The organism is Kitasatospora sp. NPDC088861 (assembly GCF_044750105.1).
GTDB lineage: Bacteria > Actinomycetota > Actinomycetes > Streptomycetales > Streptomycetaceae > Kitasatospora.
Window position 1 is genome coordinate 56225 of sequence record NZ_JBIVJF010000018.1, and the last position, 55219, is coordinate 111443.

A 55219-nucleotide genomic window follows, 5' to 3' on the forward strand; every position below is an offset into this window, starting at 1 on the left:
TCGGGTACTGCTTCTTGAACTTCGTCAGCAGATTGAAGTGGCCCTTGTAGGGCAGCGTCGGGTCCAACTCGGCGCCGGGCACGCCCGGGAAGGAGATCCCGGTGGCCTCGTTGGTCGGGCCGTCGGTGCCGACGGAGAGCTTGTTGTCACCGCCGACGTGGCCGAACGCGTAGTTGAGGTGGGTGACCTTGTCCCAGGGGATGTCGTTCACCAGGTAGGGCTGGTCGCCGTTCTTGCCGGTGCGCCAGCCGGTGAAGTAGCCGATGATGCGGCGCTGGTGGTCCGCGCCCATCTTCTCGCGGCCGCCGGTGTCGTAGACCGAGCAGTACGGGACGTCCACCCCGGGCGTCTGGTACAGGCCGTCGGGGCGACAGGCCCCGTTGTCGACGGTCGCGGACGCCTGCGAGGGCACCGCGCCCAGCGTCGACAGCAGCAGACCGGCCAGACCGGCCGCCGCCAGCGCGACCGCGCCCGCCCGGGCAGCCGGGCTCTTGCGGCGGAGTGCGGCGGTGGGACGCCGCTCCGCCGTGTTTCGGATCAACACTCGGTCCTCCGGGAGAGAGTGTCGGCGCGTGCCTGTGGGGGAGCACGCACGTGGGGGGATTGCAATTGGCGCCGAAGCTATGTGGTCTGAACCACATAGGTCAATAGGTCTGTACCAATTGGTAATCAAATCCCCAACCCCGCCGGTCACCCCACCGACGGCAACAAGTCACCCCTTGGCCGAAACCCCGTCACCCCGCGACCGAACGCCCCCACTGAACCCGCCGCCGAACCCGCCGCCGAACCCCTCGACACCACCGCCCGCCCGCATCCGGGACGGTGCCGCACCGGAAAGGACGGTGCCCCGGCACGGGCGAAGCCCTAGACTAGAGGCCATGCGGCCTTGGCGGAATCGGCAGACGCCCGGGTTTTAGGTGCCCGTGGGAGAAATCCCGTGAGGGTTCAAGTCCCTCAGGCCGCACTAGCCTTAGATTCGAAGGCCCGCCCCGGAATGATCCGCGGCGGGCCTTCGGCGCTCTCCGACCGGCCGTCAGCCCAGGAGGTCCTTGACGACCGGGGCGAGGCCGCGGAAGGCCAGGCCGCGATGGCTGATGGCGTTCTTCTCGGCGGGGGTGAGTTCGGCGCAGGTGCGGGTCTCGCCGAGGGGCTGGAGGATCGGGTCGTAGCCGAAGCCGCCGTCGCCGGAGGGGGCGGTGCGCAGGGTGCCGAGGAGGCGGCCCTCGACGACGCGCTCGGTGCCGTCGGGGAGGGCGAGGGCGGCGGCGCAGAAGAAGTGGGCGCCGCGGTGCGGGTCGGAGATGTCGGAGAGCTGGGCGAGCAGCAGGTCGAGGTTGGCGCGGTCGTCGCCGTGCTTGCCGACCCAGCGGGCGGAGAAGATGCCGGGGGCGCCGTTCAGGACGTCGACGCAGAGGCCGGAGTCGTCGGCGACGGCGGGCAGGCCGGTGGCGCGGGCGAGGGCGTGAGCCTTGAGGAGCGCGTTCTCGGCGAAGGTGACGCCGGTCTCCGGGACGTCCGGGATCTCGGGGTAGGCGTCGGCGCCGACGAGTTCGACGTCCAGGCCGGCCTCGCCGAGGATGGCGCGGAGTTCGGCGACCTTGTGCTGGTTACGGGTGGCGAGGATCAATCGGGTGGACATATCGCCCACCCTATCGGCAGCCGTCCCGGCGTCAGCCGGTGCAGACCGAGGTGAGGTTGCCGGCCGCGTCGCCGAGCGGCTTGAGGTCGGGGACTTCCTTCTTGTCGACGGCCTGCTGGACCTTGTCGGCCTGCTTCTGCAGGTCGGCGACGACCTTGGCGACGTCGGTGTTCTTGGAGTTCTTGCCGACCTGGTTGAGGTCGGTCCTGAGCTTCTCCAGCGCCTTCCCGGCGGCCGCCGAGTCGTTGCTCGCGTTGCCGTAGGCGCTGGTGACGTCGGCGAGGTCACCGGTGATCCTGACCGCCGTGCTGCCGCAGTCGATCGCCTTCTGGGCCGCAGAGCAACTGACCATGCTGAGCGGGAGGATGGCGATCAGGCCGGCCACGGCGAGGGCGGCGGGGCGGGCGATGCTGGACGGCATCCGGTCCTCCTGTGGGGCGCGCGGGTTCCGTGGGACGGGACGCGCGCCGGGGGGTGCGCGGTTCCCGCAGCAGGGGTGCTGCGGGAACCGTACGGGCTTCGGGCCCGGCGTGTACAGCGGCCCGTACGGCTGCGGGTACATCCGGGTCCACGGCGCCGTGGGCCGAACCGGTTCAGGCCTCCAGGGCCTTGCGCTGGATCTCGTCGAGCTCGGCGCAGCCCAGGGTGCCGAGGTCGAGCAGGCGGTCGAGCAGGGCGCGGTCGAAGGGGGCGCCCTCGGCGGTGCCCTGGACCTCGACGAAGCGGCCGTCGGAGGTGCAGACGATGTTCATGTCGGTCTCGGCGCGGACGTCCTCCTCGTACTGGAGGTCGAGCATCGGGACGCCGTCGATGATGCCGACGCTGACGGCGCTGACGCCGCCGGTGATGGGCTGGCCCTTGGCGCGCAGGAGCTTGCGGTCGCGGGCCCAGGCGACCGCGTCGGCGAGGGCGACGTAGGCGCCGGTGATGGCGGCGGTGCGGGTGCCGCCGTCGGCCTGGAGGACGTCGCAGTCGAGGACGATGGTGTTCTCGGCGAGGGCGCGGTGGTCGACGACGGCGCGCAGCGAGCGGCCGATGAGCCGGCTGATCTCGTGGGTGCGGCCGCCGATGCGGCCCTTGACGGCCTCGCGGTCGCCGCGGGTGTTGGTGGCGCGCGGGAGCATGGAGTACTCGGCGGTGACCCAGCCTTCGCCGCTGCCCTTGCGCCAGCGGGGGACGCCCTCGGTGACGCTGGCGGTGCACAGCACCTTGGTGTCGCCGTAGGAGATGAGGACGGATCCTTCGGCGTGCTTGCTCCAGCCCCGTTCGATGGTGATGGGGCGGAGCTGGTCGGGGGTGCGGCCGTCGATGCGTGACATAGGCACTGAGCGTAGTCGCTCGGAGCGGGTGTTCCGGGTGCGCCTCGGCCCGCCAGGGTGCGGCTGGGCGCCGCTCCCCGGCTGCGCTCGGCGCCGTCCCCGGGTGCGCCTCGGCCCGCCGTTCCCGGGTGGGGCGGCGGGCCGGGGGTGGGGTGAGCCCGGTGGCTCAGCTCACATCATGTCCTCGATGTCAGCGGCGATCGGGTCGGCGTCGGTGCCGATGACGACCTGGATGGCGGTGCCCATCTTGACGACGCCGTGGGCGCCGGCGGCCTTGAGGGCGGCCTCGTTGACCAGGGAGGCGTCCTTGACCTCGGTGCGAAGGCGGGTGATGCAGCCCTCGACCTCTTCGATGTTGTCGATGCCGCCCAGACCGGCGACGATCTTCTCAGCCTTGCTGGCCATCTGATTTCTCCCTCTGTCTCGGCCCGCCGGCCGCTCTGCCGGGTGCCGTCCTGCGCTGTACTGGGGTGTCCGCCGACCGGTGGCCGGCGTGGTCGGTACCGGTGCTGACGCGGGTTCAGCCGCGGTCGCGCCGCCGGGCAGCGCGACCAGCATCACCTGCTCCGGTCCGATCTGCCACGTTAGTCCACTTTTGGCCCATTCCGGCGCGCACGGTCCCGACCGCCACCAGAGGATGACGAGCAGCGGGCTCGTGCCCGGAGTGCGGCCTGCGTCCCAAAGTGGTCTACACCAATATATGTGTACTCCGATGAACGCAGAAAGGACCCCGGGTGTTCCGGATCCCCGCCCGGGGGTCCCGCCGGGGGCCACCGGCCGGCAACTGCTCTCGGAGGGCGAAGGATGAGTTCGGCAGGCGCCACGGCCCCGCAGCGCGTGTGGTGGCACACCTTCTACGGCGGCCTCCAGAAGATGGGCCGCTCCCTGCAGCTCCCGGTGGCGGTGCTCCCCGCGGCCGGCATCCTCAACCGGCTCGGCCAGCCCGACGTCTTCGGCAAGGACGGCCTCGGCTGGACCGACGTCGCCAAGGTCTTCGCCTCGGCCGGCGGCGCCCTGCTGGACTCCTCGTTCGGCCTGCCGATGCTGTTCTGCGTCGGTGTGGCGATCGGCATGGCGAAGAAGGCGGACGGTTCCACCGCGCTGGCCGCCGTGGTGGGCTTCCTCGTCTACTACAAGGTCCTGCACGCGTTCCCGGAGAGCTGCAAGAACGGGACGGTCCTGGTCACCGACGCCTGGACCGGCCAGTGCGTGGACTACAGCTCGGCCAAGGCGGCGGCCGCGACGTACCAGAACCCGGGCGTCCTGGGCGGCATCCTGATCGGCCTGATGTCGGCCTGGCTCTGGGTCCGCTTCCACCGCACCAGGCTGGTCGACTGGCTGGGCTTCTTCAACGGCCGCCGCCTGGTGCCGATGATCACCGCGGTGGTGGGCCTGGCCACCGCCTGCGTGGCGCTCTGGGTCTGGCCGCCGATCGGCCGCGGGCTCAACGACTTCAGCCAGACCCTGGCCGACCTGGGCGCGGGCGGCGCCGGCATCTTCGGCCTGTTCAACCGCGCGCTGCTGCTGATCGGCATGCACCAGCTGCTGAACACATTCGTCTGGTTCCAGTTCGGCGAGTTCATCAAGCCGGACGGCACCATCGCGCACGGCGACATCCCGCGCTTCCTGGCGGGTGACCCGACGGCCGGCCAGTTCCAGTCCGGATTCTTCCCGATCATGATGTTCGCGCTGCCCGCCGCCGCACTGGCGATCGCGCACTCGGCGAAACCGCACCGCCGCAAGGAGATCTACGGCCTGATGCTCTCGGTCGGCCTGACCTCCTTCGTGACGGGCGTCACCGAACCGCTCGAGTACTCCTTCGCCTACGTCGCCCCGGCCCTGTACGGCGTGCACGCGCTGCTGACCGGCGCCTCGATGGCCGTCACCTGGGGGCTCGGGGTGCACGACGGCTTCAGCTTCTCGGCCGGCCTGATCGACTACGTCATCAACTGGGGGCTGGCCACCAAGCCGTGGCTGATCATCCCGATCGGGCTCTGCTTCGCCGCCGTGTACTACGCGCTCTTCCGGTTCATCATCGTCAAATTCAATCTGAAAACACCCGGGCGGGAGGACGAGAGCGAGGTCGAGGACGTCACCAAGGTCTGAAACCGAGCGTCACCGGGCGGCACCCGCAATGGCCTCCGGACCCGACGGTCCGGAGGCCTTCGACATTTCCGGAAAGGACCAAATGCCCGGGCGGTAAAACAATTCCGATATGCGCCCCGGGGATTCCCCGGCGGGCCGTCAGCCGTGCCGGGCGGGGCCGGGGCGACCCGCACCGCCCGGCCGCCGGGCCACCGGCCGGGGGCACCGCGGGGGTGGGGAAAGTCCGCCGCCGCCCGGCCCGGGCGGTGGCCGGCAATCGGCCGCCACCGTTTCCCCGCCGGCCCCGACCATGCGCCGAGGGGGTCGGAAAGCCGCGGATTGGCCGAAGCCGGACGGGGTGGGGCCCGGACTTCTCCCGACCGCCGGCCGTCCGTGATGTCCGACACCCCGGTGGGCCCCTTCGCCGCCGCCCACCGCACCCGGCCCGGACCCCGGCAGCGGGCACCGGAGCTCCGGAGGCCGCCTCCGCCCGGACACCGTCGCGTCCGCCGGTGAACCCCGCCGACCCGACCCCCGTCCGCGCACCGCCGGGCCCGCGGCGGACCCCTGACGAGGCCTCGGCGGGGCCTCCGGACGGGGCCGGGTCTTTTTGTTGCGCAAATAGCCAAAATCCCAATCACGGCGGGTAATCATGATCGTCGTTCCGCAACTAGGTTTCGATTTCATAGCGCTTCCCGGCAGGGGCGCTTTCCGGGGTTCCCCCCCTTCTCCACCCGTGCTACAAAACTGGTCTACACCACACGTGGTGTAGACCAGTTCGCGGTTCGGCCCCCTGTGCCCCTCCCCCGACCGCCATGCCGTTAGGAACCCACCCCAATGAGTCAGTCAGCGCAGGCACCGGCGCCCGCCACGGCTCCGGCCACGCCCAGCCCCGCCAAGAAATTCGGCCAGAACCTGCTCCAGGGCCTGCAGAAGATCGGCCGCAGCCTCCAGCTGCCCATCGCCGTGCTCCCCGCCGCCGGTCTGCTGATGCGCCTCGGCCAGGACGACGTGTTCGGCAAGGACGGCCTCGGCTGGGACAAGGTCGCCGCGGTGTTCAACACCGCCGGTAGCGGGGTCTTCGACAACCTGCCGCTGCTGTTCGCGGTGGGTATCGCGATCGGCTTCGCCAAGAAGGCGGACGGCTCCACCGCCCTCGCCGCCCTGGTCGGCTTCCTGGTCTACAAGAACGTGCTGACCGCGTTCCCGATCACCAAGGGCCACATCGCCGACGGCAAGTGGGTCGACCCGACCTACCAGAACCCGGGTGTGCTCGGCGGCATCGTGATCGGCCTGCTGGCCGCCGTGCTGTGGCAGAAGTACCACCGCACCAAGCTGGTCGACTGGCTCGGCTTCTTCAACGGCCGCCGTCTGGTGCCGATCCTGATGGCCTTCGTCGGCACCGGCATCGGTGTCCTGTTCGCCCTGACCTGGGGCCCGGTCGGCGACGCCATCAAGAGCCTGAACGACACCCTGATCGGTGCCGGCGCGCTCGGCGCGGGCGCCTTCGGCCTGGTCAACCGCGGTCTGCTGCCGGTCGGCATGCACCAGTTCGTGAACTCCTACGCCTGGTTCCAGACCGGTGACTTCACCAAGGCCGACGGCACCATCGTGCACGGCGACATCCCGCGCTTCTTCGCCGGCGACCCGACCGCCGGCCAGTTCATGTCCGGCTTCTTCCCGATCATGATGTTCGCGCTGCCCGCCGCCGCACTGGCCATCGCCCACGCCGCCAAGCCGCACCGCCGCAAGGCCATCACCGGCATGATGGTCTCGCTGGCGCTGACCTCCTTCGTCACCGGTGTCACCGAGCCGATCGAGTTCGCCTTCGTCTTCATCGCCCCGGCCCTGTACGTCATCCACGCGGTGCTCACCGCCGTCTCGATGACCGTCACCTGGGCGCTCGGCGTGCACGACGGCTTCACCTTCTCCGGCGGCCTGATCGACTACGCGCTGGCCTGGAGCAAGGCCACCGACCCGTGGCTGATCATCCCGATCGGCCTGGTCTTCGCCGCGCTGTACTACTTCCTCTTCCGCTTCGCGATCACCAAGTTCGACCTCAAGACCCCCGGTCGCGAGGACGACGACGAGATCGAGGACGTGACCAAGGCCTGAGGCCCCGCCCGTCCGCACTCCACGACCCCGCCCCGCCGCTGCTCCCCCAGCGGCGGGGCGGGGTCGTCGCGCGTCCCACCCCGGGGCGGCGGGAACGGCGGTTGACGAACCGGCGGAGGCACTGGTCAACTGAAGCCGTGAACGCGTCCTGCCCGCTGGTGACCCGCAGCCACATCGACTTCGGTCGCGTGTGGTCCGCGGCGTGTCGCGGCTGAGCCGACCGTTCCCCCCGCCGCCCGGCTGACCTCCCGCCCGGCGCCGTTCCTCCCCTCCCGCCCGCACGGGCCCCGCCCGCCTCCGGGCCGCCACCGCGCACCCGCGCGCGGCCGTACGCACCCGCACACACCCTGTGCGCGTTCGCCGGCGTCGCCCGCACGCGTCCGCACGAGGAAAGTCAGGCCTCAGCATGCCCCGCCAACTGCACCTCTCCGCCGCCCTGGACAGCCCCGGCCACGTCGACGCCGGGCACTACGCCGCCCTCGCCCGCCTCGCCGAGCGGGCCACCCTCGACTTCGTCACCCTCGACGACTCCTTCACCCCCGAACCGCGCCGCCCCGACGCCCTCGCCACCCTCGCCCGGATCGCCCCGCTGACCGAGCGGGTCGGACTGGTGCCCACCGTCACCACCACCCACACCGAGCCGTTCCACACCTCGATCGCGGTCAACACCCTGGACTGGGTGAGCCGGGGCCGGGCCGGCTGGCTGGTCGGCGTCTCCGCCACCGAGGCCGAGGCCAAGGCCTTCGGCCGCCGCCCGACCGCCCCCGCGGACGCGCTCTGGGCCGAAGCCGCCGACGCCGTCGAGGTCGCCGCCCGGCTCTGGGACAGCTGGGAGGACGACGCGGAGATCCGCGACACCGCCACCGGGCGGTTCATCGACCGCGACAAGCTGCACTACGTCGACTTCGAGGGCCCGCACTTCTCCGTCCGCGGGCCGTCGATCACCCCGCGCCCACCGCAGGGCCGCCCGGTCGTCGCCGTCCCGGTGTCCGCCGTCGACCTCGCCCCGTACGCCTCCCCCGGCGGTCGCGCCCGGGTCGCGGCGGCGATCCGGTACGCCGACGTCGTCCTGCTGGACGCCCCCGACCACGCCGCCCGGCTGGCCGCCGCCACCGAACTGCGGCTGCGCGCCGGCGAGCACCTGCGCATCCTCGCCCGGACCGACGCCTCCCTGCCCGACGACGCCGCGGCCGACCGCCTGCTCGCCGACCTCGCCGCGATCGGCACCGGCGTCGACGGCTTCCACCTCGTCCCCGCCGAGCCCGAACGGGACCTGGCCGCCCTCGCCGAACGGGTCGTCCCGGTGCTGCGCGCCCAGGGGCTGTTCCGCGCCGGGTACGCGGCCGGCCGCACCCTGCGCGACCACCTCGGCCTGGCCCGCCCGGCCAGCCGCTACGCCACCGACGCCGCCACCAACACCGCCGCCACCGCCGCCCCGTCCGCCGCCGCTCTCGCCGAGGTGACCCGATGACGGACCGCCCGCTCAAGCAGATCCACCTCGCCGCGCACTTCCCCGGCGTCAACAACACCACGGTGTGGAGCGACCCGGACTCCGGCAGCCACATCGAGTTCGACTCCTTCCGCCACCTCGCCGAGACCGCCGAGCGCGGGAAGTTCGACTTCTTCTTCCTCGCCGAGGGCCTGCGGCTGCGCGAGAACAAGGGCCGCATCCACGACCTGGACGTGGTCGGCCGCCCCGAGTCGATCACCGTGTTGAACGCGCTGGCCGCCGTCACCACCCGTCTCGGGCTGGCCGGCACCGTCAACGCCACCTTCAACGAACCGTACGAACTGGCCCGTCGGTTCGCCTCGTTGGACCACCTCTCCGGCGGGCGCGCGGCCTGGAACGTGGTCACCTCCTCGGACGCCTTCACCGGGGAGAACTTCCGCCGCGGCGGCTACCTCGACCGCGCCGACCGCTACACCCGGGCCGCCGAATTCGTGCAGCTCGCCCGGGAGTTCTGGGACGGCGGAGCGGAGACCGTCCGGCACAGCGGCCCGCAGTTCGAGGTCGAGGGCCGGCTCTCGCTGCCCCGCCCGCCGCAGGGCCACCCGGTGGTCATCCAGGCCGGGGACTCCGACGAGGGCCGGGAGTTCGCCGCCGCGACCGCCGACGTCGTCTTCAGCCGGCACTCCACCCTCGCCGACGGCCAGGCCTTCCACGCGGACGTCAAGCGCCGGCTCGCCGCGTACGGCCGCAAGCCGGACGAGCTGAAGATCATGCCCGGCGTCACCTTCGCCCTCGGCGACACCGACGCCGAGGCCGCCGAACTCGCTGCCGAGGTCCGCCGGGCCCAGGTCGGGCCGCAGACCACGATCGCCTTCCTGGAACAGGTCTGGGGCATCGACCTGTCCGACCACGACCCGGACGGTCCGCTGCCCGCCGTCGACCCCGACCCGGACAGCGCCCTGGCCCAGGGCCGGGTCCGGATCGGCGACCCGTCGGCCGTCGCCGCCCGCTGGCGGGCGCTGGCCGCCGAGAAGAAGCTCACCAGCCGCGAGCTGGTGATCGAGGTGACCGGCCGGCAGTCCTTCATCGGCTCCCCCGCGACGGTCGCCGAGCGGATCGACTTCTTCGTGCAGAACGACGCGGCCGACGGCTTCATCCTCGTCCCCCACCTGACCCCGGGCGGCCTGGACGCGTTCGTCGACCGCGTGGTGCCGCTGCTCCAGGAGCGCGGGGTGTTCCGCACCGACTACAGCGGGACGACCCTGCGCGACCACCTCGGCCTGCCGCTCCCCGGCCGACGCTGAGACGGCCGACGCCGAGCCGACCGGCCCGCCCGCCCGCTCAGATCCGGTACACCGCACCCGCCCGGGCGACCTCGACGGGGCCCGGGTACGCGGCGGCGGCATCGCGGCGGTTGTGCTCGGCGTCGGTCCACGGGGGGATGTGGGTGAGGACGAGCCGGCGGACGTGGGCGGCGGCGGCGTGCTCGCCGGCCTCCCGGCCGTTGAGGTGGACGGCCTGGTAGGTGTCCCGGCCGTCGATGTAGGCGGCCTCGCAGAGGAAGAGGTCGGCGTCGCGGGCGAGTTCGACGAGTTCGGCGCTCTCGCCGGTGTCGCCGGAGTAGACGAGCGCGCGGCCGTCGTGTTCGAGGCGGAAGGCGAAGGCGTCGACGGGGTGGTTGACCTGGGCGACCTCGATCCGGAACGGGCCGAGGTCGAAGGCCCCGGGGGTGAGGGTGTGGAAGTCGAAGACCTCCTTCATCCCCGGGTTCTCCGGCATGTCGTAGGCGCGGGCGAGCCGTTCGGCGGTGCCGGCCGGGCCGTAGACGGGCATCGGGTCGGGGCAGCCCTCGGCGCGGTAGTTGCGGGCGACCCAGTAGGCGCACAGGTCGACGCAGTGGTCGGCGTGCAGGTGGCTGAGCAGGACGGCGTCGACCTCGTAGATGTCCACGTACTTCTGCAGGGCGCCGAGGGCACCGTTGCCGAGGTCGAGCACGACGCGGTAGCCGTCGGCCTCGACGAGGTAGCTGGAGCAGGGCGATTCGGCGGACGGGAAGCTCCCCGAGCACCCCACCACGGTCAGTTTCATCCGAGCCCCTCCGCCCCGACACGTCCTGGCTGCTGCTGGAAAACGGCAGGCCGGGCCGGTGGAACCGGCCGGTAGCACTGCTTCGCGTGTCGAGAGTAAGGGCGGAGCGACACTTTGCCCCCGTCCCCGTGCCGGGCTGTGGCTGGAATCACCAGAACGCCGGGGCGGGGGCGGTGCCGTCCGTTCGGGTGCCGTCGGGTCAGCGGTGGCGGGGGCGGTTGCGGGCCCAGGCCTTGATCGTGTCGGGGTACCAGCGGGGGTGGCCGCCGGCGTCGAGGACGTCCGGGTCGGGCAGCAGCCCGTGCCGCCGGTAGTTGCGGACGCTCTCGGCCTGCACGTTGATGTGGCGGGCGATCTCGGCGTAGGACCACAGCTCGGAGCTTCTCCCCACGAGGCACCTCCGGAGGGGCGGGGCGGGCGTACGTGAGGCAGCCTGTCCGGGCGTCGGCGACTCTTCACCACGGAACGGGCACCGTGGTCATTCCGTGACGAACCGGGTGCGTGGTGCGGACAAATGCCCGGCCGTCCGGGCACTCACGGTGGTGGGGGCCGCCATGGGCCCGGTACGGTTCGCGCCATGAACAGTTCGACCGGGGTCTGGGTGGTCCTGGCGGTGGCGGGCGTCGCGCTCCTGGCCGCCGTCGTGGGGGCGCTGGTCCGGCGCACCCGCCCGGCGCCGCGACCGGCCGGTCCGACGGCTCCGCGCCCGCGCCAGGCGGCCAAGGGCCGTCCGGGGCCGCAGCCGCAGGAGATCTGGTGGGCGGAGGTCCCGTTCGAGGACGGCCCGGGGTCGAAGGACCGCCCGTGCCTGGTGCTGCGGGTGCACGGCCGCACCGCGACCGTCGCGAAGATCACCAGCAAGCACCACGCCGAACGCCCGGGCGTGCTGCCGCTGCCGCCCGCCTCGGTGGGCGACCGGCAGGGCCGCACCAGCTGGCTGGAGACCGACGAGCTGCGCGAGGTGCCGCTGTCGGCCTTCCGCCGCCGGGCCGGCACGGTGGACCGGCAGGTCTGGTCGCGCGCGCAGCAGGCCCTGCAACGCGGCTAGGCCCGGAGCTGGCCCTCCAGCACCGCTGGGGCTCTCAGGCCCAGAGCTGCCCCTGCAGCGCCTCGACGGCCGCCTCGGTGGTCTCCGCGGTGTAGATGCCGGTGGACAGGTACTTCCAGCCGCCGTCGGCGACCACGAACACGATGTCGGCGCGCTCCCCGGCCGCCGCGGCCTTGCGGCCGACGCCGATCGCGGCGTGCAGGATCGCGCCGGTCGAGACGCCCGCGAAGATGCCCTCCTGCTGGAGGAGTTCGCGGGTGCGGCGGACGGCGTCCGCGGAGCCGACCGAGAAACGGGTGGTGAGCACCGCGGCGTCGTACAGCTCGGGGACGAAGCCCTCGTCGAGGTTGCGCAGCCCGTACACCAGGTCGTCGTAGCGGGGTTCGGCGGCGACGATCCGCACGCCGGGGACCTTCTCGCGCAGGTAGCGCCCGACGCCCATCAGGGTGCCGGTGGTGCCGAGGCCGGCCACGAAGTGGGTGACGGTCGGCAGGTCGGCGAGGATCTCGGGGCCGGTGGTGGCGTAGTGGGCGCCCGCGTTGTCGGGGTTGCCGTACTGGTAGAGCATGACCCAGTCCGGGTGCTCGGCGGCGATCTCCTTGGCGATCCGGACGGCGGTGTTGGAGCCGCCGGCGGCCGGCGAGGGGATGATCTCGGCGCCCCACATGCGGAGCAGTTCGCGCCGTTCCTCGCTGGTGTTCTCGGGCATCACGCAGACCATCCGGTAGCCCTTGAGCTTGGCGGCCATGGCGAGCGAGATGCCGGTGTTGCCGCTGGTGGGTTCCAGGATGGTGCAGCCGGGGGTGAGCCGGCCGGCGGCCTCGGCGCGCTCGATCATGTGCAGCGCCGGGCGGTCCTTGATCGAGCCGGTGGGGTTGCGGTCCTCCAGCTTGGCCCAGAGCGTCACCTGCCCGTCGGTGTTGCCGGGGACGGCGGCGGACAGCCGCGGCAGGCGGACCAGCGGGGTGTTGCCGACGGCTTCGAGCGGGCTGTCGTAACGCAAGGGAGGCCTCCGGCCACGGCGGTGGGGGTGCGGAAGGGCGCCCTCCCGCCCGCCGCTGGGCGGACGGGAGGGCGGGAGGTCAGCGGGCTCCGCCGGCCACGGCGGGCAGGATGGTGACGCTGTCACCGTCGGCGAGGGCGGTGGAGATGCCCTCCAGGAAGCGGACGTCCTCGTCGTTCAGGTAGACGTTGACGAAGCGGCGCAGCTCACCGCCCTCGACCAGGCGGGCGGCGATGCCCGGGTGGCGGGCGTCGAGGTCGGCGAAGAGCTCCCCGAGGTTGCTGCCGGTGCCCTCGACGGCCTTGGCGCCGTCGGTGTAGGTGCGGAGGATGGTCGGGATGCGGACCTCGATGGCCATGGGTGCGCTCCTGTGCGAGTCGTGAGGTGGGTGGGCCGCGGCGGGCACGGCGGGGAGGGTGGTCCCGGGGCTCGGCGTCGCCGGCAGGCGGTGGGCACCGGGTGGGGCGGGCGGCTCAGCGCGAACGCGCGGGCGTGCCGGGACAGATCGCACTGGCGAGCCGGCACAGGTCGACGTGCAGGCGTGCCACGAGGCGGGTGCCCGGGGCCTGGTTGCTCACATCGACGGAACGCATGGGCTCATCGTATAGATTCCCCGGCCCGCTCCTCCATGCCCGTCTCGGGATCCGGATGTTCCCGTTTCTCGGGCTGAGACGACACGGGCCCGCCGACCGCTCGCGGGCGGTCGGCGGGCCGCGCCCAGGTGGGTGCTGGTCAGGCCGGGTGGGCCTCGACGACCTGGACGTCTTCCTCTGTGATCTCGCCGTCCACGATGCGGAACGAGCGGAACTGGAACGGGTCGTCCTCGCCATTGCCGTCGGCGGTGGAGACCAGGACGTAGTGGGCGAACGGCTCGGAGGCGTAGCTCACGTCGGTGCGCGAGGGGTAGGCCTCGGTGGCGGTGTGCGAGTGGTAGACGATCACCGGCTCCTCGTCGCGGTCGTCCATCTCGCGGTAGAGCTTGAGCAGGTCGCCCGAGTCGAACTCGTAGAAGGTGGGCGAGCGAGCCGCGTTGAGCATCGGGACGAACCGCTCGGGCCGTCCGCTGCCGGCCGGTCCGGCGACCACGCCGCAGGCCTCGTCCGGGTGGTCGGCGCGGGCGTGGGCCACGATCCGGTCGCGGAGTTCTCGGGTGATGGTCAGCATGCGGTCAGGATAGCCACGCCCCGGCGGGTGTCCGCCGGGGCGTCCGGAGCGCGGTCACCGGGTGTCCGCCACCTGGGCGCGGCGGCCAGGTCCCGGCGGTTCAGCCGCCGTTGCGCACGTGCAGGTGGTCGTGGGCGACGCCGTGGGCGGCCCTCGGGTTGCGGCGCTTGAGCACCTGGTAGCCGATCACCAGCAGGACGGCCCAGCCCGGGAAGACGTACAGCGAGATCCGGTTGTCCGCGTCGAACGCGATCAGCACCACGACCAGGGCGAGGAAGGCGAGCGCGGTCCAGCTGGTCCAGGCGCCGCCGGGCGCCTTGAAGGTGGGCGGCGGCAGGTGGCCGGCCCGCCAGGCCTTGCGGTAGCGGATCTGGCAGATCAGGATCATCGCCCAGGTCCACAGGCCGCAGACGGTGGCGACGGAGGTGATGTACTCGAACGCCTTGGCCGGGACGAGGTAGTTGAGCACCACGCCGACGCCCATCAGCAGGCAGGAGAGGGTGATCGCGAAGGCCGGGGTGCGGTGGGTGTTGAGCTTGGTGAGCTGCCCCGGGGCCTGGCCGCGCAGGGCGAGGTCGCGCAGCATCCGGCCGGTGGAGTACATGCCGGAGTTGCAGGAGGAGAGCGCGGCGGTGAGCACCACGAAGTTGATGATGCCGGCCGCGGCCGGGATGCCGATCTTGCCGAAGGCGGCCACGAACGGGCTGACGCCGGGCTGGAACTCGGTCCACGGCACGAGCGAGAGGATGATCACCAGCGCGCCGATGTAGAACAGCATGATGCGCCAGGGCAGGGTGTTGATGGCGCGCGGCAGGGTCTTCTCGGGGTTCTCGCTCTCCCCGGCGGTGACGCCGACGAGTTCGACGCCCAGGTAGGCGAACATGACGATCTGCAGCGTCATCACGGTGGCGCCGATGCCCTTGGGGAAGAAGCCGCCGTCCTGCCACAGGTGGGTGATCGACGCGGTGTCACCGGCCTTGCTGAAGCCGAGGGTGAGCACCCCGATGCCGATCAGGATCATGCCGATGATGGCGGTGACCTTGACCATCGAGAACCAGAACTCGATCTCGCCGAACAGCTTCACCGAGATCAGGTTGGCCGCGTAGAGGATCACCAGGAAGGTCAGTGCACTGGCCCACTGCGGGATGTCGGGCGCCCAGAACCTCACGTACACGGCGGCGGCGGTGGTCTCCGCCATGCCGGTGACCACCCAGAACAGCCAGTACGTCCAGCCGGTCACGTAGCCGGCGAAGGGGCCGAGGAACTCGCGTGCGTACTCGGCGAAGCTGCCGGAGACCGGGCGGTAGGTGAGGAGTTCGCCGAGGGCGCGCATGATCACGAAGATCGCCACGCCGGCGACGGCGTAGGAGAGGATCAGGCTCGGGCCGGACCGGGAGATCGCGGTGCCCGCGCCGAGGAAGAGTCCGGTGCCGATGGCACCGCCGATCGCGATCATCTGGATCTGGCGGCTTCCCAGCCCCCGGTGATAGCCCTCCTCGTCCGGTTTCGCGTCGACCACGTCGTCGTACAGCTGCTCGGCCATGGTGCACCGTCCTGGGTGGGTCTCGTGGGGTGGAGAAGTCGTACCACGCAGGGTTCGGATAGCGGTGTTCATCTGAGCGTTATTTGAGCATGACCTGCTATGTTTTGCCCGATTTAAAGAGAAATGCCCCGGCCGTCCGTCCACATATTGGACGAATCGACCGGGGCCTGCCCGGAAGCGGGCACGATCAGTCCGCGATCGCCTCCAGGAGCGTCTCCTGGAGCGCCCCCAGCCAGACGTACGCCATCACCAGCGGCTTGCGGTCGTCCTCGTCCGGCAGCTCGTAGAGCTCCTCGTCGTCCTCGCTGACCTCCAGCTGGACGCCCAGGGTCAGCCGCAGGTCGTTGAGCGCGCCCAGCCAGCGCAGGCCGTCGGCGGGGTCCAGCTTGACCACCCCGCCCTCACCGCCGAGCCGGTCGAGCATCCGGACGACGTGCAGGGCGTCCTCGCGCTTGCGGGTCCGCAGGTCCACCTCGGTGTAGCGGCGGAACTCGCCCGAGGCGGCCCGGCTCTCCTCGTTCTCCGGCCCGGCCGGGTCGCCGTAGGCGTCCGGGAAGAGCCGGGCGAGCATCGGGTTGGCCGGCGCCTCGGTCGGGCCCTCGGCGAACAGCGCGGCCAGCGGATCGCCGCCGTCCCCGCCCGGGCCGGGCCCGATCAGCTGCAGGATCCCCACCTCCAGGGAGCGCAGGATGGAGGCCTCCACCTCGTCCAGCGCGATCGCCGCGCTCCCGCCGCCGGCACTCTCGAACAACCCAGCCATGTCTATCGGTCAGCCCGTCTTCGTCGTCTCGGGTGGGGTACCGGCTCCGCGGCCGGTCGCGCCGCGGTCCGCACTGCGCCGGTCGCACTGCGGTCAGTCGTGCTGCGGTCAGTCGTGTTGCAGCGTCGCCCAGAGGCCGTAGCCGTGCATCGCCTGGACGTCGCGCTCCATCTCCTCGCGGGAGCCGCTGGAGACCACCGTCCGGCCCTTGGTGTGCACCTCCATCATCAGCTTCCTGGCCTTGTCCTTCGGGTAGCCGAAGTAGGCCTGGAAGACGTACTGGACGTAGCTCATCAGGTTCACCGGGTCGTTGTGCACGATGGTCACCCAGGGCGTGTCCGGCTCCACCACCGGTAGTCCTTCGACCTCCGGGCGCTCGATCTCCACGGGCGCGACACTCACCGCCGGATCCTCCTCGCTGCGCAGTCCGTCCACGCCTCTTCAGCCCCATGCTGCCATCCGGGGGACCCCCGGGCGATTCCGGCCCGGCTCGCAGCACGAGAAATCGTCACTCTGACGCTAAGTGGTAGTAGCATCATCCGCATGGACGCCACTTCAGTGCGCGCGGCCGGTTCGACCGCGCTCCTCACCGACCGCTACGAGCTCACCATGCTGCAGGCCGCCCTGCGCAGCGGGGCCGCGCACCGCCGCTCCGTGTTCGAGGTGTTCACCCGCCGCCTGCCCAGCGGCCGCCGCTACGGCGTCATGGCCGGCACCGGCCGGGTGCTCGACGCCATCGAGGACTTCCGCTTCACCACCCCGCAGCTCGACTGGCTGGCCGGCCAGGGCGTGGTCGACGACGACACCCTGCGCTACCTCGCCGACTACCGCTTCGCCAGCGACATCCACGGCTACCCCGAGGGCGAGGTCTACTTCCCCGGCTCGCCGCTGCTCACCGTCGAGGGCAGCTTCGCCGAGGCGGTGATCCTGGAGACGGTGATCCTCTCGATCCTCAACCACGACTCCGCGATCGCGGCCGCCGCCTCCCGGATGACCGCCTCGGCCGGCGGCCGCCCGGTGATCGAGATGGGCGCCCGGCGCGCCCACGAGCAGGCCGCCGTCGCCGCCGCCCGGGCCGCGTACGTCGCCGGCTTCGCCGCCACCTCCGACCTGGAGGCCGGCTTCACCCACGGCATCCCGACCACCGGCACCGCCGCCCACGCCTTCACCCTCGTCCACGACAGCGAGCGGGACGCCTTCCGCGCGCAGATCGCCTCCATGGGCAAGGGCACCACGCTCCTGGTCGACACCTTCGACCTGCGCGAGGCCGTCCGCACCGCCGTCGAGGTGGCCGGCCCCGAACTGGGCGCCGTCCGGATCGACTCCGGCGACCTCACCCTGCTGGCCCACCGGGTCCGCCGCCAGCTGGACGACCTCGGCGCCACGAAGACCCGGATCATCGTCACCTCCGACCTCGACGAGTACGCCATCGCCGCGCTCGCCGCCGCCCCGGTGGACGGCTACGGCGTCGGCACCAGCCTGGTCACCGGCAGCGGCCACCCGACCTGCGCGATGGTCTACAAGCTGGTCGCCCGCGCCGAGAGCGCGGACGGGCCGCTGGTGCCGGTGGCCAAGCGCGCGGCCGGCGGCAAGACCAGCATCGGCGGCCGCAAGTGGGCCGCCCGCCGGCCCGACGCCGACGGCGTCGCCGAGGCCGAGGTGGTCGGCACCGGAGCGGTCCCCGCCGACCTGGAGCCGCACCTGATGCAGGTGCCGCTGGTGCGGGCCGGCCGGGCCGTCGGCCGCGAACCGCTCACCGCCGCGCGCGAACGGCACATCCGGGCCCGGGCCGCACTGCCGCTGTCGGCCACCCAGCTCTCCAAGGGCGACCCGGTGCTGCCGACCGAACTCGTGCTCTGACCCCGCCCCGGCCGACCCGCGCGGACCGGCGGACGACCCCGGGGCCGTCCGCCGGTTCCGGGCCGCCGGTCCGCCGCGGATCGCCGGTTCGCCGGTCCGCCGTGGTTCACCGGTTCGCCGCGGTTCGCCGGTTCGCGCCGGGCGCCGGCCCGGGGTCCGCCCCAGGCCTTCCGCCCCCGCACGCCACTCCCTAGAGTCAGCCGTAGAGTTCCCCCGGAGCTCCCCGAGAACCCCCGAGCCCCGCCGCGGGCCGAGTACTCCCGAGGGCTCCCCCCACCAGGGCGCCACCACGGCCGCCCCCCCACATCCGAGGATGCGAGCCATGCACCGGGCACTGATCGTCGTCGACGTGCAGAACGACTTCTGCGAGGGCGGCAGTCTGGCCGTCGCCGGCGGCGCCGAGGTGGCCGCCGCCATCACCGACCTGATCGCCGAGTCCTCCCCCGGCTACCAGCACATCCTCGCCACCCGCGACCACCACATCGACCCGGGCGACCACTTCTCCACCGAGCCCGACTACGTCACCAGCTGGCCGGTGCACTGCGTGGCCGGCACCGAAGGCGTGGGCTTCCACCCCAACTTCGCCCCGTCCGTCACCTCCGGTGCGGTCGAGGCGGTCTTCGACAAGGGCGCCTACTCGGCGGCGTACAGCGGTTTCGAGGGGCTGGACGAGAACAACCGCGGTCTGGTGGAGTGGCTGAGCGAACGGCAGGTCGACGAGATCGACGTGGTCGGCATCGCCACCGACCACTGCGTCCGGGCCACCGCCCTGGACGCCGCCCGGGCCGGCTTCACCACCCGCGTCCTGCTCGACCTCACCGCCGGGGTCGCGCCGGCGACCACCACCGCCGCGCTCGCCGAACTGCGGGCCGCCGGGGTCGAGTTGGTCGGCGCCCCGGTGGTTCGGGCGTAGCACCGGCTCCGGTTCGGGAGCGGCCCCGGGCGCGGCTCGGGCGCGGCCCCGGATCCGGGGGCGGACGGATCCGGCCCGGAGCTAACCGACCATCAACTCCACCACGTCCGAACCGCCCACCCGGTGGGCCTCGCGCAGTTCGGCGCCGACCGCGTCCCGGTCGGCCGCGAGCCGGGCGCCGGAGACGTACACCACCCGGATCCCCAGGTACTCCATCCGGTGCTGGCCGCCGCGCACCCAGGCGGCCTCGCCCTCGCTGACGCAGCGCAGGTCCGAGTCCACCTCCACGGCGACGCCCTGCTCCGGCCAGTAGAGGTCCGGGACGGCGATGTACGTGCCGCCGCGCATCCGCAGCTCGGGGCCGACCAGCGGGACGGGCAGCAGGCACTCGTCCACCAGTTCGCCGACCCGCTCCAGGACGAAGTCCCGCTCACCGGCCAGCAGTTCGTCCAGGGCCGCGCGCACCCGGGGCTCGCCGGTCAGCCCGGAATCGGTCAGCTCGGACGCCAACTCCCGTACGGTGCACGGGCCGTCGGGCCGCGAGACGGCCTCGCGCAGCAGCGCCCGCACCGGCACCGGGGCGCCGCCCTCCTCCGCGGTCCACTCGCACAGCGCGTCCGCGACCGCCCGGGCGACCGGCGCGCAGGCCAGGCCGTGCACCGAGCGGGCCACCAACTCCCTTTCGGTGCGCCGGATCCGCACCTCCCCGGCGTCCTTCAGCCGACGCTGGCGGGGCACCAGGACGTCCACCCCGGTCACCGCCGGCAGCCGGGGCACCGCGGCGAATCCGTACAACGCGAGCGCGGCCGCACCGGTGATCACCGCGCCCTCGCGGCGGCCCTCCTCACGACCGTTCTGCGCCGCGTACAGCAGGGCGGCCCACATCCGCTGCTCCGGGGTCGGCCCGTCGGACTGCAGCAGGTACACCCGGGGCAGCAGCCGCCGCCAGGGCCCGCCGCGACGACAGTGCTCGGTGATGACCCGGGCCGGCACGCCCCGGGCGCGCAACTGGCTCGCGGTGACGACGTTCTGTTGACGCTTCGCCAGCTCCTCCAGGGACGGCGGCGGCGTGGGAATCCGGTAGCTCATGCGGACACCATCCCCAACCGCTCCGACCCGCCACCGGCCACCTGACGCACTGTTACCCAACCGTCGCGAAACCGGGATCAGCTCGCACTAAAGTCCCCATACCCTCACTCAATCGGAGTAATTGACGGTCGTCAGGTTGTCATATCTGATCGAACCCGATCGCCCACCAGGCCGCCTGACCCAGAGTGACCAAAGGCATACGCCGGGAGACCCTTCAGGCGTCAAACCCGCCCCGGGAATTGCCTAGGCTTGCGTCATGTCACGTGACGAGACCGCCGGCCTCCGCGCGGCCCAGCTCCGCCTTGGCCGTCTGCCCGGATACGTCCGCCGCCCGGACCCGGCCCGCCGCAGCGGCGAACAGGGCCATACGTACAAGAAGGGCTGGGAGGTCCGCTTCACCGCCCGCAGCGAGGCCGAGATAGCCGAGATCCGCGACCTCGTGGTCGCCGCCGGGTTCGCCCCGGCCAGACCCTTCTTCAAAGGCCACCAGCTCATCCAGCCGGTCTACGGCATGGCCGCCGTCCAGGCCTACCTGGCCGCGAGACAGGCGGCCGAGGAACACGCCGCCCGCACCGCGCTCGGCCGCCGCCGACGAACCGCCGGCGGACACCCCGCCACCGGACACCCCACCGGCACCGCACACCCTGCCACCGCCGGGCACCCCAGCGGCGCCGCGCACCGGTGCGAACGCGAGGAGGCTGCCACCGAGGCCGCTGCGGCGACTGCGGTCGCAGCCGCCACCGCCGCCCAACTCGCCCGGCGGCTGGCCATCGAGTCCTTCCCCGCCCAGGTCGAACGGAGCAGCGCCGTCGACGACCGCCTCTCCCCGACGGAGGCCCGACCGCAGTCCTGACGGCAGACCACCCCACCCGCGCCTCGACCCCCGGGCCGGACGGCCCCAGGCCGCCGAGGCGTGGCCGACGTGCACGGTGGCGGCCAGCAGGCGCGGGACCGTCCGGATCAGCGCCTGCTCCGCCCCCTCGGCCACCCGGTGCGCCGCCGCCACGGCGAGCGCACCGCCCACCCACCACCCCTGCCGCCACGCCCGCCTCGGCGCGCAGCGCGGCCACCTCGCATCCACCGCGCGCATCCACCGTCCGTACCCACCGCCCGCACCCGGGCTGCGCGCCCCCGGTGGAGACATGCACGTCGGAGTCCACCCGGCCCGTCACGCCACGCCGGAACGGGCGCGACCGAAGGTGTGGTTGCGCGGACGGTTGTGCGGCCGCAGCTTCGCGCCGTGGGCGTGGACGCCAGCCTCCATAAGCCCTACGGTGGCACATCAACCGTCCTGCAACCACGGCCCTTCTGCACCCCCTGACCAGCCGCGACGCGCTCGCAACTACACCCCCCGCACCACTGCGCCACCCTCCCCCACCGATCCCCCGCCCGGCCGCCCCACCACCGCCGCACCACCACGCCCCACCGGTCGACACCGGAACCGGCCGAGCGGCGGCGGGTTCCGGGCATTCAATCCGATTGGTAACCCAGCGCACCGAGGGCATATCGTAGAGTGAGCGCAGATGATCGACCGTCAGCCACCCATCTCCCTTTCCGAGAAGCCGAGATGACCAACCGTCACGCGAGTTCCGCCGAGCCGCCCCCGAGGCCCGGTGAACCGGAGGACGTACCACTGGAGTTCGCCGCCTTCTGCGAACTCCACCGCCCCCGGTACCTCAGCTACGCCCGGGTGTGGCTGACCGAGCACAGCAGCGCGGCCACCGCCGTCCAACAGGCGTTCGCCGAAATCGCCGTCCAATGGCGCGAGTTGCTGGGCAGCTCCAACCCCACCGCGAACGCCTGGCAGATCCTGCGCAGCACCGTCGCCGACCACACCCGGCACGTGCCCGCCGCACCGGACCGCCACCCCGCCGACGACGACCTGGCGATCCTGCACTACGTCGTCGGCCTCGCCGCCCCCGAGATCGCCGACGTCATCGGCACCGACACCGCCAGCGTCGCCGGCCGGCTCCGGCGCACCATGCTGTGGGAGGCCTCCGGCTGGTGAGCCCCCTCAGACCCGCTCACCCGTCACGTCGAACAAGTGATGCACCGGGTCGTGGATCAGATAACGGGCGAACGACTCCACCGTGAACCGTGCCCCGTCACTACGGCCCCCGGTCCGCCCCCACTGCTCGCCCGCCACCCGCCCGAACGCCGCCGCCAGCGCCTCCGCGGCCGCCGCCAGCTCCCCGGCCACCACCGCCGGCACCTGCTCCCCGTACCGCTCGGCGACCGCCGTCTCGTCCTGGTCCCAGTTCGGGAACAGCGGGTCGTCCTCGGCCAGCATCAGGTCCAACCGGACCCGGAACAGCCGGAACACGTCCCGGACATGGCACGCGTACTCCAGCCCCGACCACACCCCCGGCCGCGGCCGCCGACGCAAACCCTCCTCGGCCCCGGCCAACAACGCCACCCAGGCCTCCGCATTGGCCCGGACCATCCCCGCGACGTCCTCCCGCACCACCGCCGGAACGTCCAGCCCACAATCCGGACACGGGCGTTCCAACACCCACGTCCAGTCCTTGCCGTCCGGCACGACCACACCCACCGGATCCACGCCACGCTCAGAAGCACTCATGACCCCAGCATGGCCACCCCACCACCCGCCCCACCAGCGGCAAGGACGCCAACCGCCACCAAAATGCTGCCACCCCGCCCGCAGCCCTCAGCCACCCGCACCCCTGCGCCGCCGCACCCGCACCACCCACACCACGACCGCCACCACCCCGCCGACCAGCACCCCCCACAACGCCACCCCCACCGCAACCCCGACCCCGAACCAGCCGCCCCCGCCGGCCCCACCGGCCCCAGCCGCAGGCACCACGGCCTCGCCACCCGGCGGCTCCGTCACCCCGTCCCCCGCAGCCCCCCGCGACTCCGCCCGCCCCACCAACGGATTCTCCCGAGACTCGCCGTCCACCCCCGGATCGGCCTCCAACGCCTTCGCCGGCGCCAGCACCCCGAAGCCGTACCTGCTCCCCGGCACCGCCGACCCGTCCTGCGGCGGCGTGGCAGTCCTGATCATCCGATTGATCACCTGCCCCGCCGAAAGCTCCGGATACTTCGCCCGGATCAACGCGGCGGTGGCGGAGACGTAGGCGGTGGCATCCGAGGTGCCGTTGCCCACGCCGTAGCTCGACGAGGACTTGGCCGTGGCCTGGTAGATCTCCACACCGGGCGCGGCGAGTGTCGTCTCGGCACCCGGCGTCGAGCGGTCCCAAACTCTGCCCGTGGAGTCCACAGCCGCCACCGCCACCACTCCGGGAAAGGCCGCCGGGTACTGGACACCGCTCAGGCTGTCGCCGTTGTTCCCAGTGGCGGCGACCAGCACGACGTCCTTGGAGACCGCGTAGTTGACGGCTTCACGTGCCGAGGAGTCGAACCTCGACGTCCCCCCGACCGACATGTTGACGACCTTCGCACCGTGGTCCACGGCAAAGCGGATCGCCTCGGCGAGGCCGTTCTGCTGGACATCCTGATTCTCGCCGTCGGTCCGCACCTTCACCGGCAGGATCTTCGCCTTCGGCGCCAAGCCCATGACCCCCGCCTGTGCACCGTGCCCGTGCCCTGCGATCAGGCTCGCCATCCCGGTGCCATGGCCGTCGCCGTCGGTACGACCGTCCGTGTTAGTACCGGAGAAGTCACCCCCCGCAAGCACCTGTCCGGTGAGGTCCTGGTGGTCCGGGTTGACCCCACTGTCGACCACTCCGACGATCACGCCCTCGCCCTGGTTGACAGTCCAGACTTTCGTCTCGGCCTCGAAGGCCTTCAGGGCCCACTGCTTGTCTCTGATCTGATCCGCCGATGCCGTCGGTGTCGCGACACTCCAGATCAATGCCCCGGCGGCAAGGGCCGCTGTACCACGCGCCAACCGGCGGCTCGTCAAGCCTGGTCACCCCACTCAGCGAGGCGTCCCGCAGATCACCGATCCGCGGGACGCGATCAGATCACCCGTCCGCTTCAGGACCGGGCTCATTCCACCACGTTCGGATTGGCCGGCTTGTCCGACGCCCAGGTCTCCTCGTCCTCAACGAGGTAGTCGGGCCTCCGACGGCCCTTCTCCCGGCCCTTATCGTGCCGTTGCGCGCCGGTGGGCGGCAGGCCGGGGGCCATACCGCCAGGGCCGCCAGCACCGGGTTCGCCCCTGGGCCGGTTCCGGACTCCCAGGCCGGAACCGCCTTCCGTGAACGCCTGCTTGCCGCGCATTCCCTCGACCGGCCCTGCGGTCCCACCGACGATCCCACCAGGTCGGCCTGTAGACCCACCCATCGGCCGGGCACCGGAGCCACCTCGACCTCCGATGCCCCCACCCGGTCCACGGCCGCCCGCCGGATTGTCACCGCCCGGGAGTTCCCGACCGCCGAATCCGACCTTGGCCTGGCCGATGCCGGGGCCGACCGGTAGACCAGCCGCCGGGCCTGCGGGATTGGAGATCCCCTGCCCGCCGTTGCTTCCCGGGAGGCCGCCCGCAGCGCCACCAGGCGGCACAACACCCGCCCCGGACACCTGAGTTACCGGGAGGGCGGTGGTGGCCACAGTCCTGTTGGGGGCGACCGTCGGCGTGTCGGCGATGCCTGCACCCGGGCCGTGGTTCACCGAGCCCAGGGGCTTCGGCGGAGTCTGCGCCGCGCCGCCCTTGATCCCCGAATCGGTCGGAACAGACGCACTCCTCGACGTGGAGCGGGCTGGCATCGCCGGTCCGGAGGACTTCGGACCCTGTGGTGGTGGGCTGGTCGTCACCCGCCCTGATGTACCCACGACGCCGATCGAGGTTCCTGACATCATCGCGCTCGCCACCGCCGCCGCCCCGGCCGGATCGTCCTGTGGTGTCACGTCGCGCGTCTCACCCGACTTCTGCAGCGTTGGCAGGTTCGGTGGCGGCTTCAGGGTGGGGGTGGCGATGCGGTAGTGCATGGCGAGGGTTTGCATGACGGTGGCGGCTTCGGCTTTTCGGCGGTCGGCGACGGGGATGTGTTCGTCGTCGCCGCCGAAGACGGAGGAGACGCCGTCGCCGACGGTGTCCTTGACCTTTTCCCAGGTGCTGGGTTCCTCGGGCATGTCGCGCTTGGCCTTGGCGATGGCCTCGGACATGTTGTGGAGGGTGTTGGCCGCGTCGTTGGCGTAGGAGGCGGCGTTGTTGATGCTGTCGGCGAGGTGGAGCATGCGGGTGTGGAAGGCGTCGCTGGTGGTGCCTTCCCAGGTGACGGCGGCTTCGGTGCTGGCGCGGGTGAGGGTGGTGCGGATGGCCTTGAGGGTGTCGGCGGCGTGGCGCCAGGGGTCGCCGGCGGCCATGACTTCGCCGGGGTTGAGGGCCTGGGCCATGGTGCGGAGTTGGGCGTGGCTGTAGGTGGTGAAGTCGGTGTAGGCCATGGGGGGTCGCCTCCGTTCGGGCTCGGCCGGTGGTGGCCGGGGGTCAGGGGGCGGGTGGGGCGACGGTGTGCTCGTAGGCGGCCTTGCTGCTGGCGGAGGGGTTGGCGACGGACCAGCCGTCGTCGCCGAGTTTGAGTTTCTTCGCGGTGTGCTGGTCGTGTTCTTCGTAGGTGGTGGCGGTGAGTTCGGCGTTCTTCTGGGCTTCGTCGACGGCTTGTTGGAGTTGGTTGAGGACGTCGCGCAGGCCGTCGCGCATGGTGTTGTAGCGGTTGTGGATCTCGGTGGCTTCGGCGAAGGTGCCGAAGGCGGTCCTGCCGATGCCGCTGCGCCCGTGGGTGCCGGTGCCGTCGGCGTGGTGCTGGAATTCGCCGAGGAGGAGCCGGACTTGGGCGGCGAAGGCGCGGAGTTGTTCGACCTCGACGCGGTAGCCCCGGCCGGCGCCTCCGGTCGTACCGGTTCCTGTTGCCATTTCGGCGCCTCCCCCGTGCGTCCGTGGGTCGCTGCCGGGGTTGGGCCCCGGTGTCTCATGTCTAACACACGGGGCCCGAATTCCGCCTGGTACCTGGTCAGTTCGCAGGCGTCCTCGCGTGGAGGGCGTCGGCGAGAGCGCGGCGGCAGAGGGAGTCGGCGTGCCGGGTGGTTTCGGGGAGCCGGTAGTGGGGGGCGAGTTGGAGGGTGGTGCGGACGGCGGTGTCGAGGCTGATGCGGTGGCCGACGGAGACGTAGACGGGTTTGACGCCGGGCCGGGTGCGGAGGGCGCGCCCGACTTCTTCGCCGGTGGCGGGGTCGGTGAGCGGGGTGGTGGAGCCGCGGGGGGTGTCGGGGTCGTGGTGGTGGAAGGTGAAGGGGGTTTTGGCGACGCCGAGGGTGCGCAGGCCGGTGAGGACGCCGAGGTGGCTGGCGAGGCCGAGGCGGCGGGGGTGGGCGAGGCCGTAGCCGTCGCAGACGACGGTGTCGGGGGTGCGGGTGAGGGCGGCGAGGGCGTCGAGGACGGCGGGGAGTTCGCGGAAGGCGAGCAGTCCGGGGGTGTAGGGGAAGGGGATGCGGCCGACGGCGGTGGACTGTTCGACGACGGCGAGGGTGTCGTGGTCGAGGAGGACGGCTGCGGCGGCGACGAGGTCGTGTTCGTCGTCGTAGGCGACGTCGACGCCGGCGATGAGCCGCCCGACCCCGCCACCGCCGGAGCCGGAACCGGAACCTGAGCCGGAACCGTCGGGGTCGTCGGAGTCGTGGGTCTGGACGAGGGGGCGCAGGCGTTCCTGTTCGGCGAGTGCCTGGGCTTCGGTGGTGGGCCAGTCGGCGGGGATGGGCACGGGTGTTCCCCCGGGTGGGTGGGGCGGGCGCGGTCGGGTTCACCGTACCGAGGGGCGGACGACCCCGGGGTGAGCCTGTGCGCCCCCCGTGCTCCCGGTCCGGCGGGTTAGCCTGGACTTACCGAACTCCCTTGCCGGGCAGTACTTCTGGGACCGGCGCCATTCCCGCTCGTTCCCCCCGACGCGCGAAGGACCCCCCGCCATGCCTCGTCCGTCCGCCGCCCAGTACTGCCTCGGCTCGTTCACCGTCGTCGCCGCCACTGTGGCGCTGCTGGCCGTTTCGGGCGCCTCGGGCGTCCTGGAGGTCGCGGTGCTGGAGGGGTTCGCCCTGGCGCTCGGCACCGTGGTGACGGTGTTGTCGCTCGCCGTGTCCGGCCGGTCGGCGGCGAGGGCGGGAGCGGCCTCCCCGGCCCCGGCCGGACACGAGTACGCCCGGCAGCGCTAGCAACGCCAGTCCGCCGCCGGGCGTCGCAGCCCGCTCGGCCGGTCAGTCGGTGGTGACCACCACGGTCTTCGCGGCCTTGTCGTGGATGCACTGCCGGTAGGGCTTGTCGAAGACGCCGAACATCCCGTCGATGATCCACCAGAAGGCGGCGCAGCAGATCACGGCCGGGAGGATGTAGACGGCCGCGCGGGTCCAGGCGGCGCCCTGGGTGGGCTTGTTGCCGTCGATCAGCATGGCGACGCGGACGTGCATCGCCTTCTTGCCGAGGGTCTGGCCGTCCCGGCCGAGCATCAGGCCCTCGTAGAGGAGGTAGATGCCGCAGCCGAGCCAGAACGCGCCGACCTCGCCGGAGCGGTTGCCGAAGTCGGCGAAGGGGGCCACCACGATCACGGCGACGGCCTGGACGAGGAGGTAGTCGATCAGGCGGGCGAGGATGCGCCTGGGCCAGCTGCCGATCGGCGGCATGCCGGGGACGGGCCCGGCGCCGGGGGTTCCGTAGCCGGTGGGGCCGTAGCCGGGCGGGGGCTGGTCGTAGGGGTTCCGGCCGTAGGGGCTGCCGCCGGGCGGGCTCTGGCCGGCGGTCGGGCCGCCGTAGGTGCCGCCGTACGCGCCGGGGCCGTCGGACGGGGTGCCGGAGGTGCCGTCGGACGGGCCTTCGGCGGGCGGCGGGGCGGGCGGTGGGTTCGGGTCCGACGGCCGGTCTTCCGGCGTGCCGCCGCCCGGCTGCGGGGACTGCTTGTCGAAGGAGGGCTGGCCGCCCCCCTCCGGCTGGGAGCCTGAGGGGTCGTGAGTGCTCATCCGTCGAGTAGAACATCACACATTCTCGCCGTTTGGGACATTCTATCCGTTTTGCCGCCAGGGCCGGACGACGCCTCCGCTCCGGATGATGCCTCCGCGCCGGGAGCCGACCGCCACGCCGGGAGGCCTCAGTCGCGGACCACCCGGGTGCGGGCGGCCCGGTCCTGCCAGCCGCGCCGGGCCGGGCGGTCGAACACGGGCCAGACCAGGCCGACGAGCAGCAGCAGGCCGAGCTGCCTCACTGCCCACCGGAGCAGCGAGCGGCCGAGGCTCAACCTGGTCCGGGCGCCGGGGGCGGCGGCGTCCGCCACCCGGATCCGGGCCAGCCGTTTGCCGAAGGTCTGGCCGGTGCGGGCGGTCGGCAGCACCTCGTAGAGCAGGCTGACGAAGAGCAGGATGCCGAGCAGGACCGCGACCTTCCCCAGCACCACGTCGTCCACCAGCCAGACCTGGACCTGGCGCCGGGTGAGGGAACTGGCCATCCTGGCCTGATCGAGCTTCTGCTGGAGGTGCTCGGACGCCGAGCGGCCGAGCGGGATTCCGGCGGCGACGGCGACCACGAGGAGTACGACGGTGTCCACGGCGCGCGCGGCCAGCCGACGTCCGAGTCCGGCGGGCGTCACGGAGGCGGGCACGGTGGGGGCAGGCGCGGCCGGGGCGGGTCGGCGCCGCGCGACGGCCTCCCGGGCCGGGCGCACGACCGGCAGCGACCCGGCGGGCGCGGCAGGCGCGGGGGGTCGGCCCTGAGCCCGGACCGGAACCGCTCCGGCGGCGGCCGGGGCCGGGGCCGGTACGGCGGGCTCGGGCTCGGACGCGGACTCGGACTCGACGGCACGCCCGGCCCCGCGCGCAGCCGCCGGAACGGACGCCGCGACGGGCGACGCAACGGGCGACGGCGCCTCCCGCACCGCCACCGCCGCCGGGACGGTCGCGGGCGCTCCGGAGGCGGCGGCCACCTCCACCCCGACCGAAGCGGCGGCCGGCCTTCCGGCCGAAGCCCCGGCCGGAACAGCAACCGAAGCGCGGACCTCCCTCACGCGCCCCTCCTCCCCGTCGGGCGCCCCCGAAAGCACCCCCCAGGAGACCCGGTGCGGCTCGCCACCCGTCTCCATCAGCCCCCGCTGCGCCTGCGGAACGGCCTGCCAGCCGAGCTCCTCCACCTCGCCCTGGCCTGCCGCACCCCCGACCGCCGAAACCTCGACCACCGGCTCGCCCAGGACCGCTTCGCCCAGGACCGCCTCGCCGAAGACCGGCACCTCGACCGCCGCCATCTCCGGCCCGGACGCCCCAGCCACCCCGGACGCCCCAGCCACCCCGGACACCTCAGGGTTCTCGGACGCCTCCGGCTCCCCGACCGTCCGGAACACCGGCCCGCCGATCACCTCCGCCACCCGCGACCCGAGGACGAACTTCGCCCCGCCCGCGGTCTGGTCGAAGTACACCGGCCCGGTGTCCCCGCCCCCACCCCCGCCGTGCGCGGTCCCGCCCCAGGACGGCTCCGGGGACGCCGCCTCCGGAACGGCCGCCTCCGGCACCGCCGGTGGCGGCACCGCCCGCGCCGTCCCCGCCGCGCCGGCGGCGGGCCGCCGGGACGCGAACCGGGGCGGATCCAGCACCTCGCCCTCGGCGGGTGCGAGCCGGCTGGTGCCCGGCACCCAGGCCGAGCCGCCCCAGTACCGGACGAAGCCGGGGATGGAGGGGTCGGGGTAGTAGCCCGGCTCGGGTCCGACGGCCGAGTCGCCGGCGCCGGCGAAGGGGCGGTCCGTCATGGGGTCTTCTCTCCTGGCGGGTCCTGGCGGGGCCGACACGGCACGCCCGCCCGGCGCACCCGCGAGCCGTCCGGCGCGCGTGGGTGGGGGGCACCGCCGGTAGGCGGACAGTCGCCGGACAGTAACAAAGGGTAGTGCCTCGTCGAGGTGCCGACGGAAAGTTGGTCAATCACCGGACAGCGGAGGGCCCTCCGGGGTAAGGGCGGCCGAACCGTCCCGGCGCGCGGCGGGCGTCCGCGCGCCGCGGTCCCCACCGGTCACCACCCCGCGTCTCACCACCCGTCGCCTCACCACCCCGCGCCTCACCACCCGTCGCCTCACCACACCCCTCGTCGAACTTCCCGAAGAAATCCCGGAAACGTGTGTAAGAGCCGGCGTGGACCGCCCTCTCAAAGGTCACCGGGCCCGGAACCGGGCAGGAACCCAAGGCCGAGAGGAAAACGATCATGGAGCGCCCCACCAGCGTGGTCGAGCACGAACTGGAGCTGAACCTGGTGCTCTCCCCCGAGCACAGCGTCCCCGTCCCGGCCCGGCTGTCCTACGGCAGCCACGACCCGTACGCGGTGCACATCACCTTCCACCTGGACACCGGCTCCCCGGTGACCTGGGTGTTCGCCCGCGAGCTGCTGGTCGAGGGCACCTTCCGGCCGTGCGGCCAGGGCGACGTACGGATCTGGCCGACCCGCTCGGGCCGGCGCAGCGTGCTCTGCCTGGCGCTGAGCTCCCCGGCCGGCGACGCCCTGCTGGAGGCACCGCTGCCGGTCGTCGCGGCCTGGCTGGAGCGGGCCCACCGGCTGGTCCCGCCGGGCAGCGAGATGGCCGCGCTGGACATGGACGGCTCGCTCGCGGACCTGCTTGCGTGAGCACGCGCACGACCACCAGCACGCGCACGACCGCGAACGCACCGGCCGGCCACAGCACGCACCCGGCCGGGACCGCGCGACGCGACGGGAGCCGCGCCCCCGCCGGCTCAGCGGGCCGCGGGGGCCTGCTGACGGCCGCGGGTGGCATCCGGGCCACCGCCGTCGCGCTGTCCGGGCAGCCGGACCAGCGGTGCCCCGGCGGAGCGTCGCCTGGCCCTTATCCGGATGGCGGCGGCGAGCAGGAAGCAGAGCCCGACCCACGGGTAGACCGAGGTCGGCAGCTGGCGCAGCGGCGCCATGTGGAGGACGGCCGGCCCGAGCGGCTTGGCGGCCCACATCGCGAAGGAGAGGAACGCGAGCAGTGTCGCCCAGAAGGCGGCCCGCCAGCGCAACCGGCGGACGCCGACCGGACGGGCGTGCTCGACGGAGGCCTCGGTGGCGAGCAGGACGAGCACCGGCACGCACCAGACCCAGTGGTGGGTCCAGCTGATCGGCGAGATCAGCACGGCGGTGACGGCGGCGCAGCAGACGCCCCAGGCCTCGGCCCGGGGCAGCCAGCGGGCGCTGCGGTGGGCCCAGGCGGCGACGGCGAGGCCGGCCACCGCGACCAGGCCGGCCGCGAGGGTGGCGAGGGTGCCGGGGTCGGCGGTGTGCAGCAGCCGGGCGAGGGCGCCGCGCAGCGACTGGTTGTCGACGATCTCGGTCTTGCCGACCCGGGAGGAGTCGTAGAGGTACTTGGTCCAGAAGCCCCAGGTGGCGTCGGGCAGGACGACGGCGCCGATCAGGAAGGTGCCGAGGAAGGTGAGGCCGGCCACGAAGGCGGCCCGGACCCGGCCGGTGATCAGCAGGTAGACGGCGAACAGGCCAGGGGTGAGCTTGAGGCCGGCGGCGATGCCGATCGCCATGCCCTTGCTGCGGCGGGCGTCCGAACGGGTGAGGTCCCAGAGGATCAGGCAGGCGAGCGCGAGGTTGATCTGGCCGTACCGGAGCGTGGTGAAGACGGGTTCGAGCCAGACGCCGAGGCCGGTCACCAGGATGACGCCGATCGGCCGCAGTTCGCGGCGCGGCCAGCCGACCAGCTTGAAGGACAGGTGGGTCAGCAGGGCGAGCAGCCCGAGGTTGCCGAGAGTGATCGCCACCCGGAGGAACGGGACCGGGAACCAGGTGGTGGGCACGAACAGCATGGCCGCGAACGGAGGGTAGGTCGCGGGCAGGTTCCACTCGGTGACGCGCAGTGCGTACAGGTCGGTGCCGTTGGCCACGGCGGCACCCTCGGCCCGGTAGACGATCATGTCGACCATCGAGGTGTTGACGAAGTGGCGGACCACCGCATACACGACCAGGGAGAGGAGCGCCAGGGCCGAGGCGGCCAGCAGCGGTCGACGGGGGGCCTCGCGCAGCGCGCGGACGGGGGCGCCGAGCACGGTCCGCAGCCGGTCCGACAGGGGGGCGGGCGCGGGGTCGGGTGCGGTCCGCACCGGGCTGCGCTCGTCTTGCACCGCTGTCACCAGTCCACTCCGTCCACCGCTCGACCAATCGCCGACGATACCGGATGCGGGCCGACCGGGCCTGGGCACAGGCAGTCACGCAGGGTGACGAATGGGCCCCGACCGGCCGTACTCCGTTGCGGGCGGAGCACGGACGGCCGAGGCCACCGGGGGGAGGCTCAGGGCCTCAGCGGCCTCAGCGGCCCCAGGGGCTCAGGGCCTCAGTGCCTCAGGGGCTCAGCGGCCCCGTGCCTCAGCGGCCCCGTGCCTCAGCCCGTGTAGGCGCCGAGGGCCCGGGTGAAGTCCAGCGGCTGCTGGACGACGCTGCTGCAGCTGGCATCGGCGTAGGCCTTGGCCCCGCCGTCGCAGGCCTTGTCTCGGGTGCCGGACCACACGGCCAGCCACGCGAGGTGCCTGGACGTCGCGAAGTCGGCGAGCTGCTTGGCGTCGGCGACGGTGAAGACCTCGCTGGCGACGTCGTTGACGCCGATCATCGGGGTGACGGCGACCCTGCGCCAGGCGGCCGCGTCGTCCAGTCCGAGCACGCTCTTGACCTGGGCCTGGGTGGCGGTGGCCGCGGCGATCGCGTACTTGCCCATCTGGCCCTGCGGGTTCGGGGCGACGCCGTCGCCGAAGTCCATGGCCATGATGTTGACCGCACCGATCGCGACGCCGTTGTTCTTGGCGTCGGCGACCAGGTTGACGCCCTCCTGGGTCAGGCCGGAGGGCAGCGCGGGCAGTGTGAAGGAGACGTCGAGCGCCTTGCCCTTGGCGGCGGCGTTCTTCTGCAGCTGGGCGATGGCCTGGGCGCGGCGGGTGTTGGCGGCGGTGTTGGCGATCGCGCCGCCCTCGACGTCGAAGTCGAGCCTGGTCAGGCCGTAGGCGTCGACGGCCTTCTGGTAGACGGCGGCCAGGTCTGCGGTGGAGCCGCAGGCGAGGGCCAGCTCGCTGCCGTTGGCGCCGCCGAAGGAGACCCGGACGTCGCCGCCGATCGCCCGCAGGGCGCCGATCTGGGCGGCCACCGCGTCGGCGGACAGGTCGCTGACGCCGCCCCACTTGGGCTGGCAGCCACCGCCGGACACCACGAAGGCGAGGGTGTAGTTCTTGACCCCGGTGGCCTTGGCGGTGGCGACCAGGTCGTACGGCGGGTAGAGCGAGGTGTCGACGTACGGGGCGAAGCCGGCCCCGGCGCCGGCCGGGGGTACGGGCACACCGGTCGCCGTGGGGGTGGCGGTCGGGGTGGGGGTCGGCGCCGGGGTGGTCGGCTTCGCCGAGGGAGTGGCACTCGCGGTCCCCGTGGGGGAGGGGGCCTCGGTGGGGGTGCCGGTCCCGGTCGGCTTGGGAGCGGTCGACACCGGAGTGGTCGGCACGGGACCGGTCGACACCGGACTGGTCGGCGCGGTGGTGGTGGGGCGGCCCGAGGGGGTGGGCGCGGTGCCGTCACCGGCCTTGCAGGAGGTGTTGTCGATCAGGCAGTTGCCGGGTTCGGCCTGCGCGGCGCCGGCGCCCTGGGCGACGAAGCCGACCACCACGCTCTTGCCCGGCTCCAGCCGCTTGCTCCACGCCTCCGGCTTGACGGTGACGTGCTGGCCGGCGGCGGTGAAGGTGGCGTTCCAGAGCGAGTCGATCTTCGCCCCGGCCGGGAGGTCGAAGCTGAGCGTCCAGTCCTCGATCGGGCCGCTGTCCGGGTTGGTGACCAGGTACTGGCCGGTGTAGCCGGAGTCCCAGCTGCTGGTCCGGCTGTAGACGGCGCCGAGCGAGGCGGCGCTGGCCGAGGAGGCGAGGACGACGACACCGCCCGCGACCAGGGCGGCGGCGACCGCCGAGGCCCCGACGATCGCGCCCTTGCGGCTGCGCCTGCGGCGGCCTGGGCGGCGGTTGGGCTGGGTGGTCATGGCGCGTTACCTCCGGGGTGCCGTCGGTCGGCCGCGGTCCGGGCGCGGGTGCGTGCGGACGTCCGGGCGGCCGGCCCGGCTCGGTCGGGTGACCGGCGCGACCGACGCTAGCGGCGGCCGGGGGGCCGAACCGGCGGGCTGAGCGAGGGGAAGAACTCCCTTAGGCCGCGCTTAAGGAAGATCCCGAAGCCGACAGGGCGTCAGGCGCGCACGAAGACCGGCCACCACGGTTCCCCGGGCCTCGGCCGAGGTCGAGGGAGCGATCGAGGAAGCGGTCGAGGAAGTGGCTGAGGGAGCGATCGAGGAAGCGGCCGAGGCAACAGCCGAGGAAGCGGTCACTTCTGGAACAGCGCGCCCCGGCCGCGCCGCCGCCCCGCCCGCGCGGGGGTGCCGTCCGGGCGGGTCCGCAGCCGCAGCCGGACCTCGGCGCCGCCGAGCACGGCGGAGCGGCCGAGCCCCAGGTCGCCGCCGGTGGACTCGGCGAGTTTGCGGACGATGTCGAGACCGAGGCCGGTGGAGCCCTCGCCGCCGTGGCCCTCGCCGCGCTTGAGGGCGGCGGCCGGGTCGCTGAAGCCGGGGCCGGCGTCGCCGACCAGGACGATCACCGAGGTCTCGGTGGCGAGCACGTCCACCGAGAAGGCGGTGCCGACGGCGGTGTGCCGGAAGACGTTGCCGAGCAGCGCGTCGACGGTGGCGGCCAGGTCGGCGCGCTGGACCGGGACGGGCGTCGCCCGGTCGGCGCCGGCCAGTTGCCAGCAGCGGCCCTCGTCCTCGGCCAGCGCGGACCAGAAGCCGACCCGTTCGCGGACCACCTCGGCGACGTCGCAGCCGACCGCGACGGCGGGCGCGTCCTCGGGGTCGCGGCGGGCCGAGCGGATGATCTGGTCGACCTCGCGCTCCAGTTGGGAGACCGCGTGCCGGGTGGCGTCGGCGGCGTCGCCCTCGCCGAGCGAGGCGGCGTTGAGCCGCAGCACGGTCAGCGGGGTGCGCAGCCGGTGGGACAGGTCGGCGGCCAGTTCCCGTTCGGCGGCGAGGAGTTGGACCACCCGGTCGGCCATGGTGTTGAACGCGTGGGCGGCCTCGCGCAGTTCCTCGGGGCTGCCGGCGGCCTGCTTGCCGTCCACCGGGACCCGTACGGCGAGGTTGCCGGCGCCGAGCGAGCGGGCGGCGCCGGCGAGCCGCCGGGCGGAGGCCACGATCCGGCCGCCCATCCGGTCGGCGACCAGGACCGAGATGGCGACCAGGCCGAGCGCGACGCCCGAGAGCACCAGCCAGGCGGTGGAGACGCCCCGGGTGAGGTCGCCGTCGGCGACGAACACCTCGACCACGGCGGTGCGTCCGGTGTCCACCGCGACCGGCTGGAGCAGCGCGTAGCCGCCGGGCACCTCGACGGTGAAGGAGCGGCCCTGGCCTCCGGCGGTGGACACGTCGCCGGCGGCGGCCCGGGCCTCGCCGATGGTGGGCCCGCCGGGGCCGCCGGGGCCGGGGAGCGCGTCCGGGGCGGCCGGGGCGGGCAGGTGGACCGCCATCCTGCCCTGCCCGCCGGCGTCGGTGCTGGCCAGGGCTCGGTCGATGGCGATCTGGTCGGTGGTGATGGCGAGGGCCGGGCCGAGCGCGGCGGCCTGCCGCTCGGCGGCGGTGAAGGCGTGGTCCCGGGCGGTCTGCTGGACCATCAGGCCGAGCGGGATGAGGAAGGCCAGCGCGACCATGGTGGTCCCGGCGACGGCGGCCTTGATCAGGGCCCAGCGCAGCGAGCGCCCGAACCTCCTCATGTCCGGTGCTCCGCCAGTCCCCCGGCGGCCTCCAGCCGGACCCCGACTCCCCGGACGGTGTGCAGGTAGCGGGGGCTGGAGGCGGTCTCACCGAGCTTGCGGCGCAGCCAGGACAGGTGGACGTCGATGGTCTGGTCGCCGCCGTAGGTCTGCTGCCAGACCTCGGCCAGGATCTCCTTGCGCGGCACCACCACGCCGGGGCGTCCGGCCAGGAAGGCCAGCAGGTCGAACTCACGGCGGGTCAGGTCGAGCAGCCGCCCGTCCAGCGAGGCCTCGCGGCGCTGGAGGTCGATGGCGAGGCCGCCGACCCGCAGCACCTGGGCGACGGGGGCGGCGCCGCCGCCGAGCCGGCGCAGCACGGCGGCCATCCGGGCGCTGAGGTGTTCCCCGGAGAAAGGTTTCACCAGATAGTCGTCGGCGCCGTCGTTGAGCAGCCGGACGATCTCGGCCTCGTCGTCGCGGGCGGTCGAGATGATCACCGGCACATTGGTCAGGCCCCGGATCATCTTGAGTGCCTCGCTGCCGTCCAGGTCCGGCAGTCCCAGGTCGAGGATCACCAGGTCACAGCCGACCTGGGCAACCTCCCGCAGCGCCTCAAGTGCCGTGCCCACGCTGCGGACCGCATGACCGGTGTCGGTCAGGTGCCGGATGAGGGCGGAGCGTACGAAAGGGTCGTCCTCGACCACGAGCACTGTTGCCATGGCCCTGCACGGTACGCCATCGACGGACAGTGGTCTGTACCTCGGGGTGGCCTCCGGACATTGTGCAACTCCCCTGACTAATAACGGGGCTGCCCGGCTGCGCAGGCCCGGAATACGGCAGGATGAGCGGACGATGCGGAACGGACTGGTACAGCTCGGCGCCTGGGCGGCGGCCACCGGGGCGGCGGTGGCGCTGTCCTGGCTCGGCGTGCACGCGGTGCTGACCGGTGCCGCGTTCGAGCAGCCCACGGCCCTGCCGCTGCCCTCGCCGAGGGCCGACGGCACGCCGCACACCGCGACCGTCACCCCCGACCAGGCGCGGTCGGCCACCCAGACCGGGACCCCGACCCCACCACCGGCCTCCCCGACCGCCGCCACGACGACGCGCGGGCCGGCCCCCGCCACCACCCTCGCCGCCGCCTCTTCGCCGGCCACCCGCCGCCCCGCTCCCGCCACCGCCACGGCGGTGTCCTCTGTGAAGAGCTACCCGGTGCCGGGCGGCAAGGTCGCCCTGGACATCCGCCCCGACAAGGCCTCGCTGGTCTCCGCCACTCCCGACCCCGGCTGGCAGATGCAGGTGTGGAACGGCGACCAGTGGATGCGGGTGGACTTCACCAAGGGCGAGCAGGCCAACTCGGTCTTCGTCTACTGGAACGGCCACCCGCCGGTGGTCGAGACGGCCATCCGCTGAGCCCCCCTCACCAGGTCTCGAACGGCAGGTACCCCGGCAGGTACGGCCCGGCGTAGCCGGACCGGTCGACCAGGGTGTGCCTGGTCCCGCCCGGCACCCCGATCGTCGCGAGCACCGCCGTGCCGAAGCGGTCCCGCGCCTCGTACGGCTCGGCCAGCGACAGGGCGCCCCGGTCCACCGCGTAGTCGTAGGCGTAGAAGACGTCCGGCACGCTCACCGCGAGGTCCAGCACCCCGTCCCCGTGCCGGGCCAGGTGCGCGGCCAGCTCCCGGCCGCGCGGGCCGATCACCTGGACCAGCGAGGTGAGCACGATCCTGGTCCCGGGCGCGTCCAGCACGTACGAGACCGTCTCCGGCTCCCCGGTCTCCGGCCCGGCGTACGCGGTACAGCGCAGTCCGAGCGCGGCGGTGTAGCGGCGGGCGGCCCGCTCGGCGTCGCCGACCGCGAAGACCACCGCGTCGGCGCGGCCCATCGGGAGGGGGTCGGACTGTCCGGGTCCTGCGGCGAGCAGGACGGGTTCGGCGGCGGTGTCGGTCATGACGGCCCTCCCGGTAGGCGTGCGGACCACGGCGGGTGCGACCGTGCGCCGGCGTGGGGCCCGGCGCACGGCGTTGTGGCTGGAGGGTGGCGCCGAGCCGACCGGCGCGCAACTGTTCCGTTTCCTCCTGGTCAAGCTGTGCGTCGGGGCGGGAGAATCGGCGGCGCCGCTGTACAGAATGCCCACCGGAGGACGGAGCCGCGATGCCCCCCGCCCAGTCCCCGAGCTCCCCCGGCTCGCCCAACTCCCCCGCCCCGCCGGGCGCTTCGGCCGCCCCCGGGACGGGCGGCGGGAACGACTCGATCGACGCGCTGGACGGCCGGCTGATCCGGCTGCTCGCCGAGGAGCCCCGGATCGGGGTGCTGGAGTGCTCGCGCCGGCTCCAGGTCGCCCGGGGCACCGTGCAGGCCCGGCTGGACCGGTTGCAGGCCAAGGGGGTGATCGGCGGCTTCGGCCCGGAGGTCGACCCGGCGGCGCTCGGCTACCCGGTGACGGCCTTCGCCACCCTGGAGATCTCCCAGGGCCAGGGCGCCGACGTCCGGACGCACCTGGCGAACGTGCCGGAGGTGCTGGAACTGCACACCATCACCGGGGCCGGGGACATGATGGTGCGGATCGTGGCCCGCTCCAACGCCGATCTGCAACGGGTGATCGACCGGGTGGTGGGCTTCGACGGGATCGTCCGCTCGGCGACCGCGATCGCGCTGGAGAACCCGGTGCCGTACCGCATCCTGCCGCTGGTGGACCAGGCCGCTGCCGAGTAGGGCCCGCGCGACGGCAGAGGCCTCCGCCCCCGTCAGCAGCTGGGGACGCCGCCGCCGCTCTTCAGCGCCTCCAGCGCCGAGACCGCCTCGCCGAGCGTGCCGACCGGCACCAGGCGCAGCGTCTTGGGCGTGTTGACCTTGGCGTCCGTGCACTCGTCCTTGGGCAGCAGGAACACCGTCGCGCCGTCCCGGGCGGCCGCCTGGGTCTTGAGCGGGACGCCGCCGACCGCGCCGACGACGCCCTGGTCGTCGATGGTGCCGGTGCCCGCGATCGTGAGCCCGCCGGTGAGGTCGCCGCCCTTGCCGTCGCCGGCGAGCTTGTCGATGATGCCCAGCGCCAGCATCTGCCCGGCGCTCGGGCCGCCGACGTCACCCAGGTCGACCTTCACCTTGACCTGGTCCGGCGAGAGGTGGAGGTAGCCGAGCGCGGCGGCGGTGGCGCTGTTCTGCGACTCGGCCATCTGCTGGGCGGTCTGCTCCTCGGCCTTGGCCGGGTTGCCCGGCGGGTAGACCGTGTCGGTCGGGCGCACCGCCTCGTCCTGGTCGAACCAGGCCTGGAGTGCGCGCCAGAAGGTGGTCTTCTCCCCCGGGTTGGTGGCCGAGATGGTGACCATCCGCAGCTCACCCTCGGTGGTGCGCAGCGGCGCCCCGGTCACGGTGAGGACCGGCTTGTCCTTGTACGTGCCGAGGGTGTCCGCGGTCAGGCCCGGCCAGGTCAGCGTGTACGGCAGCGGGACGAAGGCGGCCACGCCGAACAGCGCGGCGACCAGCACCCCGCAGAGCGTGAGCGCGCGGGTCCGCGGGGAGGTGAGGGCCTTGGGCAGCTTGGTGTCGGACACAAGGGGAATCCAAACACACCGGGGCCCGTGCCGGCCTACCGCAGCGCGTCGGCCACCTCGGTCGCCGCCTCCACCACCCGGGGGCCGACCCGCTCGGGGACCAGCCCGTTCAGCATCACCACACCGACGCTGCCCTCGATGCCGCTCAGTCCGATCAGCGCGGCGGCCGCGCCGCAGGCCCCGGACTGCTCCTCCGCACGGGTGATGACGAACCCCTGCTCCGGCCGGCGCTGGCTGGGGAAGGTGCGCGCCTCCAGGATGGCCCGGCCGGCCGCGCTCTCCCCGAGCGGGTGGCGCAGCCCGGTGCGGTAGGCGACGTGGAAGTCGGTCCAGCTCGGCTCGACCACGGCGACGGCCAGCGCCTCGTTGCCGTCCACCAGGGTGAGGTGGGCGGTGGCGCCGAGGTCCTCGGCCAGGCTGCGCAGGGCCGGCAGCGCGGCCTCGCGCAGCAGCGGGTGCACCCGGTGGGCCAGGCGCAGGACGCCCAGGCCGACCCGGGCGCGGCCGCCGATGTCCCGGCGGACCAGGCCGTGCTGTTCCAGGGTGGCCAGCAGCCGGTAGACGACGGTGCGGTTGACGGCCAGTCGGGCGGCCAGCTCGGTGACGGTGAGCCCGCGCTCGGAGTCGGCGAGGAGTTTGAGGACCCGGACTCCACGGTCCAGGGTCTGGGAGGTCTCGGCAGTCACGACGGGCATCCTTTCCGCGGCGCTCGCGGGGCAGGCGGCGCCGGACCGGGTTCGGTGTCGCGCGCAGGTGGGGTGGCCGCGCTCGGACCGCTCGCGGTGTCGTCCTTGACGTGCGTGCGGTCCTGCGGCGCCCGTCCTGTGGGGGTTGCCCGGTGGAAGAGCGTGGGGGAAAGGTAGTGAAGGAAATGTCGCGACGGAAGTGGTTGTCCAAAATTCGGGCGTGATCGACTTCAACAGCGCGACGGAACCGGGACAAATGCCCGCATTTCTCCGGGCCCGCCGGCGCGCGGGTCCGGCCGCGCTCCGGAGTCCGGACACGCGGGAACGGAGCGGCCGGCCCGCGGCCGCGCGCCGTGCCGTTCCCGCGCCTGATTCCGCGGCTGACTCCAAGCCCGTTTCCGAGCCCGTTCCCGAACCCGCCTGCCCGGCCCGCCTGCCCGCCTGCCCGCCTGCCCGCCGCGGCTACTTCGCCCACTCGCGGATCTTGGCGATCCGCGCCTTCAGCTGGTTGGCCGTGGCCTGCGCGGTCAGCGGGCCGCCGCACTGGCGGCGCAGCTCGTTGTGGACGGTGCCGTGCGGCTGGTCGGTGCGGTGGTGCCAGGCGGCCACCAGCGCGTTCAGCTCCTTGCGCAGCTCCCGGAGTTCCTGGTGGGTGACGACCGGCCGCTGCTCGGCCGGCAGCTCCAGCAGGTCGGCCTCCTCGGCGGGCTTGCCCTTGCTGCGCTGGATCTGCCGGTGCTGGCGCTTCTGCAGCAGCATCTGCACCTGGTCCGGCTCCAGCAGGCCCGGGATGCCGAGGTAGTCGTCCTCCTCCTCGCTCCCCGGGTGGGCCTGCATGCCGAACTCCATGGAGTTGTACAGCACCCGGTCGAAGACCGCGTCGGAGCCGATCGCCTCGTAGGAGAACTCGTCGCCGCCCGCGCCGTCCGGCCCGTCGTTGGCCCGCTCGGCCTCGGCGAGCAGCCGGTCCTCCTCGTCGAAGAGGCCCTCGCCCTCCTTCTTCGGCCGGTCCAGCACGTGGTCGCGCTGGACCTCCATCTCGTTGGCGAAGCCGAGCAGCGTCGGGATGGTGGGCAGGAACACCGAGGCGGTCTCGCCGCGCTTGCGGGCTCGCACGAAGCGGCCGACGGCCTGGGCGAAGAACAGCGGGGTGGAGATCGAGGTGGCGTACACCCCGACGCACAGCCGGGGCACGTCGACGCCTTCGGACACCATCCGGACCGCGACCATCCAGCGCGAGTCCCCGGCCGCGTAGTCGGAGATCCGCTGGGAGGCCTCGGTCTCGTCGGAGAGCACCACGGTGGCCTTCTCGCCGGAGATCTCGCGCAGGATCTTGGCGTAGGCGCGCGCGGTGTTCTGGTCGGTGGCGATGACCAGCCCGCCGGCGTCCGGGATCGCCTTGCGGACCTCGGACAGCCGCCGGTCGGCAGCCTGCAGCACGGACGGGATCCACTCGCCCTGCGGGGCCAGCGCGGTGCGCCAGGCCTGGGCGATCAGGTCCTTGGTCATCGGCTCGCCGAGCCGGGCCTCCAGCTCGTCACCGGACTTGGTGCGCCAGCGCATGTTGCCGCTGTAGCTGAGGAAGATCACCGGGCGGACGACGTGGTCGGCGAGCGCGTGCCCGTAGCCGTAGGTGTAGTCGGCGACGGACTTGCGGATGCCGTCGCCGCCGGCCTCGTACTGGACGAACGGGATCGGGTTGGTGTCGGAGCGGAACGGCGTCCCGGTCAGCGCCAGCCGGCGGGTGGCCGGCTCGAAGGCCTCGAAGCAGGCCTCGCCCCAGGACTTGGAGTCGCCGGCGTGGTGGATCTCGTCCATGATCACGAGGGTCTTGCGCGCCTCGGTCCGGTTGCGGTGCAGCATCGGGTTGACCCCGACGCCCGCGTAGGTGACCACGATGCCGTGGTAGTCCCGGGAGAGCGGGCCGGAGGAGTAGGCCGGGTCGAGCCGGATGCCTATCCGCGCGGCGGCCTCGGCCCACTGCTTCTTCAGGTGCTCGGTCGGCGCGATGACGGTCACCTGCTGCACCAGGTGGTTGTGCAGCAGGTACGAGGCCAGGGTGAGCGCGAAGGTGGTCTTACCGGCGCCCGGGGTGGCGACCGCGAGGAAGTCGCGCGGCTGCGTCTCGATGTACCTGTCCAGCGCGCCCTGCTGCCAGGCCCGCAGCTTGCCCGCGGTGCCCCAGGGGGCGCGGCCGGGGAAGGCCGGCGAGAGGTGGTGCGAGGCGGCGGACGCGGCGGGTCCGGCGCCCCGGGCGGGCGCCTGCGGCTCCGGCACGTCGGAGAACAGCGGCATCGAGGAGGCGGCGGCAGTACTCACGGTCTCCGAGGGGGGATCATCGCAGGTCAGGGGCGGTTTCTCAGCCCCGCCCCGCGGAAGGGCGGCGATCGGACAACCCGCCCAGCGTACCGGCCCGGCGCCGTCGGGGCGGCCAGGCGAGGCTCCGCGCCGGGCCCGGGCGGCCGGAAATCGACGTGACCCGGATCACATCCGATCGATTCCGAAACCGAGTAATCACGGCCGGTCCCGGGACTCTCACCAGGGTGAGGCCGCCCCAACCCTCCCCCTTGTCGACCGGCCTCACACCGACCCGAAGGGACTCGCCGTGCACACCGCCGCCGAAGAGACCGTCCAGGCCCGTCTGATCCTCTCGCTCCACCGCTCCGTCCGGCTGCGGGTGCTCCTGAGCTACCTGCCGGAGGACCCGCTCGCCGTCCGGATGGCCTTTCCCGCCGAGTTCTCGCTGGACGAACCGGCGGACGGCGGCGCGGGCTCGGACGGCGCCGACGACATCGTCTGGGTCTTCGCCCGCCAGCTGCTCTCGGCCGGCCTGGAGCTGCCGGCCGGCGTCGGCGACGTCCACGTCCGGCCCGCGGTCGGCCGGCGCACCATGGTCGAGCTGCGGGCGCCGGAGGGCACCGCGCTGCTCCAGTTCGACACCACCGACCTGCGCCGCTTCCTGTGGCGCAGCCGGCTGCTCGTCCCCGAGGGCGAGGAGCACCTGCACCTGGACGCCGACCGCGCGCTCGCCGAGCTGCTCGGCTGAGCGGCGCGCGGGGCCGGCGTCCGGGGGCGTCAGCGCGCTTCCGGCCGTCACCCGGGTCCGGGGCCCGGGGCGCCTCAGCCCGACAGCCTGCGCATCAGCCGGACGCCCTGCGCCGGCGTCAGGTGCGGCAGGTACGCCTTGCCGATCGCCCTGGTGATGCTCGGCAGCGCGGCGGGGTCGGGGTAGGCCATGTACATCGGCCGGTACTCCGGCTGGAACTTCGCCTTGAACGCGAGCAGCGAGCGGAAGCCGTACACCGGCTCCAGCACCCGTCCCATCCAGTCCAGCATCCGCTGCAGGCCGGAGGGCTCCTCGTCCTGCCCGGAGCGGGCCAGCGGCGCGCCGGACAGCGACAGGAAGCGCGCGCCCTCCTCCTTGAAGCCCAGCGCGGCCGAGGCGATCAGGAACTCGTTGACGCCGCGGAAGCCGTCCGAGCGCCGGCGCATGAAGTCCAGTGTCCAGCCGACCGGCACGCCGTTCTCGTACACCGGCATCCAGCTGGTCAGCCCGTGCACGACACGCTGCTCGTCCACCGCGATCAGCACCCGCACGTCCGGGTCGTCCAGCTCCTCCAGTCCGCCGAGCGTGAAGCCCATCTCGGGCAGGCCCTTCTCGGAGACCCACTCCTCGGAGATCGCCCGGATCTGGTCCCGCAGCGCGCGCGGCGCCTCGTGGTGGGACCACCACTCGGCGGTGATGCCCTGCTTGCCGGCCTTGTTCAGCGCGGTCCGGATGTCCTGCCACTTGCGGCCGGTGAAGGCCAGCTCGGGCAGCGCCACCACGGTGTCCTCGGCGACCTGCACCGAGCGCCAGCCGAGCTGCGCGGCGGCCTCCCGGGTCTGCGGGGAGACGCTGTAGAAGCACGGGGTCCAGCCGCGCTGGTCGCAGAACCGGGCGAACCCGGCCACCGCCCGGGCCCGGGCCTCCGGCGCGCCGAACGGGTCGCCGGTGGTCAGCGCCACCGTGTTGTGCACCCGGTAGGCGACGGCCGCCCGGCCCTCCTCGTCGAACCAGTAGTGGTTGCCGTCCCAGGTGGTGATGAAGGACAGCGTCCCGCCGCCGTACGCGGTGAGCAGCGCCCTGGCCCGGGCGGCCGCCTCCGCGTCGGTGTGCAGCACCGGCCGGCGGAAGGCCAGCAGCAGCGCGGTCAGCGCGACCACCCAGAAGGCCAGCCCGCAGTACGTCTCCAGGAACAGCGCCACCGGGCCGACCGCGATCGGGTAGTCCGGCAGCAGGTCGTTGTAGGCGGGCGGCAGGAACTGCGCGGGCAGCCCGTGCAGTAGCCGGCGGATGTTCGCCCCCGGCTCGAACTGGTCGGCCGCGAGGCGCCCGAGCCCCACGTACGCGGCCGAGGCCGCCAGGGCGGCGCCGCCGAGCAGCGCGCCCAGCCGCAGCACCGCCCGGCCGGCCAGCCGCAGCCGGAAGCGCTGCCGGGTGGCCAGCAGCAGGCCGAGGGTGAGCAGCGGCAGCAGCAGCGCCTCGACGAAGTACTGGACCACGTCGCCGCTGACCGGGCCGGAGTCGAGGTACAGCCAGCCCAGCAGCGCCGCCCAGAGCAGCTCGGTGGCGACGGTGATCCGCCAGGCGAGCCGCAGCCCCCGGCGCAGCCCCTCGGCCAGGACCAGCAGCAGCGCCGGGAACAGCGCGGCCATCAGTCGGCCCGGGGTGTCGAAGATCCGCTCGACGGCGTGCGCGCGGGCGCAGTCGTGCGCCGACAGCGCGCAGAAGTCGGCCACCTCCTCCGGGCTGAGCCGGTGCGAGAAGTACAGCTCGGAGAAGGTGTTGAACGGCCCGCTGGCGTTGTCGTACAGCGAGGCGATCAGCGGGCCGAGGGCGGCGGCGACCAGGCAGAGCGCCACCAGCACCCGGGTCTCGGAGTGCGAGGAGCGGTGGGTGCGCAGGTGCAGCCCGCCCCGGGCGAGCAGCGCGCCGGCGCCCAGCCCGACGAACGCGGCGGCGCACCGCTGGACGCTCTGCAGGTGGCCCACGTACAGCGTCATGACCAGCGGGGCGAGCAGCACCAGCAGGTGCAGCCGGCGGCGCCAGAGCACGGTGAGCCGGTAGCCGAGCACCCCGGCCAGCGCGAACAGGCCGACACCGGGGCCGACCGAGGTCTGGTCGGCCACCGAGACGGTCCACTGCTCGCCGACCCGGGAGCCGACCGCGATCAGCCCGGTGCCGAGCAGGGTGCCCGCCAGCTGCCCGCCGACCAGCACCGCGAGCGTGCGCAGCCACCCGAGCCGGTGCTCGGCGGCCGGGCCGACCAGGACCAGCAGCAGGCTGGTGAACACGTACGAGCCCAGGCCGGAGCACCAGAACAGCGAGGTGAACGGCGTCCACCAGTGGCCCTCGGCGAGCGTGGGCACGCCGGCCCCGACCCGGTCGAGCAGCCGCTCGGACGGCCCGTGGGCCAGGCTGCCGGTGGCCGCGCCGAGCGCCCAGAGCCCGGCCAGCAGCACCAGGGTGAGCGGCGCCGAGCGCAGCCACACGCCGAACGTCCGGGTCGCCCGCCAGGCCCGCTGCGGGCGCGGCTCCGGCGTCCCGGCGACCGGCGCGCGGTCCGACGGCCACTCCTGCTCCTTGGCCGGCGCGGGGGCCGCGGGGAGCCGGATCACCGGATCAGCCCGGTCTGCTGGGAGAGCCAGGCCAGGTTCTGTTCGAAGGCCTGGCGGAACACGACCCAGCTGTGCCAGCCGGGGATGGTCTGGTAGCCGACCTTCATTCCGGCCGCCTGTGCCGCCGCATAGGCCTTCTCCTGCATGGGTCGGAAGTCCGGGTCGTTGGCGCCGACCACGAACATGCCTGCGGTGTCGGGGAACTTCTGCCGGGCCATGACGTGCACCGGGTCGACGGCGTCGAACGCGGCCTCGTCGCCGCCGAAGGCCTTGTCGACGGTCTCGCCGCGGTCGCCCAGGGTCGGCTCGTCCTGGCCGGAGATGTCCAGGAAGGTGCCGTAGACCCCCGGCGCGTTGACGGCCAGCTGGAGCGAGCAGGTGCCGCCGAGCGAGAGCCCGCCGATGGCGAAGGCGCCCCGGCCGGTGGCGGTCTGCAGGTTGTGGTGGATCCAGTCCGGGACGTCGGTGGCCAGGTAGGTGTGCGCCTTGGCGATCCGGGAGTCCATGCAGAGCGTGTTGGTGAACGGGCTGCCGGTGGGGTCGGCGACCACCACGATCGGGGCGAGGCCCTGGTGGTCGGCGGCGAAGGCGTCCAGGGTCTCCTGGATGGCCCCGGAGGTGATCCAGTCCACCGGGGCGCCGGGCTGGCCGGGCAGCAGCACCACGACGGGCAGCAGCGGCCGGGGGTTGGCCTGGTAGGCGGGCGGCAGGTAGACGTACCCGTCGCGGGCCGTGAAGCCGGACTTGGTGCCGGGGATGGTCACCGTGGAGAGGGTGCCCTTCGCGGGCAGGCCGGGCGGCGCGTGCCAGAGCTCCTCGACGGGCTTGCCGGGCGTGGCGGCGACGGTGCTGGCCACCTTGCCCGTGGTCAGCGCCTGGACCCCGGGCACCAGCATGGCCCGGGCGGTCGGGTACTGGTCGAAGCCCCGGTTGACCTGCGAGGCGGCCATCAGCAGCACCAGGACGGCGGCGCCGGTCGCCAGCAGCCGGCGGCGGACGGCGAGCAGCGGCGCGCGGAAGCAGACCAGGGATATCGCGAACAGCGCGACGGCTATCCAGCGCAGGACGAAGTCCGGGGTTCCCTCCGGGAAGGGGTGCCACCAGCCGTCGACGCCGAGCTTCACCAGGGCGGTGAGCGTTCCGGCCAGCATCAGGGCGCCGAAGAGGCGCGGGGCCCGCCAGCGTTCGTGGCGGGAGAACGCGAGCAGGACCAGCGACCCCCAGCCCGCGGCGAGCACGGCGTACGGGATCGGGCCGTGGGTGAGCGGCCAGTCGATCGGGTTCCAACGGGTGGCGAGGGTCAGCGTGGTCATGCGGCTTTGCCCGGCCGGGTGGTGTCGGCCAGGAAGCCGTAGGCGACGACGTTGCCCTCGTAGCCGTGCTCGGCGCTGTACGCGCCGCCGCAGGTGATGACCCGCAGCTGAGCGTCGGCGGCCTGGCGGTAGACCCGGTCGTCCGGGAAGTCCTTTCGGTCGTGCACTTCGATGGCGTACAGCTGGTAGACGGCGACGGCGCCGTCCGCGCGGGCGATCTCGATCCGGTCTCCGCGCCGGAGCGCCCCCAGGTTGTAGAAGACGGCCGGGCCGGCCTTGTTGTCGACGTGCCCGGCCAGGATGGCGGTGCCGCGCTGCCCGGGGCTGGCTCCGCCGCGGTACCAGCCCGCCAGGTTGCGGTCCGCCTCGGGCGGGGCCTGGAGGTGGCCGTCGGGGTCGAGCCCGAGCGCGGTGACCGGGGCGTCCAGCCGGACGGCCGGGATGCGGATGCGGATGGGGTCGGAGGGGCCCAGCGGCGGGACGACGGAGACCGGGGCGAAGCCGGACAGCGTCTGCGTGCTGCCGGGGGCGGGCGGCAGCGCGCCCTGCCCGCCGTCGTGCAGCAGCCAGGCACCGAGCACCAGCGCGGCACCGGCCGCCAGGGTGCCCGGCCACGGGCTCCTGCTCTGCTGGACGCCCACGGGCGCTCCCCTCTACCGACGGATTCCCGATCCTGGGAGTTTCCTGGGAAACAATTCAATCGGATCGGACCTTAAAGCACGTCCACACGATGGGCGTAATGACACCCCCCGATCGGCAGGGCAACCGCCCGAATCCGTGCGCCCAGTGGGCATCCGGTGACGGAACGCGACGGCCGTTTCCCAGGTGACGGCGCCACCGGAACGCCTCGGTACGAGCTTCGACGGCGCGGGGGGTCGGTCCGGTTGCGTCAATCGGGCGATCGATGACGACCGCCAGTGGCGCCTGGCCGACCGATCGAGCCCAGCTGCCATGCTGACCCGGTCACGGGTTCTATCACCCCACTTGTCCGACCGGATTTCCGCACGCCTGTACGCCTGCCGAACGCCTCATGAACGGAGTGACCATGGCCGCTCTCTCCCGCCGCACCCTGCTGGCCGCCGGTGCGGCCTCCGCCGCCACCCTGGCGACCGGCTGCGGAAGCAACAGCGCCGACAAGCCGATGATCGGTTCGGCCGTTCCCCCCACCGGCGCGGCCGTCGACCAGAGTTCGGACCCCACCGACGCCACCGAGCAGCAGGCCGTCCTGATCGGCGACGGCTCCACCTCCGACACCGGGGCCCAGCCCCACCAGCCCACCCCCGAGCGGCTCAAGGCCGGCGAACGGCCGCCGCAGTTCGTGGTCTTCTCCTGGGACGGCGCCGGCGAACTCGACAACGGACTGTTCGCCCGCTTCCGCCGGCTGGCGCAGGAGCACAACGCCTCGATGACCTTCTTCCTCAGCGGCCTCTACCTGCTGCCCGAGTCCAAGAAGGACCTCTACCGCCCCCCGCAGCACAAGGTCGGCGCCTCCGAGATCGGCTACCTCACCGACCAGCACATCCACGACACCCTGGAGAACGTGCACGCGGCCTGGCTGGAGGGCCACGAGATCGGCACCCACTTCAACGGCCACTTCTGCGGCGCCACCGGCGTCGGCAAGTGGTCCCCGGAGGAGTGGGACAGCGAGATCCAGCAGGCCATGGACTTCGTGACGAACTGGCGCACCAACACCGGCTTCACCGACCTGCCGGCCCTGCCCTTCGACTACCGCAGGGAGCTGATCGGCAGCCGCACCCCCTGCCTGGAGGGCCAGCGCAACCTGCTGCCCACCGCGGTCAAGCGCGGCTGGCGCTACGACAGCAGCGGCAACGGCACCCAGGTGTGGCCGCAGAAGATCCAGGGCGGTGCGCTCTGGGACCTCCCGCTGCAGTCCATCCCCTTCCCCGGGCACACCTTCCAGGTGCTGTCGATGGACTACAACATCATGTACAACCAGTGCGGCCCCAACACCAAGGCCGACCCGGCGCTCTACCCGGGCTTCCAGGCCCAGGCCCGCGACTCCTACCTGCTGGGATTCGACCGCACCTACAACGGCAACCGGGCGCCGTACGTCATCGGCAACCACTTCGAGGAGTGGAACGGCGGCATCTACATGAACGCCGTCGAGGACGTGCTCCGGACGATCGCGGACAAGCCGGAGGTCCGGCTGGTCTCGTTCCGCCAACTGGTGGACTGGCTGGACGCCCAGGACCCGGCGGTGCTGCGCAAGCTCCAGGGCCTCGCCCCGGGCCAGGCGCCGACCGGCGGCTGGGAGGCCTTCCTCGGCACCCCCGGGGCACCGCCGGTGCCCTCCGCCGCCGCTGCCGGCTGACCCTCAGGACCTGGCCCGGACCCGGCCGGCGAGCAGCGCCCCCAGCAGCGCCACGCCGGCCATGGCCAGCAGGATCACCGCGAAGGCCCCGGGCGAGCCGGCGGCCCCGGACGAGGCGGTGGCCCCGGCGCCCTCGTGGGCGGCGGCGAGCGAGCCGCCGCCCAGCACCGCGAACATCACCCCCGCCAGGCCCGTCAGCAGGACGTTGCCCAGCGCGTCGCTCATCTGCAGGGCCGCCGAGTTCACCCCGGCGTCCTCCGGCGCGGAGAGCTTCATCATCAGCACGCTGACGCTCGCGACCGTCAGTCCCATCCCGATGCCGCCGACGCCCCAGGCCACCGCCGCCACCCAGGCCGGCACCGCCGGGACCAGCACCAGCGCGGCGCCCGCGATCGCCACCGCGGTCAGCACGAACCCGCCCCGGATCATCGCCTCGCGGTAGCGCTCGGCTCCCGGCCGCCCCTGTAGCCAGGAGCCCAGCGCCCAGGTGAGCCCGCCGCTGGTCAGGGTGAGCCCCGACATCGTCGGCGAGAGGCCGCGCTCGGTGGTCATCATCAGCGGAACGAAGGCCTCGGCCCCGAGGAACGCCCCGGCCGCCAGTCCGCGCAGCAGGATCACCGCCGGCAGCCCCCGCCCTGCCCGCAGGGTCCGCTCGGGCAACAGCCCCAGGACGGCCGGCACCAGCAGCGCCGCCCCGACGATCCCGGGGAGCAGCCCGATCAGGTCGTGCCGCCCGCCCGCGTACTGCAGCAGGCCGGCACCGAGCGCCGCCATCGCGGCCAGCAGGGTGCGCCGGCGGTCGAAGTCCGAGCCCCTGGCCACCGGGTGCTCCCGCTCGGAGCGGGTCAGCGCGGGGCCCATCACGGCCAGCGGCAGCAGGATCAGCACCGGCACGGCCAGGAACACCCAGCGCCAGCCGAGGTGCTGGGTGATCGCGCCGGAGACCAGCGGCCCGATGATCGAGGGCAGCACCCAGGCCGAGGAGAAGGCCGCGAACACCGCCGGCCGCAGCCGCTCCGGGTAGGCCCGGCCGACCACCACGTACAGCGCGACGATCACCAGCCCGCCGCCCAGGCCCTGGATCGCCCGCCCGGCCACGAACACCCACATGCCCGGCGCCGTCCCGGCCACCACCAGGCCCACACCGAACACCGCGATGCCGGTGAACAGCGGCTGCATCGGCCCGCGCCGGTCGCACCACTGCCCGGAGACGACCAGCGCGAACAGCGTGGTGGTGAAGTAGCCGGAGAAGGCGAAGGCGTACAGCCCGATGCCGTTCAGCTGGCGGGCCGCGGTCGGCATCGCGGTGTTGACGGCGGTCGCCTCGAAGGCGATCACCAGGACCACCGACACGATCCCCAGCGTCAGAGCGCGGTAGCGGCCGCTGAGGACCCCGCCACCTGGGTCGAGTTCGGAGGGTATCGAGGCGGAGTCGACCGAGGTGGGGGAGGCAGTGGTCATACGTAACATCGTAAGGGCCGTCTGCCTTCATGACCCCTGACCCGAGTCGGTGACCAGCTAGGTCGCTGGGCCTAGGACCGGGGTCGGGGGAAGGGCGGGCGAAGCTCAGGCGGCGGTCAGTGGAGCACCTTCAGGCCGACCACGCCGGAGACGATGAGCAGCAGGCAGCCGATCCGGGCCGCCGTCACCGCGTCCCCCAGGACGGCCATGCCGTAGAGCGCGGTGCCGACCGCACCGATGCCGACCCAGACCGCGTAGCCGGTGCCGATCGGAATGGTGCGCATCGCGTACGCCAGCCCGCCCATGCTCAGCAGCAGGGCCACACCGAAGACGAGGCTGGGGGTGAGCCGGGAAAAGCCCTTGGACGACTCCAGGGCCACCGCCCACACGGTCTCCAGGACACCCGAGATGATCAGAACGAGCCATGCCATGACGGCCTACCTCCGCAGTCCACAGCGGCCGGATTGCCGCTGAACTGCGCCGTCTTGTCGTCACCGGGTACGACGCGCTCGTCCGGGGCGGCCGGGCAACCGACCACCTGGTTCCGACCGTAGCACAAGCCGCCATACAGAATTTACATTCCGCCGTTGACGGCCCCCCGCGCATTCCGCCACTATGAATTCACTGGCCGTGTGCCCGAGTGGCTTAGGGAACCGTCTGCAAAGCGGTGTACACGGGTTCGATTCCCGTCATGGCCTCGCCGGAAATGGAATTGCCGGTCGACATTCCGTCGACCGGCAATTCCTGTTTCCGGTATTTCCGGGGCGGTCGGCCGAAGCCGCCGCCCCCGCCCGTCAGACCGCGACCGCGTCCTCCGGCCGGATCGGCAGCCGGCCGACCGGCAGGCCGGTGGCCGCCCGGACGGCGGCGGCCACGGCCGCCGGGGCGACCACCGCGGGGGCGGCGCTGACCGCCTTGGCCCCGAAGGTGGCGACCACGTCCCGCTCCTCCAGCAGGGCGGCGATGCGCACCTGCGGGGTGTCCAGCGCGGTGGGCAGCCGGTAGCCGGTGAGCGAGGGGTTCAGCAGCACGCCGCCCTCGGTGCGCAGGTCCTCCAGCAGCGCCAGGCCGACGCCCTGGGCCACGCCCGCCTCGATCCGGTCCTCGATCTGCCGCGGGTTCAGCGCCCGGCCGACGTCCTGGGCGACCGTCATCTCGACCACCCGGACGGCGCCCAGCTCGATGTCCACGTCCACCACCGCGCGCATCGCGCAGAACGCGATCGACACGAAGGCGTCGCCCTGCCCGGACTCGTCCAGCGGCTCGGTGGGGTGCGGGCGGCACTGGGCCGTCGCCCAGAGCTCCTTGCCCTCCAGCGCCTCGGCGACCGGCATGCCGAGCACCCCGTCGTACGAGGTGATCTTGCCGTCGGCGATCTGCAGCAGTTCCACCGACATCCCGAAGTTGGCGGCGATCGGCTGGAGCAGCTGGTGGCGGACCATCAGCGCGGCGCGCTCGACGGCGCCGCCGGAGACCCAGGTGTGCCGGCCACGGGCGGAGGGACCGGCGATGGACTGGTCGCTGTCGGCCGGCGCGATGTACACCTCGCTGACGCCCAGCACGGTCTGCACGATCTGCCGGGCCAGCGTGGCGAAGCCCTGTCCGGAGTCGACGGCCGCGCAGATCACCGTGGCGTGGTCGCCGCTGACCCGCACGGTGGCGGTGGAGACCTCGTCCTCGCCCTCCGCGCCGAGCATGTGCACCATGCCGACGGCGTAGCCGATCCCGCGCCGCACCGCCGCCGGGTCGCCGGCCCCACCGGGCCCGCCCGGCAGCAGCCACTCGGCGTCCGGGTCGTCCACCGGCAGGGCCGGCAGCGGCTCGGCCGCGACGGCCTCCAGCAGCGCGCCGACCGGCGCCGGGCAGGTGACGGCCTGTCCGGTAGGCATCGCGTCGCCGGTGGCCATCGCGTTGCGGCGGCGGATCTCCACCGGGTCCACGCCGATCCGGGCGGCCAGCTGGTCCAGCTGCGACTCGTAGGCGAAGCAGGCCTGCAACGCGCCCTCGCCGCGCATCCGCCCGGCCGGCGGGTTGTTGGTGCGCACCGCCCAGGCGTCCACGAAGACGTTCGGGCAGACGTACGGGCCGACCGAGAACGCGGTGGCGGCGGCCAGCGCCTCGGCGGAGACGTCCGCGTACGCGCCGCCGTCCAGCAGGATCTGCGCCTCGACCTTCACCAGGGTGCCCTCGGCGTCGGCGTGGTGGCGGTAGCGCAGCAGCGCGGGGTGGCGCGAGGGGTGGGTGTGGAAGGACTCCTCGCGGGTGAGGGTCATCTTCACCGGGCGGCCGGTGCGCAGCGCCAGCAACGCCAGGGTGACCTGGAAGGAGAGGTCCTCGCGGTCCGTGGTGGCCCCGGGCACGCCGGTGACCACCAGCCGGACCCGGTCGGGCTCCAGGCCGAGGCAGGCGGCGGTGCGGTCGCGGTCGCCGTGCGGGTCGGTGGAGGACAGGTGCAGTTCGACGCCGCCGTCCGGGCGCGGCACGGCCAGCCCGGCCTCGGCCCCGAGCGGGGCCGGGTCCTGACGGCCGACCTGGTAGAGGCCCTCGATGATGATCTCGCCGGCCGCGTCCGGGTCCCCGGTGCGCAGCGGCAGGTGGCGGAACAGGTTGCCGTCCGGGTGCAGCGACGGGGCGGTGAAGGCCTGCTCGGGGTCGGTGACGGCCTCCAGCGGCTCGTAGTCGACCGCGATCAGACCGACCGCCAGCCGGGCGGTGTCCGGGTGGTCGGCGGCCACCGCGGCGATCGGCTCGCCGTGGTGGCGCACCACGCCCGCGGCCAGCACCGGCCGGTCGGCGACGATCGGCCCGGCCGGGGCGCCGTCCGGGGTTCCGTCCGGGCCGGGCGGCAGGTCGGCGGCGGTGACCACGGCGTGCACGCCGGGCAGCGCGAGCGCGGCCGCGGTGTCGATACCCCTGATCCGGGCGTGCGGGTGCGGCGAGCGCAGCACCGCGCCCCAGAGCAGCCCCTCGGCCCACAGGTCGGCCGCGTACGGGTAGATGCCGAGCGCCTTGGGCAGTGCGTCGCTGCGCAGCGGTGAGCTGCCCAGGCCGAACGGCTCCGGTGCGCCGCCCTCGCCGCCGTCCTGCTGGAGTGCTGCGCCGATGTCGGTAGGCGACGTCATGATGCGTGGTCGTCCTCGGGGAGCCGGATGCCGTGGGCGGGGGTGGCGCCGTACGGGACGCCGGCCGGGGCGGTGCCGCCGGCCGGAGCGCCGTGCGGGGGCGTGGCGACGTACGGCGTGCCGTGCGGGGGCGTGCCGTCGAAGGCGGCCCCGGGCAGCGGCGTGCCGTGCGCGGGGGTGGGTTCGTAGACCGGGGCGTCGTACCCGGCGTCGTAGCCGTTCTGCTGCGGGTAGCCGCCGGGCACGTAGGTGCCGTGGGCGGGGGTGCCCTGGTACGGCTGCTCGGGGTAGCCCTGGGGCGGGTAGTACACCTGGTCGTCGGCGGTCTGGGCGGGGATGCCCTGGACCGGCGTCAGGACGGCGGTGTCGTACACGCCGGTGTCGTAGCCGCCCTGGCCGTCGCCGTACGGCTGGTCGGTGCCGGCCGGGGGCTGCTCGGCGGGCGGCTGCGGGACGTGCTCGATCCAGGCGTCGGCGTCGGCGTAGACCGGCGGTTCGGCGGCCGGCTCCGGTCCGGCGGCCGCTTCCCCGGCGGGCTGTTCGGCGGGCTGTCCCGCGACCGGGGCGGCGGCCTGGGCGGCGACCGGAGAGGCCGCTTCCTCCGTCTCCTCGGCGTCCTCGGCGCGCGCGTCGGCGATGCTCTGGACGGCGGCCAGCACGCCGCGGTAGCCGGTGCAGCGGCAGAGGTTGCCGCAGAGCGCCTGGCGGGCCTCGACCTCGGTCGGGCGGTGGTTGCGCTGGAGCAGGTCGTGCACCGCCATCGCCATGCCGGGGGTGCAGTAGCCGCACTGCACCGCGCCGGACTCGGCCAGCGCCTGCTGGACGTCGCTCGCGCCGCCGGCGGCCGACAGGCCCTCGACGGTGTTGATCTCGCTGTCGGCGGCCAGCGCGGCGGGCACCAGGCAGCCGGCCACCAGCTGGCCGTCCACCTGCACCGAGCAGGCCCCGCACTCGCCCTGCTCGCAGCCGTCCTTGGCACCGGCCAGGCCGAGCCGCTCGCGCAGCACGTAGAGCAGGCTCTCGCCGATCCAGGCGTCGGTGACGGGCCGTTCGAAACCGTTGACCCGCAAGGTGTACGAGGCGCACGGGCGCAGCTCGCGACTGACCTGCGGGGTGAGGCCGAGCGGGTCGGCGTCGAGGGTCTCAATGGGGTCTGTGGTCACTTCAGCGCCCTTCCCAGTGCCCGTCGGGCCAGCACCGATACGGTACGCCGCAGCCGAACGGCGGCCGCGCTCGGCCCCTCGGTCACGGCCTCCCAGGCGCCTTCGGCGCCGTAGCTGTCGGGGACGCAGGCGGTGGCCACGTACTCGCCGAAGGCGG

At 73.3% G+C, this 55219-nt stretch carries 53 protein-coding genes, 2 tRNA genes and 1 riboswitch (2 of these 56 cut by a window edge); of the genes, 17 read left to right on the plus strand and 38 right to left on the minus strand.

Features of this window, described 5'->3' with window-relative positions; translation table 11 throughout:
• Window positions 1-538, minus strand: the beginning of a protein-coding gene (locus ACIP37_RS26055; RefSeq protein WP_400810346.1) for a chitinase C-terminal domain-containing protein. The gene continues 1940 nt to the left of window position 1, outside the view; only the first 538 of its 2478 coding nucleotides appear in the window; it begins with the start codon at window positions 536-538; the stop codon falls past the left edge of the window.
• A gap of 342 nt (window positions 539-880) precedes the next feature.
• On the opposite strand from ACIP37_RS26055, the gene ACIP37_RS26060 reads away from it, so the two are divergent.
• Window positions 881-964 (plus strand) — tRNA-Leu (locus ACIP37_RS26060).
• A gap of 69 nt (window positions 965-1033) precedes the next feature.
• Here ACIP37_RS26060 and rdgB read toward each other — a convergent pair.
• The 4 genes from rdgB to ACIP37_RS26080 all read right to left on the minus strand — a co-directional run bounded on the left by rdgB (window position 1034) and on the right by ACIP37_RS26080 (window position 3363).
• Window positions 1034-1639: an RdgB/HAM1 family non-canonical purine NTP pyrophosphatase gene (gene rdgB, locus ACIP37_RS26065; protein ID WP_363583742.1), complete on the minus strand. Its 606-nt coding sequence runs from the start codon at window positions 1637-1639 to the stop codon at window positions 1034-1036.
• A 31-nt stretch (window positions 1640-1670) separates the two neighbouring features.
• Window positions 1671-2060, minus strand: coding sequence for a hypothetical protein (locus ACIP37_RS26070; RefSeq protein WP_400810281.1), 390 nt, complete (start codon window positions 2058-2060; stop codon window positions 1671-1673).
• Window positions 2061-2232: 172 nt separating this feature from the next.
• The gene (rph, locus tag ACIP37_RS26075) at window positions 2233-2958 is read right to left on the minus strand and encodes a ribonuclease PH (protein ID WP_350881205.1); all 726 of its coding nucleotides are present in this window, start codon (window positions 2956-2958) and stop codon (window positions 2233-2235) included.
• Between the two features lie 171 nt (window positions 2959-3129).
• Window positions 3130-3363, minus strand: coding sequence for a glucose PTS transporter subunit EIIB (locus ACIP37_RS26080; RefSeq protein WP_063349220.1), 234 nt, complete (start codon window positions 3361-3363; stop codon window positions 3130-3132).
• 399 nt (window positions 3364-3762) lie between these two features.
• Here ACIP37_RS26080 and ACIP37_RS26085 point away from each other — a divergent pair, with 399 nt between their 5' ends.
• From ACIP37_RS26085 to ACIP37_RS26100, 4 genes are all read left to right on the plus strand, one after another.
• The gene (locus ACIP37_RS26085; RefSeq protein ID WP_400810283.1) at window positions 3763-5064 is read left to right on the plus strand and encodes a PTS transporter subunit EIIC; all 1302 of its coding nucleotides are present in this window, start codon (window positions 3763-3765) and stop codon (window positions 5062-5064) included.
• An 816-nt stretch (window positions 5065-5880) separates the two neighbouring features.
• Complete coding sequence (locus ACIP37_RS26090; RefSeq protein WP_363628120.1) at window positions 5881-7158, plus strand: PTS transporter subunit EIIC; 1278 nt, start codon at window positions 5881-5883, stop codon at window positions 7156-7158.
• A gap of 406 nt (window positions 7159-7564) precedes the next feature.
• A complete protein-coding gene (locus ACIP37_RS26095) occupies window positions 7565-8629 on the plus strand; it encodes an LLM class flavin-dependent oxidoreductase (protein ID WP_400810285.1) in 1065 nt (354 codons plus the stop codon).
• Window positions 8626-9912 (plus strand): LLM class flavin-dependent oxidoreductase, encoded by a 1287-nt coding sequence (locus tag ACIP37_RS26100; protein ID WP_400810287.1) that lies wholly within the window; start codon window positions 8626-8628, stop codon window positions 9910-9912. Before ACIP37_RS26095 ends, ACIP37_RS26100 begins: the two co-directional genes overlap by 4 nt.
• Window positions 9913-9949: 37 nt before the next feature.
• Here the strand turns inward: ACIP37_RS26100 and ACIP37_RS26105 are convergent, their stop codons facing one another.
• On the minus strand, window positions 9950-10696 hold the full coding sequence (locus ACIP37_RS26105; protein ID WP_350881195.1) for an MBL fold metallo-hydrolase: 747 nt from the start codon (window positions 10694-10696) through the stop codon (window positions 9950-9952).
• 199 nt (window positions 10697-10895) lie between these two features.
• Window positions 10896-11087 carry a MarR family transcriptional regulator gene (locus ACIP37_RS26110; RefSeq protein WP_363583755.1) on the minus strand — a complete coding sequence of 64 codons (192 nt, stop codon included), beginning with the start codon at window positions 11085-11087 and terminating at the stop codon, window positions 10896-10898.
• 186 nt (window positions 11088-11273) lie between these two features.
• On the opposite strand from ACIP37_RS26110, the gene ACIP37_RS26115 reads away from it, so the two are divergent.
• The gene (locus ACIP37_RS26115; protein WP_363628116.1) at window positions 11274-11744 is read left to right on the plus strand and encodes a type II toxin-antitoxin system PemK/MazF family toxin; all 471 of its coding nucleotides are present in this window, start codon (window positions 11274-11276) and stop codon (window positions 11742-11744) included.
• A gap of 34 nt (window positions 11745-11778) precedes the next feature.
• On the opposite strand, the gene ACIP37_RS26120 is transcribed toward ACIP37_RS26115, so the two are convergent.
• The 7 genes from ACIP37_RS26120 to clpS form a co-directional block, all read right to left on the minus strand.
• Window positions 11779-12747: a cysteine synthase gene (locus ACIP37_RS26120; protein ID WP_363583759.1), complete on the minus strand. Its 969-nt coding sequence runs from the start codon at window positions 12745-12747 to the stop codon at window positions 11779-11781.
• A 79-nt stretch (window positions 12748-12826) separates the two neighbouring features.
• Window positions 12827-13105, minus strand: a complete 279-nt coding sequence (locus tag ACIP37_RS26125) for a MoaD/ThiS family protein (RefSeq protein ID WP_363370276.1) — start codon at window positions 13103-13105, stop codon at window positions 12827-12829.
• A 115-nt stretch (window positions 13106-13220) separates the two neighbouring features.
• Window positions 13221-13340 (minus strand): putative leader peptide, encoded by a 120-nt coding sequence (locus ACIP37_RS26130; protein ID WP_347878546.1) that lies wholly within the window; start codon window positions 13338-13340, stop codon window positions 13221-13223.
• A 139-nt stretch (window positions 13341-13479) separates the two neighbouring features.
• A complete protein-coding gene (locus tag ACIP37_RS26135) occupies window positions 13480-13911 on the minus strand; it encodes a M67 family metallopeptidase (protein WP_363587180.1) in 432 nt (143 codons plus the stop codon).
• Window positions 13912-14011: 100 nt separating this feature from the next.
• Window positions 14012-15454 carry an amino acid permease gene (locus ACIP37_RS26140; protein WP_363587181.1) on the minus strand — a complete coding sequence of 481 codons (1443 nt, stop codon included), beginning with the start codon at window positions 15452-15454 and terminating at the stop codon, window positions 14012-14014.
• A gap of 187 nt (window positions 15455-15641) precedes the next feature.
• Window positions 15642-16214 (minus strand): DUF2017 domain-containing protein, encoded by a 573-nt coding sequence (locus ACIP37_RS26145; RefSeq protein WP_363620073.1) that lies wholly within the window; start codon window positions 16212-16214, stop codon window positions 15642-15644.
• A 108-nt stretch (window positions 16215-16322) separates the two neighbouring features.
• Complete coding sequence (gene clpS, locus ACIP37_RS26150) at window positions 16323-16616, minus strand: ATP-dependent Clp protease adapter ClpS (RefSeq protein ID WP_063351371.1); 294 nt, start codon at window positions 16614-16616, stop codon at window positions 16323-16325.
• A 141-nt stretch (window positions 16617-16757) separates the two neighbouring features.
• On the opposite strand from clpS, the gene ACIP37_RS26155 reads away from it, so the two are divergent.
• On the plus strand, window positions 16758-18074 hold the full coding sequence (locus tag ACIP37_RS26155) for a nicotinate phosphoribosyltransferase (RefSeq protein ID WP_400810292.1): 1317 nt from the start codon (window positions 16758-16760) through the stop codon (window positions 18072-18074).
• Between the two features lie 322 nt (window positions 18075-18396).
• Window positions 18397-18987 carry an isochorismatase family protein gene (locus tag ACIP37_RS26160; protein WP_400810294.1) on the plus strand — a complete coding sequence of 197 codons (591 nt, stop codon included), beginning with the start codon at window positions 18397-18399 and terminating at the stop codon, window positions 18985-18987.
• Window positions 18988-19068: 81 nt separating this feature from the next.
• Here the strand turns inward: ACIP37_RS26160 and ACIP37_RS26165 are convergent, their stop codons facing one another.
• Window positions 19069-20076 carry a hypothetical protein gene (locus tag ACIP37_RS26165; protein ID WP_400810296.1) on the minus strand — a complete coding sequence of 336 codons (1008 nt, stop codon included), beginning with the start codon at window positions 20074-20076 and terminating at the stop codon, window positions 19069-19071.
• A 256-nt stretch (window positions 20077-20332) separates the two neighbouring features.
• Between ACIP37_RS26165 and ACIP37_RS26170 the strand changes: the two genes are divergently transcribed.
• Both ACIP37_RS26170 and ACIP37_RS26175 read left to right on the plus strand, forming a co-directional pair.
• Window positions 20333-20929, plus strand: coding sequence for a hypothetical protein (locus ACIP37_RS26170; protein WP_400810298.1), 597 nt, complete (start codon window positions 20333-20335; stop codon window positions 20927-20929).
• A 714-nt stretch (window positions 20930-21643) separates the two neighbouring features.
• On the plus strand, window positions 21644-22084 hold the full coding sequence (locus tag ACIP37_RS26175) for a hypothetical protein (RefSeq protein ID WP_063349204.1): 441 nt from the start codon (window positions 21644-21646) through the stop codon (window positions 22082-22084).
• A 6-nt stretch (window positions 22085-22090) separates the two neighbouring features.
• Here the strand turns inward: ACIP37_RS26175 and ACIP37_RS26180 are convergent, their stop codons facing one another.
• From ACIP37_RS26180 to ACIP37_RS26200, 5 genes are all read right to left on the minus strand, one after another.
• A complete protein-coding gene (locus ACIP37_RS26180; RefSeq protein ID WP_363587187.1) occupies window positions 22091-22657 on the minus strand; it encodes a DinB family protein in 567 nt (188 codons plus the stop codon).
• An 87-nt stretch (window positions 22658-22744) separates the two neighbouring features.
• On the minus strand, window positions 22745-23965 hold the full coding sequence (locus tag ACIP37_RS26185; protein ID WP_400810300.1) for a S8 family serine peptidase: 1221 nt from the start codon (window positions 23963-23965) through the stop codon (window positions 22745-22747).
• 86 nt (window positions 23966-24051) lie between these two features.
• On the minus strand, window positions 24052-25401 hold the full coding sequence (locus ACIP37_RS26190; protein ID WP_400844599.1) for a WXG100 family type VII secretion target: 1350 nt from the start codon (window positions 25399-25401) through the stop codon (window positions 24052-24054).
• Between the two features lie 91 nt (window positions 25402-25492).
• Window positions 25493-25918, minus strand: coding sequence for a hypothetical protein (locus ACIP37_RS26195; RefSeq protein WP_400810304.1), 426 nt, complete (start codon window positions 25916-25918; stop codon window positions 25493-25495).
• A gap of 97 nt (window positions 25919-26015) precedes the next feature.
• Window positions 26016-26762: an endonuclease V gene (locus ACIP37_RS26200; RefSeq protein ID WP_363628108.1), complete on the minus strand. Its 747-nt coding sequence runs from the start codon at window positions 26760-26762 to the stop codon at window positions 26016-26018.
• A 202-nt stretch (window positions 26763-26964) separates the two neighbouring features.
• Here ACIP37_RS26200 and ACIP37_RS26205 point away from each other — a divergent pair, with 202 nt between their 5' ends.
• Complete coding sequence (locus ACIP37_RS26205) at window positions 26965-27207, plus strand: hypothetical protein (RefSeq protein ID WP_363587192.1); 243 nt, start codon at window positions 26965-26967, stop codon at window positions 27205-27207.
• Window positions 27208-27249: 42 nt separating this feature from the next.
• Here the strand turns inward: ACIP37_RS26205 and ACIP37_RS26210 are convergent, their stop codons facing one another.
• Complete coding sequence (locus ACIP37_RS26210; RefSeq protein WP_363587193.1) at window positions 27250-28005, minus strand: RDD family protein; 756 nt, start codon at window positions 28003-28005, stop codon at window positions 27250-27252.
• A 128-nt stretch (window positions 28006-28133) separates the two neighbouring features.
• The gene (locus ACIP37_RS26215) at window positions 28134-29774 is read right to left on the minus strand and encodes an RDD family protein (RefSeq protein WP_400810307.1); all 1641 of its coding nucleotides are present in this window, start codon (window positions 29772-29774) and stop codon (window positions 28134-28136) included.
• A gap of 446 nt (window positions 29775-30220) precedes the next feature.
• Here ACIP37_RS26215 and ACIP37_RS26220 point away from each other — a divergent pair, with 446 nt between their 5' ends.
• Entirely contained in the window at window positions 30221-30637 is a 417-nt protein-coding gene (locus tag ACIP37_RS26220; protein ID WP_063349195.1) for an SsgA family sporulation/cell division regulator, read from the plus strand.
• A gap of 107 nt (window positions 30638-30744) precedes the next feature.
• Here ACIP37_RS26220 and ACIP37_RS26225 read toward each other — a convergent pair whose 3' ends face one another.
• The 4 genes from ACIP37_RS26225 to ACIP37_RS26240 all read right to left on the minus strand — a co-directional run bounded on the left by ACIP37_RS26225 (window position 30745) and on the right by ACIP37_RS26240 (window position 36492).
• Entirely contained in the window at window positions 30745-32145 is a 1401-nt protein-coding gene (locus tag ACIP37_RS26225; RefSeq protein ID WP_363587195.1) for a glycosyltransferase 87 family protein, read from the minus strand.
• 248 nt (window positions 32146-32393) lie between these two features.
• Entirely contained in the window at window positions 32394-34019 is a 1626-nt protein-coding gene (locus ACIP37_RS26230; protein ID WP_363587196.1) for a cellulose binding domain-containing protein, read from the minus strand.
• A gap of 335 nt (window positions 34020-34354) precedes the next feature.
• Window positions 34355-35770 carry a sensor histidine kinase gene (locus ACIP37_RS26235; protein ID WP_400810348.1) on the minus strand — a complete coding sequence of 472 codons (1416 nt, stop codon included), beginning with the start codon at window positions 35768-35770 and terminating at the stop codon, window positions 34355-34357.
• A 17-nt stretch (window positions 35771-35787) separates the two neighbouring features.
• Window positions 35788-36492, minus strand: coding sequence for a response regulator transcription factor (locus tag ACIP37_RS26240; protein ID WP_350881149.1), 705 nt, complete (start codon window positions 36490-36492; stop codon window positions 35788-35790).
• Window positions 36493-36625: 133 nt separating this feature from the next.
• Here ACIP37_RS26240 and ACIP37_RS26245 point away from each other — a divergent pair, with 133 nt between their 5' ends.
• On the plus strand, window positions 36626-37183 hold the full coding sequence (locus ACIP37_RS26245) for a hypothetical protein (protein WP_363587197.1): 558 nt from the start codon (window positions 36626-36628) through the stop codon (window positions 37181-37183).
• Window positions 37184-37190: 7 nt separating this feature from the next.
• On the opposite strand, the gene ACIP37_RS26250 is transcribed toward ACIP37_RS26245, so the two are convergent.
• Window positions 37191-37721, minus strand: a complete 531-nt coding sequence (locus tag ACIP37_RS26250; RefSeq protein WP_400810311.1) for a VOC family protein — start codon at window positions 37719-37721, stop codon at window positions 37191-37193.
• Between the two features lie 203 nt (window positions 37722-37924).
• Between ACIP37_RS26250 and ACIP37_RS26255 the strand changes: the two genes are divergently transcribed.
• Entirely contained in the window at window positions 37925-38485 is a 561-nt protein-coding gene (locus ACIP37_RS26255) for an Lrp/AsnC family transcriptional regulator (RefSeq protein ID WP_350881144.1), read from the plus strand.
• Window positions 38486-38517: 32 nt separating this feature from the next.
• On the opposite strand, the gene ACIP37_RS26260 is transcribed toward ACIP37_RS26255, so the two are convergent.
• The 3 genes from ACIP37_RS26260 to ACIP37_RS26270 form a co-directional block, all read right to left on the minus strand.
• Window positions 38518-39324 carry a S16 family serine protease gene (locus tag ACIP37_RS26260; RefSeq protein ID WP_363620104.1) on the minus strand — a complete coding sequence of 269 codons (807 nt, stop codon included), beginning with the start codon at window positions 39322-39324 and terminating at the stop codon, window positions 38518-38520.
• A 35-nt stretch (window positions 39325-39359) separates the two neighbouring features.
• Window positions 39360-40010, minus strand: a complete 651-nt coding sequence (locus ACIP37_RS26265; RefSeq protein ID WP_350881140.1) for a helix-turn-helix domain-containing protein — start codon at window positions 40008-40010, stop codon at window positions 39360-39362.
• A gap of 462 nt (window positions 40011-40472) precedes the next feature.
• The gene (locus ACIP37_RS26270; protein ID WP_363587210.1) at window positions 40473-42305 is read right to left on the minus strand and encodes a DEAD/DEAH box helicase; all 1833 of its coding nucleotides are present in this window, start codon (window positions 42303-42305) and stop codon (window positions 40473-40475) included.
• Window positions 42306-42615: 310 nt separating this feature from the next.
• Here ACIP37_RS26270 and ACIP37_RS26275 point away from each other — a divergent pair, with 310 nt between their 5' ends.
• The gene (locus tag ACIP37_RS26275; RefSeq protein WP_350881138.1) at window positions 42616-43056 is read left to right on the plus strand and encodes an SsgA family sporulation/cell division regulator; all 441 of its coding nucleotides are present in this window, start codon (window positions 42616-42618) and stop codon (window positions 43054-43056) included.
• Between the two features lie 74 nt (window positions 43057-43130).
• Here the strand turns inward: ACIP37_RS26275 and ACIP37_RS26280 are convergent, their stop codons facing one another.
• From ACIP37_RS26280 to ACIP37_RS26290, 3 genes are read right to left on the minus strand one after another with little or no spacing between them, the layout of a single operon-like run.
• A complete protein-coding gene (locus ACIP37_RS26280) occupies window positions 43131-45671 on the minus strand; it encodes a phosphatidylglycerol lysyltransferase domain-containing protein (protein WP_400810313.1) in 2541 nt (846 codons plus the stop codon).
• Window positions 45668-46984: an alpha/beta hydrolase-fold protein gene (locus ACIP37_RS26285; protein WP_363628101.1), complete on the minus strand. Its 1317-nt coding sequence runs from the start codon at window positions 46982-46984 to the stop codon at window positions 45668-45670. The genes ACIP37_RS26280 and ACIP37_RS26285 overlap by 4 nt, the downstream gene beginning before the upstream one ends.
• Entirely contained in the window at window positions 46981-47625 is a 645-nt protein-coding gene (locus ACIP37_RS26290; protein WP_363587202.1) for a class F sortase, read from the minus strand. The genes ACIP37_RS26285 and ACIP37_RS26290 overlap by 4 nt, the downstream gene beginning before the upstream one ends.
• A gap of 404 nt (window positions 47626-48029) precedes the next feature.
• Here ACIP37_RS26290 and ACIP37_RS26295 point away from each other — a divergent pair, with 404 nt between their 5' ends.
• Window positions 48030-49316 (plus strand): hypothetical protein, encoded by a 1287-nt coding sequence (locus ACIP37_RS26295; protein WP_363628100.1) that lies wholly within the window; start codon window positions 48030-48032, stop codon window positions 49314-49316.
• Between the two features lie 3 nt (window positions 49317-49319).
• On the opposite strand, the gene ACIP37_RS26300 is transcribed toward ACIP37_RS26295, so the two are convergent.
• Window positions 49320-50777 carry an MFS transporter gene (locus ACIP37_RS26300; protein ID WP_400810315.1) on the minus strand — a complete coding sequence of 486 codons (1458 nt, stop codon included), beginning with the start codon at window positions 50775-50777 and terminating at the stop codon, window positions 49320-49322.
• 116 nt (window positions 50778-50893) lie between these two features.
• Complete coding sequence (locus ACIP37_RS26305) at window positions 50894-51208, minus strand: SMR family transporter (RefSeq protein ID WP_350881126.1); 315 nt, start codon at window positions 51206-51208, stop codon at window positions 50894-50896.
• Between the two features lie 43 nt (window positions 51209-51251).
• A riboswitch (guanidine-III (ykkC-III) riboswitch) is annotated at window positions 51252-51318 on the minus strand.
• An 85-nt stretch (window positions 51319-51403) separates the two neighbouring features.
• On the opposite strand from ACIP37_RS26305, the gene ACIP37_RS26310 reads away from it, so the two are divergent.
• Window positions 51404-51475, plus strand: a tRNA-Cys gene (locus ACIP37_RS26310).
• 96 nt (window positions 51476-51571) lie between these two features.
• Here the strand turns inward: ACIP37_RS26310 and ACIP37_RS26315 are convergent.
• The 3 genes in view from ACIP37_RS26315 to ACIP37_RS26325 are tightly spaced (each overlapping or abutting the next) and all read right to left on the minus strand, a layout consistent with a single transcriptional unit that may run on beyond the window.
• Complete coding sequence (locus ACIP37_RS26315) at window positions 51572-53899, minus strand: xanthine dehydrogenase family protein molybdopterin-binding subunit (protein ID WP_400810316.1); 2328 nt, start codon at window positions 53897-53899, stop codon at window positions 51572-51574.
• Window positions 53896-55062: a 2Fe-2S iron-sulfur cluster-binding protein gene (locus ACIP37_RS26320; protein WP_400810318.1), complete on the minus strand. Its 1167-nt coding sequence runs from the start codon at window positions 55060-55062 to the stop codon at window positions 53896-53898. The genes ACIP37_RS26315 and ACIP37_RS26320 overlap by 4 nt, the downstream gene beginning before the upstream one ends.
• Window positions 55059-55219, minus strand: the 3' portion of a protein-coding gene (locus tag ACIP37_RS26325; protein ID WP_363587211.1) for an FAD binding domain-containing protein. 706 nt of this gene lie beyond the right edge of the window; the window shows 161 of its 867 coding nt (coding positions 707-867); the start codon falls outside the window, past its right edge; it ends in the stop codon at window positions 55059-55061. The genes ACIP37_RS26320 and ACIP37_RS26325 overlap by 4 nt, the downstream gene beginning before the upstream one ends.

Excerpts from the sequence above, each read along its gene's own strand:
- rdgB (WP_363583742.1), bottom strand. The coding sequence starts at position 1,639 with ATGTCCACCCGATTGATCCTCGCCACCCGTAACCAGCACAAGGTCGCC.
- ACIP37_RS26070 (WP_400810281.1), bottom strand. The coding sequence starts at position 2,060 with ATGCCGTCCAGCATCGCCCGCCCCGCCGCCCTCGCCGTGGCCGGCCTG.
- rph (WP_350881205.1), bottom strand. The coding sequence starts at position 2,958 with ATGTCACGCATCGACGGCCGCACCCCCGACCAGCTCCGCCCCATCACC.
- ACIP37_RS26080 (WP_063349220.1), bottom strand. The coding sequence starts at position 3,363 with ATGGCCAGCAAGGCTGAGAAGATCGTCGCCGGTCTGGGCGGCATCGAC.
- ACIP37_RS26085 (WP_400810283.1), top strand. The coding sequence starts at position 3,763 with ATGAGTTCGGCAGGCGCCACGGCCCCGCAGCGCGTGTGGTGGCACACC.
- ACIP37_RS26090 (WP_363628120.1), top strand. The coding sequence starts at position 5,881 with ATGAGTCAGTCAGCGCAGGCACCGGCGCCCGCCACGGCTCCGGCCACG.
- ACIP37_RS26095 (WP_400810285.1), top strand. The coding sequence starts at position 7,565 with ATGCCCCGCCAACTGCACCTCTCCGCCGCCCTGGACAGCCCCGGCCAC.
- ACIP37_RS26100 (WP_400810287.1), top strand. The coding sequence starts at position 8,626 with ATGACGGACCGCCCGCTCAAGCAGATCCACCTCGCCGCGCACTTCCCC.
- ACIP37_RS26105 (WP_350881195.1), bottom strand. The coding sequence starts at position 10,696 with ATGAAACTGACCGTGGTGGGGTGCTCGGGGAGCTTCCCGTCCGCCGAA.
- ACIP37_RS26115 (WP_363628116.1), top strand. The coding sequence starts at position 11,274 with ATGAACAGTTCGACCGGGGTCTGGGTGGTCCTGGCGGTGGCGGGCGTC.
- ACIP37_RS26125 (WP_363370276.1), bottom strand. The coding sequence starts at position 13,105 with ATGGCCATCGAGGTCCGCATCCCGACCATCCTCCGCACCTACACCGAC.
- ACIP37_RS26130 (WP_347878546.1), bottom strand. The coding sequence starts at position 13,340 with ATGCGTTCCGTCGATGTGAGCAACCAGGCCCCGGGCACCCGCCTCGTG.
- ACIP37_RS26135 (WP_363587180.1), bottom strand. The coding sequence starts at position 13,911 with ATGCTGACCATCACCCGAGAACTCCGCGACCGGATCGTGGCCCACGCC.
- ACIP37_RS26140 (WP_363587181.1), bottom strand. The coding sequence starts at position 15,454 with ATGGCCGAGCAGCTGTACGACGACGTGGTCGACGCGAAACCGGACGAG.
- ACIP37_RS26145 (WP_363620073.1), bottom strand. The coding sequence starts at position 16,214 with ATGGCTGGGTTGTTCGAGAGTGCCGGCGGCGGGAGCGCGGCGATCGCG.
- ACIP37_RS26155 (WP_400810292.1), top strand. The coding sequence starts at position 16,758 with ATGGACGCCACTTCAGTGCGCGCGGCCGGTTCGACCGCGCTCCTCACC.
- ACIP37_RS26160 (WP_400810294.1), top strand. The coding sequence starts at position 18,397 with ATGCACCGGGCACTGATCGTCGTCGACGTGCAGAACGACTTCTGCGAG.
- ACIP37_RS26165 (WP_400810296.1), bottom strand. The coding sequence starts at position 20,076 with ATGAGCTACCGGATTCCCACGCCGCCGCCGTCCCTGGAGGAGCTGGCG.
- ACIP37_RS26170 (WP_400810298.1), top strand. The coding sequence starts at position 20,333 with ATGTCACGTGACGAGACCGCCGGCCTCCGCGCGGCCCAGCTCCGCCTT.
- ACIP37_RS26175 (WP_063349204.1), top strand. The coding sequence starts at position 21,644 with ATGACCAACCGTCACGCGAGTTCCGCCGAGCCGCCCCCGAGGCCCGGT.
- ACIP37_RS26180 (WP_363587187.1), bottom strand. The coding sequence starts at position 22,657 with ATGAGTGCTTCTGAGCGTGGCGTGGATCCGGTGGGTGTGGTCGTGCCG.
- ACIP37_RS26190 (WP_400844599.1), bottom strand. The coding sequence starts at position 25,401 with ATGGCCCAGGCCCTCAACCCCGGCGAAGTCATGGCCGCCGGCGACCCC.
- ACIP37_RS26195 (WP_400810304.1), bottom strand. The coding sequence starts at position 25,918 with ATGGCAACAGGAACCGGTACGACCGGAGGCGCCGGCCGGGGCTACCGC.
- ACIP37_RS26205 (WP_363587192.1), top strand. The coding sequence starts at position 26,965 with ATGCCTCGTCCGTCCGCCGCCCAGTACTGCCTCGGCTCGTTCACCGTC.
- ACIP37_RS26210 (WP_363587193.1), bottom strand. The coding sequence starts at position 28,005 with ATGAGCACTCACGACCCCTCAGGCTCCCAGCCGGAGGGGGGCGGCCAG.
- ACIP37_RS26215 (WP_400810307.1), bottom strand. The coding sequence starts at position 29,774 with ATGACGGACCGCCCCTTCGCCGGCGCCGGCGACTCGGCCGTCGGACCC.
- ACIP37_RS26220 (WP_063349195.1), top strand. The coding sequence starts at position 30,221 with ATGGAGCGCCCCACCAGCGTGGTCGAGCACGAACTGGAGCTGAACCTG.
- ACIP37_RS26230 (WP_363587196.1), bottom strand. The coding sequence starts at position 34,019 with ATGACCACCCAGCCCAACCGCCGCCCAGGCCGCCGCAGGCGCAGCCGC.
- ACIP37_RS26240 (WP_350881149.1), bottom strand. The coding sequence starts at position 36,492 with ATGGCAACAGTGCTCGTGGTCGAGGACGACCCTTTCGTACGCTCCGCC.
- ACIP37_RS26245 (WP_363587197.1), top strand. The coding sequence starts at position 36,626 with ATGCGGAACGGACTGGTACAGCTCGGCGCCTGGGCGGCGGCCACCGGG.
- ACIP37_RS26250 (WP_400810311.1), bottom strand. The coding sequence starts at position 37,721 with ATGACCGACACCGCCGCCGAACCCGTCCTGCTCGCCGCAGGACCCGGA.
- ACIP37_RS26255 (WP_350881144.1), top strand. The coding sequence starts at position 37,925 with ATGCCCCCCGCCCAGTCCCCGAGCTCCCCCGGCTCGCCCAACTCCCCC.
- ACIP37_RS26270 (WP_363587210.1), bottom strand. The coding sequence starts at position 42,305 with ATGCCGCTGTTCTCCGACGTGCCGGAGCCGCAGGCGCCCGCCCGGGGC.
- ACIP37_RS26285 (WP_363628101.1), bottom strand. The coding sequence starts at position 46,984 with ATGACCACGCTGACCCTCGCCACCCGTTGGAACCCGATCGACTGGCCG.
- ACIP37_RS26295 (WP_363628100.1), top strand. The coding sequence starts at position 48,030 with ATGGCCGCTCTCTCCCGCCGCACCCTGCTGGCCGCCGGTGCGGCCTCC.
- ACIP37_RS26300 (WP_400810315.1), bottom strand. The coding sequence starts at position 50,777 with ATGACCACTGCCTCCCCCACCTCGGTCGACTCCGCCTCGATACCCTCC.
- ACIP37_RS26305 (WP_350881126.1), bottom strand. The coding sequence starts at position 51,208 with ATGGCATGGCTCGTTCTGATCATCTCGGGTGTCCTGGAGACCGTGTGG.
- ACIP37_RS26315 (WP_400810316.1), bottom strand. The coding sequence starts at position 53,899 with ATGACGTCGCCTACCGACATCGGCGCAGCACTCCAGCAGGACGGCGGC.